This is a genomic window from Roseateles sp. P5_E8, assembly GCF_054177665.1.
This window is the reverse complement of sequence record NZ_JBGCUM010000041.1, coordinates 1-51,976: the sequence shown is the minus strand read 5'-3', so window position 1 is coordinate 51,976 and position 51,976 is coordinate 1. Positions and strand designations below refer to the sequence as shown.

Sequence of the window (51,976 nt, the reverse complement as noted above, 5' to 3'; positions counted from 1 at the left end):
GGTCAGTGCGGCCCAGCCGAAGGCGGCGGCGATGAGACCGGCCAAGGCGCAGGCGACGAGCAGGCGCGGGGAGTCGAGCGACGCGCCTACGCCGGCCGAACTCGCGGTCAGCACGAGCGCTGCGCCAACTGCGCGGGCGCGGTCAAAGGCCATGCTTGTCCAGCCGCCGGTACAGCGCCGCGCGGCTCAGGCCCAGCAGCTTGGCGGCCTGGCTGATGTTGCCGTCGGCCTGGGTCAGCGCGGCCTGCACGGCGTCGCGTTCGCGCTGGGCGAGGTCCAGGCCCTGTTCAACAGGCGCGGATGCGGCCACGTCGTGCAGGCCGAAGTCGGCAAACGTGAACACCGGCCCGCGCGCCAACAGCGTCGCGCGCTCGCAGGCCTGGCGCAGCTCGCGCACATTGCCGGGCCAGCGGTAGGCGCTGAGGCGGGCCAGCGCATCGGGTGTCAGTTCGACGGCACGCTTGGCGAACTGCGCTAGGTAGTGCTTCAGCAGCAGCGCGATGTCACCCGCGCCGCGCTCGCGCAGCGGCGGCACGCGCAGCACCACGGTGTTGAGGCGGTAGAGCAGGTCGGGCCGGAAGCGCCGCGCGTCGAACAGCTCGGCCTCGGCCACGTTGGTGGCGGCCAGCACGCGCACGTCGACAGCCACGGGCTTGTCGCTGCCCAGCGGCGTCACCTCGCGGCGCTCCAGCGCGGCCAGCAGCTTGGCTTGGCTGGCCAGCGGCAGGTTGCCGATCTCGTCGAGCAACAGCGTGCCACCCGCCGCCGCTACGAAGCGACCCGGGCGCGACTCGCGTGCATCGGTGAAGCTGCCGCGCCGGTGGCCGAACAGCTCGCTCTCCACCAGCGCCTCGGGCAGCGAGCCCATGTCAACGGCCAGCAGCGGCCCGGTCGCACGCGGCGAGGCCCGGTGCAGGGCGCGCGCCACCAGCTCTTTGCCGACGCCGTTCTCGCCCAGGATGAGCACGCTGGCCTCGCTGGCGCCCACCTGCGCGATCTGTGCGCGCAGCGATTGCATCGCGGCCGAGTCCCCCAGCAGCTCGCCCACCACGGGCGCGGGCGCGCGGCGGGCCAGCGCGGCCTGCACGCAGGCGACGAGCCGCTCATTGGCCCAGGGCTTGGTGATGAAGTCCACGGCGCCGGCCTTCAGCGCCTGCACGGCCAGCTCGACTTCGGCATAGGCCGTCATGACGACGACGGCCGGCGCGTCCCGACGAGAGACGACCTCGCGCAGCAGCGCCAGCCCCGCCGCGCCGTCGCTGGCACCAGGCGTGAAGTTCATGTCCAGCAGCAGCACGTCGGGGGCGATCTCGTCTAGCGCTGCGGCCAAGTCGAGCGGGTCGTTGCGCACGACCACCGAACCCAGCTTGCGCAGCGCCAGCCGCGCGGCCAGGGCCACGTCGGGGTCGTCGTCGAGGATGAGGATGCCGCTCATGAGAGGGCGCGACTCTAAGTGCGGCGAGGGGGCCGGGCAAGGCGGTGTCCGGAACCGGACAGTGCCGGTGTCCGCAAGTGGACGCTCAGGCGCCGAAAAGCCCGGTTTCCCGGGCAAAACGCGCTGGCCCGCCTCTTGCACAAAGGCAGGCCATGACCCTGCTCACCTCCTCCACCCTCTGGCGCGGCGCCTGGCGCCAGCTGCGCGGCGAACCCGGCCCGGCCGCCCTCGTCATCGCCGGCCTGGCGCTGGGCCTGGCGCTGACGCTGCTGACCGCCAGCTTCCTGCGCGACACGCTGTGGCCCGACGCCCACCTGCCCGAGGCTGAGCGCCTCGTCGCCTTCGAGTGGAAGGTGCGCCAGCCCGGCGGCAGCACGAGCGAGTGGTATGGCTATGTGCCCGCCACGCCGCTGAGCCGCGCGCTGCGCGACACCGGCGCGCCGGTGGCGGAGATGAGCCGAGTCATCCATTTCCCGCTGCTGATGAGCGCGGTCGACGCGCAGGGCGCCCAGCACCATGCCCGGCTGGCGTCCATCCTCGCCGACCCCGACATCGAGTCGCTGTTCGGCATCCGGCCCATCGCCGGCGACCTGCGCGCCGCGCTGACCTCGCCCGACGGCGTGGCGTTGACGGAGAAGGGGGCCAACCAGCTGTTCGGCGCGACCAACGTCGTCGGCCGGCCCATGACGGTCACCACCACGGTGGAAGGCGAACCCGGCAAGGCACGCACGCTGACGCTCACGCTGACCGTCATGGCCGTCATACCCTCGCCCAGCTTGAATTCCACGCTGATCTACGACGCCATCGCCGGCTTCAACGCGCCGGCCGCCAAGGCCTATGTCGACCGCTACGCGATGTGGAGCTGGGGCAACGGCGCGCTTTACGCGCGGCTGAAGCCCGGCGCCACGGCATCCCAGGTCGGTGATCTCGCCCAGCGGCTGTTCGAGAAGCAGCCGGTGCCGTCCGCCATGCCGGCCGACTTCCTGAAGGGCGGCGGCTGGTGGGCCTACTTGCGCGCGCTGCCGGTGCTGGACATCGGCCTGCACGGTGCCGGCAGCCCCGACCGCCGCCTGCGGCTGGGCAGCCTGGCCGCCGCGGCGGCCGGCGTGCTGGCGCTGGCCGTCATCAACTTCATCAACCTGTGGAGCGTGCGCACGCTCAAGCGCCAGCGCGAGATCGGCCTGCGCAAGTCGCTCGGCGCCAGCGCGCCGGCCCTGGGCGTGCAGTTCTTCGTCGAGGCGCTGGCCGTGGCGGGGCTGGCCGGTGTGCTGGGCATGCTGCTGGCCTGGTGGGCCACGCCGGCGGTGTCGGTGCTGATGCAGCACAGCTTCGACACGCCGGTGCTGTCGCCCGTCATGGTGACACTGGCGGTGGCGCTGTGCGTTGCCATCGCGGCCTTGAGCGCGCTGCCGCTGACCCGCATCGCACTGCGCGTGCGGCCCGCCGAATCGTTGGCCGGCCGCAGCCACAGCGAGGGTGCCGCCAGCCGCTGGCTGCGCCGCGTGATGACGACGGCGCAGTTCGGCGCCGCCGCGCTGTTCGCCGCGCTGGCCCTCACCGTGGCCTGGCAGACGCAGCACGTGGCCGACCTGCCGCGCGGCTTCGAGATCGCCGACCGCATCGCCGTGGACCTGCCGCCGGAGACGATGCCTGCGCAGGTGCAGTCGCTGCTGGCGCGCATCCAAGGCTGGCCCGAGGTCATCGTCGCGGCGGCGTCGTCCGACGTGCCGGGCCGCGACGAAAGCAAGTGGTTCTCGCAGTTCCACGGCCCCAACGGCCGATCCGCGGACCTGCGCACTGGCGTCGAGTTCACGCCCGGCTGGCTGAAGCTGTACGGCGTGCGCCTGCTGGCCGGCCAGCTGTCGGCGGACCACCGCGTCGAGGTGGCGCAGAACGCTGCGGTGCTGGACCGCAGCGCGGCGGCGGCGCTGGGCTTTGCCAGCCCCGAGGCCGCCATTGGCCAGACGGTGGGCGTGATCAAGGAATTCCGCAGCGGCCTGCCGGTGACCATCGTCGCCGTCGTCGACGACATGCGCTTCGACCGCCCGCGCCTGCCGCGCTCGCCGCTCATCCTGATCCCCGTCGTCGAGCACGGCACCGGCGTCATCAGCGTGCACAGCCGCGACCCCGCCGAGACGCGCCGCAAGTTGGCCGCCCTCGTCAACGACATGCTGCCGGCCGCGCAGGCGCAGGTGCTGTCGGTGCGCGAGCACCAGGCGCGCACGATGGCGGAGGACATGCGCATCGGCAAGCTGATCGGCGTCACCGGCGCGCTGGCCCTGCTGCTGGCGGCCGTGGGCATCTACGCGCTGGCCGCCTACACGCTGCGCCGCCGCGAGCGCGAGATCGTGCTGCGCAAGCTGCACGGCGCGGGCGCGGGAGCGGTGACGCGGCTGCTGGCGATGGAGTTCGCCGGCGTGCTGGTGGCGGCCTGCGTCGTCGCGCTGCCCGTGGCGGCGTGGCTCACGCAGTTCTACCTGAGCGGCTTTGTCGAGCGCGCGCCGGTGGGGCCCGGGTCGCTGTGGGTGTTGCTGGCGTCGGTCGCGCTGCTGACGGTGGTCACTGCGCTGGCCGTGGCGCGGCACCTGCGCGCGGCGCTGGCGCTGCGGCCGCTTCAGGCGTTGCGCGGCTGATGAGCGCTGTGCTGTCCTCCGGCGCCGCGATGGACCGCCGCGTGGTGCTGCCGCGCCGCTATGGCCTGATTGCGTTGGCCGTCGTCGCCGCGCTGGCCATGGCCTTGCTGCTGGTGCGCTACTGGCCGCGCGGTGTGCCGGTGGCGCGGGCCGATGTGGAGATCGCCGCCGCCAAGACCGGCGCCTTCCGCGACGTCGTCGTCGGCCGCGCCATGGCGCAGCCGCTGCAGTCCGTGCTGCTGGACGCCACCGAGGACGGCCGCGTCGAGCAGGTGTTGGTGAAGGACGGCGCCCGTGTCGAGGCGGGCCAGCTGCTCGTCGTGCTGAACAGCACCCAGCGCGCCCAGGAGCTGATGGCACGCTCAAGCGAGGCCGCGCAGCAGCTCGCCAACTTCTCGACGCTGCGCGCCGCGTGGATGCAGGCCCAGGCCCTGCAGCGCCGCACGCTGACGGAGAGCCAGTTCGAGCTGGAGCGCGTGCGCCGCCTGCACCAGCGCAACCGCGAGCTGGCCGGCACGGGCTTTCTGTCGCCGTCGGCGCTGGAGGACTCGGCCGACAAGCTGTCCATGGCCGAGCGCCTGTTCGCCCAGCAGCAGGCCGACGGCCGCGAGGAGTTGGCGGTGCGCGAGCAGTCCGTGCAGGCCATGCAGCGCGCCGTGGCCGACCTCAACAAGCGGCTGGACGCGATGCGCACCGCCAGCGAAGGCCTGGCCGTGCGCGCGCCGGTGGCGGGCCGCGTGACCGGCCTGACGCTGCAGGTCGGCGAGAGCGTGCGCAGCGGCACGCGCATCGCGAGGCTGGACAGCCTGGGCCGCTTCAAGCTGGACCTGCGCCTGGACGAATTCCACCTCGGCCGCGTGCGCGAAGGCCTGGCCGCGCTGCTCACGCACGAGGGGCGCGACCACGCACTGCATGTCGCGCGCATCGATCCGCAGGTCAAGGACGGCCGCTTCAGCGTCGAGCTGAGCTTCGACGCCGACCCGCCCGCGCTGCAGGTCGGCCAGGGCCTGGACGTGCGCCTCACGCTGGGCCAGAGCAGCCAGGCGCTGCTGCTGCCCGATGGCGGTTTCTACGCCGACACCGGCGGCGCCTGGGCCTTTGTGCTCGACGCCAGCGGCAGCCATGCCGAGCGGCGTGCCCTTCAACTCGGCCGCCGCGCCGATGGCGTCATCGAAGTGCTGGGCGGCCTGCGGCCCGGCGAGCAGGTTGTCGTCTCCCCTTATCGCGCCCTCACCGGCGCCTCTGCCCTCGACATTCACTGAGCCCCATATGTTCAAACTCCGTCATCTCACCAAGACCTTCCACACCGGCGACATCGAGACCACGGCGCTGGACCGCATCGACCTCGACATCGAGGCCGGCGAATACCTTGCCATCACCGGCCCATCGGGCTGCGGCAAGTCCACGCTGCTGGGCATCCTGGGCCTGCTGGACGCTCCGAGCGGTGGCGAGTACTGGTTCGACGGGCACAACGTGGCGGGCTGGAACGAGAAGCAGCTCAACACGCTGCGCCGCGGCCGCATCGGCTTCGTCTTCCAGAGCTTCAACCTCATAGACGACCTGAGCGTGGCCGAGAACATCGCGCTGGCGCTGGAGTACGGTGAGCTGCCGGCACGCGAGCGCCGTGCGCGGGTGGTGGAGGTGATGGAGCGGCTGGGCTTGACCCACCGCGCCGGGCATCGCCCGAGCCAGTTGAGCGGCGGTCAGCAACAGCGGGTCGCCATCGCGCGGGCGATTGCGGCGCGGCCGGCGCTGCTGCTCGCCGACGAACCGACCGGCAACCTGGACAGTGCGCACGGGGCCGAGGTCATGCGCATCCTGCGAGAGCTGAACCAGGACGGCACGACGCTGGTGATGGTGACCCACTCGCTGGAGCACGCGGCGCAGGCGTCGCGGACGCTGCGGCTGCTGGATGGGCGGGTGGTGGTGGATGCGGTGGCGGCGGTGGCGTGAGGGGGTTGCCCATGCGACGCACGTCCTTGCTCTGGCTGCTGGCAGCAGCGCCTCCCGCACTGGCCCAGTCCCAGCCGCTCAACCTGGCCAACGAGCTCGCCCACGGCGGCACCGGCATCTGGGTGATAGCGGCACTGTCGGTGCTGGCCGTGGCGGTGACGCTGGAGCGGCTGACGCGCTTGCGTGCCAGCCGCCTGGCGCCGTCGGGGCTGGTGGATGCTGTGCTGCCGCTGTGGAAGGCCGGCGACATGGCCGGCGTGCAGGCGCAGCTGAGTCAGCGGCCCAGCGCCCTCGCGCGCGTGCTGGCCTACTTGGTGCAGCATCGCCGGGCAGATACGGCGGCGCTCTCGACCCGCGCGGGCGACATCGCCTCGCTCGCGCTGCGCGAGCAGCAGCAGCGCGCCTACCCGCTGGCCGTGGTGGCCACCATCGCGCCCATCGTCGGCCTGCTGGGCACCGTGGTCGGGATGATCGAGGCCTTCCACGCCATCGCCTTTGCGGGCGGCCTGGGAGACCCGGCCGTGCTGGCCAGCGGCATCTMCAAGGCGCTGGTCAACACGGCGGCGGGCCTGTCGGTGGCGCTACCTGCGCTGGGCATGCACCACTTCTTCAAGCATCGGCTGACGCTGATCGGCCTGGCGCTGGAGCGCGAGGTCAACCGCGTGTTTGACGAGGTGCTGATCCAGCCCGAGGCCGCCCGCGATGCGCATTGACCTGGGTCACGACGAAGAGCCCGAGATCGGCCTGATCGCGCTGATCGACTGCATCTTCTTTCTGCTGATGTTCTTCATGGTGGCCACGTCCTTCAAGCAGCAGGACGACAAGAAGAAGGAGAAGGACATCCCCATCCTTCTGCCGGCCTCGCAGGCCAGCCTCGTCAGAGCCGAGGCCGCGCCTACCGAGCCGTTGGTGCTGACCATCGACGCCCAGGGCGCCGTCTACATCGACAAGCACAAGCTGTCACTGCAGGCCCTGCACGACCGGCTGCGCGACGAGGCGACGAAAAACCCCGCGCGGCCCATCCGCCTGGACGGCGACCGCCGCACCCCCTACCAGCACATCGTCCACGTGTTGGACCTGTGCCAGTTCGAGGGGCTGACCCAGGTGTCGCTGCACACCCGGCCATGAAGCGGGGCGGTGTGGCTGGCTTCGACCCGCTGGACTGGGCGGTCCGGCATCGTTTCTTTGTCGGCTCGGTGGCATTGCACGTGTTCCTGGCCAGCGGGCTCTGGCTGCTGGGCCCGCAAGTCGCCGTGCAGGCGCAGCGTGCGCAGGAGGCGGCCCGCTCCGAGGCGACGCTGAGGAAAGCGCAGCGCGAGCAAATCCAGCGACACCTGAAACGGCTGGAGCAGCTGGGCAAGCAGGCCGGTGCCGAGCTGCCCGACAGCGCCGCCAGCAGTCCGCTGGAGCGCGCCGAGGCACTGACGAATCGCCTGGAGGAGACCGAGCGCAAGGCTCGCATCAAGGAGCTGGCGCGGCTGTTGAAGATCAGCCTCGAAGAGGCCGCGGCCCAAGTGCGGCTGGAAGACTGGAAGCGGGCGAAGCCCGCGCCGCGCGACGCCGCCCAGGCCCTGGCGCAGCTGGAGGGCCGGGCGCGCGACGCAATCCAGCGCCGGCATGCGCGGGAGCAGCGCGAACGAGAGGGCGTGCGCGTGGCCGGTCCGGCGGGAGCCGGGGGTGCGGCGGGCGGTGGGAACAGCGGCAGGGGCGTCGGCGGCGAAGGCCCCCCGGGGTGGCAACGTGGTGGCACGAACTACAGGCGCGATTACGACGCCGCCGCAGAGACAGCGCAGATCGACCCCGCCAAGGTGCGTTTCGCCGCGGGGCGCCGCTTCGGCCCGGGTGGCCCTTACGCCAACCGCATCTACCTGGACCGCTGGAACGTCATCGGCCCTTTCCCGGCCCCGAACAGGCGGGACCTCATGGACATCGTTCAGCCGCCCGAGATCGCCGTCGACCTGGATGCCGTCTATGCCGGCAAGCATGGCCTCGTCGGCTGGCGGCCGCAGCAGAGCCCAACCTACCCCTTTGTGCCAGACCCGTGGGAGGAATACGCCATTTACTACGCCGCCACCGAGGTCCGCGTTGACCGCGACATGGACGTCTGGCTGGACATCGGCGCCGACGACGACACCAAGCTGTGGCTCAACGATGAGTTGGTGTGGGTCGGCGGCAATGGCATCAAGCCCTGGTACCAGCAGCACTACTCTGGCCTTCCCGGCATGGCGACCGCCGCTCTCGTCGAAGGCCGTGTGCGGGTGCACCTGCAAGCGGGGCGCAACACGCTGCTCCTCAAGCTCTACAACGCGCCGATGGAGACTTTCTTCTCCATCATCATTGCATCTTGAGGCGCCGGTCCGCGGTTCAGCGGCGCTGAGATCGCGCTCATCCTGCTCAAGCTCCACAACGCAAATTCGGCCACCTTTTTTGCGGTGGTGTTGGCGCCGTGGCAAAAGGGGTGCGAAATTAGAGCTTGAAGCTTGCTTCGCTCGCGCCCCTGGTTTCAGCGCTTCTCGGCGGTATAGAAGGCGAGGCCCCCAAACAGCCAACAACCAAATCCAGCAGCCGACCGATGGAGGTATTCCTCTTGCCTCCTTTAGCAGCGCAGGGAACCCGAAGCGAAGCGAAGGGCGGGGCGGTCGGGGGGAGCTCTTTGCCTACTTTCTGGCGGCCTAGAAAACCGAAGGTTTCGGCGAAGCCAAAGTGACTCGCCCGCCGGGGCGAAAACCGCTGGTTTCGCCGAAGGCAAATCCCGGCATGGGCAGGCCGAAGACGCCACTCCTGCAACCTCGCACCACTTCGGCATACTTTGCCGATGGACGACAGCACCATCACCCTCTACCGGCCGACCGGCCCATTTGAGCTGGCCCTCGTGGAGCAATCCGGCTCCAAGGCTTGGCCGCCTCGGCTGCCTGATCAGCCGATCTTCTACCCGGTCACCAACGAAGCCTATGCCGCCCAGATTGCGCGTGATTGGAACGTGCCCGCCAGCGGCTATGGCTGCGTCACACGTTTTCAGGTTCGGTCAGCGTTCATGGCGCAATTCGAGGTTCAGCAGGTGGGTGGAGGACTTCACACGGAGTGGTGGGTGCCGGCCGGGCGGCTGGATGAACTCAACGCCAACATCGTCGGCCTCATTGAGGTGATTCGCGAGTTTGGTAGCCGGTAGCAGCGAGCTGAGCGCCTGACATGCTCACCACCCAATTCATCCTCCACCTCACCCTCCAACGCGACAAGATCGCGTCCTTCGACCGCTACCCCTTCAACCTGCCCGCGGTGCGCACGCTGGACAAGCTGGAGATGCACCCCAAGGTCACCTTCCTCGTCGGCGAGAACGGCTCCGGCAAGTCGACGCTGCTGGAGGCGCTGGCGGTGTCCATGGGCTTCAACGCGGAGGGCGGCAGCAAGAACTTCAACTTCGGCACGCGGCTGTCGCATTCCGAGCTGCATGAATACCTGCGCGTGGCCAAGGGCTACAAGCAGCCGCGTGACGGCTTCTTCCTGCGCGCGGAGAGCTTCTTCAATGTGGCCACCGAGATCGAAAACCTGGACGCCGCGCCGGGCGGTCCGCCCATCATCAACGGCTATGGCGGCAAGTCGCTGCACGAGCAGTCGCACGGCGAATCCTTCCTCGCGCTGCTCAACCAGCGCTTCGGCGCCCGCGGCCTCTACCTGCTGGACGAACCCGAGGCCGCGCTGTCCCCGCAACGCCAGCTCGCCGCGCTGGCCCGCCTGCATGAGCTGACCAAAGCCGGCTCGCAGTTCGTCATCGCCACGCACTCGCCGCTGCTGATGGCCTACCCCGACGCCTGGATCTACCAGTGCACCGCCGACGGCGTGCGCCGCGTGGCCTATGAAGAGACCGAGCATTTCCGCGTCACGCGTGAGTTCATGGCGGATCCGCAGCGCATGCTGGGTGCGCTGTTGGGCGGCTGACGCAGCGCGCCGTCGCGTCCGCCCCTTAGGATGCGCGCCCATGTCCCCCCTAGTTCGTGGCTTCCTTGGCACCTTCAGCCTGCTCGCCGCCTTGGCCCTGGGCGCCGCCCACGCCGACACCCCCGGTGCCGGCCCGCTGGAGGTGCAGTTCCGCAGCGTCAGCGTGCCGCAGAACTCCGTGCCCGCCATCGCCCAGGACCGCGCCGGCCTGCTGTGGGTCGCCACCAGCAAGGGCCTGACGCGCTATGACGGCTACCGGCTGCGGCCCATCGAGCTGGCCGGCGAGGCGGGCACCCGGCCCAGCCTGGGCTGGGTGCGGGCGCTGGCGCCGGCGGCCGACGGGCGCATGTGGATAGGCACCGAGTTCCTGGGCCTGGTGGCCTACGACCCCGCGCAGGACCGCGTCGAGCGCCATGCCGAGAGCGCCCCGCTGGCGCCCATCCGCGCGGTGGCTGCCGCGCGCGACGGCGCCGTCTGGGTGGGCACCATCGGCCGCGGCCTGTACCGCTACGACCCGGGCACGAAGAAGGTCGAGCCGCAGACGCTGACCTGGCAGGGCGAGGCCGAGACGCGCGTGCTGGCCTTGCGCGCGGGCAGCGACGGCACGGTCTGGGCCGGCCACTGGCGTGGCCTGGCGCGGCGCGTGAATGGCGCCTGGCAAGACCTCCCGCTGCCCGACCTGCCGAACGGCGTGCCCGTGCTCACCCTGGCCGAGGACCGCGCCGGCCGCCTGTGGCTGGGCACGCAGGACGGCCACCTCGGCGTCGTCGAGCAGGGCCAGGTGCGCTGGGTGCTGGCGCTGGGCATGCCCGTGCAGGCGCTGGCGGAGGACGCCGCCGGCCGGCTCTGGGTGGGCAGCAAGAACGGCATTTACTGGGTGGATGCAGCCAGCGGCGTCGTCGAAGCGCGCCTGCGCCACGACCCGCGTCACGCGCTGGGCCTGGCCGGCAACGACATCAGCGGCCTGCTGCGCGACCGCAGCGGCGCCATGTGGGTCAGCGGCTACGGCCTGGGCCTGCAGCGCCACCTCAGCCACCCGGCGCTGGCCGTGCGTGGCCCTGATGCCAATTCGGCCGACCCGGCCGCCCCGCTGGCCGAGGCCGACGTGCGCGCCGTGCTGGCGCTGAAGAACGGCGAGGTGCTCAGCGCCACGCAGACCGGCCAGCTCATGCGCCTGGACGGCCGCCCCGGCCGCGACCTGGCCACGCTGGGCACCTGGCCGCGCGAACGGCGCAGCGTCGTCGAGAACCTGGCCGAGGCTGTAGACGGCAGCCTGTGGATGGCCGCCGCCGGCCGCCTGGAGCACCGCGCGGCCAACGGCCGTCTGCTGCACGACTGGCCGCTGGACGGCGGCCGCGCCCAGCAACTGCTGCTGCGCGTGGACGGCAGCGTCTGGCTGGGTATGCAGGAGGGGCTGTACCGCCTGGCCGGCGTCGACGCGCCGGCGCTTGAGCGCGTGCATCCGCGAGGTGGGGCCAAGCTGCATGGCGGCATCTATGTGCTGCGCCAGGCGCCGGACGGACGGCTGTGGGTGGGCGGCCAGCAAGGCCTGCTGCGCGAGCGTGAACCTGGCGGCAGCCTGGAGCCTGTGCCCCAGGCCGCCAATGAGGCGCTGGGCAGCCCGGCCGTCATGGCCTTGCTGTGGGCGCGCGACGGCCAGCTCTGGGTGGACGCGCCCGCCAGCGGCCTGCACCGCCTCAAGGGCTGGGACGGCGAAGGCCGCGCGCGCTTCGAACGCATCAGCGAGCGCCACGGCGTGGAGGGCATCTTCGGCGGCCATCTGCATGAAGACGCGCAGGGCCGCATCTGGAGCCAGCTCTACGTCTACGACCCCAAGGCCGACCGGCTCGACAGCTTCGGCGCCGCCGAGGGCGCCAACTTCGGCAGCTTCTGGTTCTTTGCCAGCACCGAGCTGCCCGGCGGCGGCCTGCTGTTCGGCGGCAGCCGCGGCCTGCTGCGCGTGCAGCCCGACGCCTGGCAGGCCGAGCGCGGCAGCCCGCCGCTGGTCATCAGCGGCCTGCGCGTGAACGGCCAGCCCTGGGCGCAGCCGCGCACGCCGGGCGAGGCACTGACGCTGCCGCCGGGCAAGCGCACGCTGTCCGTCGAGTTCGCGGCGCTGGACTATGCCGACCCCACCCGCCTGCGCTACGAGTACCGGCTGCAAGGCCTGGAAGACGGCTGGACGCGCGTGGACGCCACCGGCCGCAATCCCAGCTTCGGCCCGCTCAAGCCCGGCCACTACACGCTGCAGGTGCGCGCCACCGCCCACCATGCGCTGTGGGGTGGCGACGTGCTGGCCCTGCCCATAGAACTGCAGCCCGCCTGGTGGGAGACCGACCTGGCGCGTGCCGGCGGCCTGATCGCGGTGCTGGCCGGCATCTGGGCCTGGACGGGCTGGCGCACCCGCCAGCTGCGCCGCCGCGAGGTGGAACTGCGCACCCTGGTGGACGAGCGCACCGCCGAGCTGCGCGAGCTCAGCCTGACCGACGCGTTGACCGGCCTGCGCAACCGCCGCTACCTGGAGCTGCGCCTGGAAGACGACCTGGCGCTGTGCCTGCGCCGCTTCGAGACGCCCGACTCCAATGCGCCCGGGCCTGCCATCGGAACCAAGGCCGACCTGCTGGTGCTGCTGCTCGACCTGGACCTCTTCAAGCGCATCAACGACCTGCACGGCCACGCCGCCGGCGACGCGGTGCTGGTGCAGCTGGCCGAGCGGCTGCGCTGCGTCTTCCGCGAGACCGACTCGTTGGTGCGTTGGGGCGGCGAGGAGGTGCTGGTGCTGGCCCGCGAGACCGAGCGGCGCGACGCCGCCGAGCTGGCCGCACGCGTCTGCGCTGCGGTGCGCGACCGGCCCTTTGACATCGGCCCCGGCGAGACCGTGCAGGTCACCGTGTCCATCGGCTTCTGCGCCTTCCCGCTGGACCCGCGCCACCCGCGCCTGTGGGACTGGCGCGCCTGCCTGGGCCTGGCCGACTCGGCGCTGTACGCCGCCAAGGCCCAGGGCCGCGACGGCTATGTGGGCGCCATCCGCGCCAGCGGGCTGTCGCCGCGCGAGGCGCCCGAGGGGCTGGACGGCTGGCGCGCCGAGACGCGCCTGGTCGTCGCCCGCAGCGACGCCGACGACGTGCTCAGTCCAGTCTGAACAGGAAGCGCAAAGCCGCCGGCAGCGCCGCCCGCCAGGCGGCCTCGTTGTGCTCGGCGTCGGCGGCGATGTGCAGGTTCAGTTGCTCCCGCCGCAACTGCCGCGCGAACTGCCGGTGCATGTGGCGCGTCTGCCCGGCCATGCTGCCGCCTTCGCGGTTGCCGCAGTAGAGCTGCACCCGCGTGCCGGCCGGCAGCGCTGCTCTGGCCGTGGCCTCGAAGAGCTGCGGCGCCGCCCAGTAGGACGGGCTGAACAGGCCATAACGGCTGAACACCTCGCCATGCCACAGGAGGGCCACATGGCTGATGAGGCCACCCAGCGAGCTGCCGATGAGCGCCGTGTGCTCGCGCTCGGGGCGCGTGCGCCAGCCGGCGTCGATGAAGGGCTTGACCGTCTTGACGATGAAGTCGAGATAGGCCGCGCCTTCGGACTTGCCCAGCTCCTTGTGGTCGAACGGCGCCATCTCGGTGTTGCGCTTGTCGCCGCCGTTGTCGATGCCCACGACGAGGGCCTCGAAGCCGGTCTCGCTGGTGAGTTGGGCCATCGTCTCGTCCACGCCCCATTCGCCCGCAAACCCCGTGGCCGCGTCGAACAGGTTCTGGCCGTCGTGCATGTAGATGACCGGGTAGCGCTTGCCCGGCTCGCCCGCGTAGCTGGGCGGGAGGCACAGGCGCAGCGTGCGGCTGCGGTTGAGGCCCGGCATGGCCAGCGGCGGCTCCAGCACCTGCACGCTGGACAGCGCCGTGGAGGGCGCGGTGGATGACGCGGCCCGGGCGGGCAGCGTGGCGACGAGCGGCAGGGTGAGGATTAGGCGGCGTTGCATGCGCTCAGGCTATCGCGAAGGATTCGCGGCCCGAATCGGGTTTGATCCCCTGACCACCACCGCGCTGCGGTGACACACTCGCCGCCCATCACAAGGGATGGGAGACAGGCGTGCCGCAAACCCCGAACGGGCTATTCCAGCTGACGCGGCGCCGCGTCATTGGCAGCGGCGCGGCGGCCGTGACGCTGCTGGTGCATGAGCTGGCACTGGCCTTCAAGCCGCCCACGCCGCGCCTGCCCGGCGCCCGCCCGCAGCCCGAGGGCACGCCCGTGCAGCCGCACTCGCCACCCGGTGCGCCCGACTGGTCCGGCGGCCCGGGCAAGGCGAGGTTCCGCATCGACGGCCTGGCCAAGGTGACGGGCCAGAAGATCTACGCCCGCGACTTCCGCGCCAACGACATGCCGGGCTGGCCGGCCACCGAGCGCATCGCCATGATCCTGCGCGCCACGCAGCCCGGCCTGATCTTCACGGGGTTGGACCTCGGCGCCCTGGCCGGTGTGGACGCGGTGCCGCTGCTGACCATCACGCAGACCGCCCTCACCGGCTTCACCTGGCCGCAGCGCGACCTGGCCTCGCTGAACCTGAGCTTGCCCTTCTCCAGCGCGGGCGCCGACGGCGTCTACCAGCTGCTGGTGCCGGTGGGCACGGCGCCGCAGTTCTACGGCCAGCCGGTGGCCATCCTGATCTTTGCCGACAGCAACGCCTACCGCCGCGCCAAGCGCGCGCTGCAGTTCCAGCCCGGCGTCGTGCAGGCCGCCGGACTGCCGCCGCCGCCCAAGCAGCCCTGGGTGATGGCCTACAGCCCGGTCAACTACTTGACGCGTTATGACGCGCCGGGGGTGGCGCCGCGTGTCCCGCCGTTTTCGCAGGTGCAGGCGGGCTATGCGTCCGACCCCTACCAGCCCGACTCCACCAGCCAGCCCGTCAACAGCACCGCCCGTGCGCTGCGCCAGCGCATCAACACCACGCTGGAGGCGCCCAGCCCGGCCGTGCTGCAGCTGGGCGGCAGCTACAGCACGCAGGTGCTGGACCCGATGTTCATGGAGCCCGAATCTGGCCTGGCCTGGCTGGATCGCGCCGGCACCGGCACGCTCAACCTCGTGCTCGGCACGCAGGCCACCAATGGCGACGCGAGCGACAGCTGGACGATGTTCAGCAAGGACTGCCCGATCAAGGTCAGCACCGTGGTGCTGAACTCCTGCTACCCGGGCGGCGGCTTTGGCGGGCGGGATGTGTCCACCTTCCCGCCGCTGCTGGCCGTCACGGCCGCGCTGGCCGACGGCCCGGTGCGCATCGCGCAGGACCGCTACGAGCAGTTCCAGGGCGGGCTCAAGCAGCTGGCCAGCAACATCACACAGCGCATCGCGGTGGACGCCAAGACCGGCAAGTTCCTCGCCTTCGGCAGCCAGCAGGTGCTGCCCTCGGGCGGGCAGAACAACTACAGCCAGTTCGTCGCCATGCTGGCCGCCTACTGCGGCCTGAGCGGCTACGACATCAAGCAGGCGTACGTCGACGCCATCGCCCAGCCCAGCACCGGCGTCGTGGCCGGCTCCATGCGCGGCTTCGGCGGGCCGCAGGCGAGCTTTGCGGTCGAGACGCTGGTGGACGAGGTGGCGGTGGCGTTGAAGCGTGACCCGATTGAGTTGCGCGAGATCAATGCGCTGCGCGAGGGCGACCGAACGATCACCGGCGCGCCGCTGACGCAGCAGATGCGGCTGCACGAGATCTGCCGCCGTGCGCGCGAGCATTCGCTGTGGCGTGAGCGTGAGGCGGTGAAGCTTCGCAAGGCACGTGAGGGCATCCGCTACGGCGTTGGTTTCGCTCTCGCCAACCAGGCCTATGGCACCGGCAAGGACGGCGTCATGGCCGAGGTGGCTCTTGCACCCGACGGGCGACTCACCGTGCGCAGCAATTGCGTCGACATGGGCAATGGCTCGGCGACGACGCTGGCCATCAGCACCGCCGGCTGGCTGGGCCACAACGCGCACGACGTCGTCATGGGCGATGTCGGGTCATTCAACGCGCTGGACCTGCACAGCGACTCCAAGGGCAGTTGGGCCGACCCGCGCTGGACGGCCAGCTTCGCCATGTCCAGCAGCGCGTGCCTGACGGCCTTCCACCAGGTCCACGTGACCGAACAGGCCAGCCGCGTGCTGTTCGAGGCCGGGCTGCTGCCGGCGGCGGCGGCGGTGTGGGGTGTGCCGCTGGCGCAGGTGCAGGGGCGCACGAAGTGGGAGGCCGGCCGTTTGGTGGCGCCGGGTCTTGCGGCCTTGCCATTGGCGGTGCTGGCGGGCAAGGTGCATCAGGGCGGGCTGACGGCGGCGGCGATGGTGCATGGGCTGTACGAAGCGGCCTGGGTGTCGGCGACCTACGCCGTGCCGGCGGGGCCGGCGCTACAGCTGCCCATCGACGGGCTGTCGCTGCGGGCTGGCGGTCAGTCGACGTGGACGGCGGTGCTGCGGCAGGACGTGGTGCCGCCTAAGCCGGAGGCCGGTTTGTATGGCCGCAGCTTGTACGCGCCGTCTGGCGTGCTGGTGGCGGTAGAGATCGCGCCTCGGAGTTTTGAACCGCGTGTCATCGCTGTCGAGTTGATGGTGGATGCGGGCAAGGTGTTGCAGCGGGATTTGCTGCTGGGGCAGGCGCAGGGTGGGGTGGCGATGGGGATTGGGTATGCGCTGCTGGAGAACCTGCCATTGGAGGCCGGGGGCGCTGGGGATGGGCGGTGGAACCTGGATCGGTATCAGGTGGCGCTGTCGTCGGATGTGCCGTTAGGGCGGCTGAACGTCACGACGTTGCCTTCTGATGAGAGCACTGCAAAGGGGATTGCGGAGGCGGTGCTGTGCCCGATTGCGCCGGCGATTGGGAATGCGATTGCGCATGCGACGGGGAAGCGGTTTAGGTCGTTGCCGATCACTGCTGCGGATATTGGGAGGGCTTTGGGATGAATGGCTTTGTGGCCAGGCCCAGCGGGGATTTCGCCCCCGCGGGCGACCTACTTTTTGCGCCGCCAAAAAGTAGGCAAAAAGCTCTCCCCTGCGACACCGCCCCTGCGGGGTGCCCTGCGTGCCATGCCGCTTGCATGCGGCATGGCGTTCGTCAGGCGTCGCACAGCACGCAGGTGCTGTGCTCGGTCCTGCCTCACTGCATCGAAGCCCAGGGCCGCGCCGAACTCGCGTCGCTACGCTCTGCTCAAACAGGCGGCGCGAAGTCAGTCCTTGAAGCGTGCTTCGCACGCGCCCTGGGCTTCTGCGCTTCTCGGCGGTTTAGAAGGGGAGGCCCCAAAACAGCCCAACAGCCAAGCCCGAAGTCCGGGCGGTGGATGTATTTCTGCATGCCCTCTTTTAGCCCCGCCGAGCAGCGGAAGGCCTTGAAGCCGCGCGCGAAGCGCGCCTCAAGAACTGACTCCGCGCGGTTGTCTGACCGGAGCGTAGCGAAGGGAGTTCTGCGCGGGGCTTCAAGGACTGAGCAGCGCAGGGGACCCCGAAGGGGCGGGGCGGTCAGGGGGGAGCTTTTTGCTTACTTTTTGGCGGCCCAAAAAGTGAGTCGGCCGCCGGGACGAAATCCCGGCATGGGCCTCACCACAAACCAACCCCAACGAGAGGCCCACTGATGACCGATCTCGTCCGCGTCCAATTCCACGTCAACGGCACCGCCGTCGACAAACGCGTCCCGACCGACCTGCCTCTGGTCGACTTCCTGCAAGAAGAACTCGGCCTCTCCGGCACCCGCCTCTGCTGCGGCATCGGCGTCTGCAAGGCCTGCACCGTCGCCGCCCGCCGGCAACCCACAAGCCAGGCGCAACCCATGCTCGCCTGCTCCACGCCGGTCGCCCTGCTGCAGGGCCAGTCCATCACCACCATCGAAGGCACCGGCAGCATGGAAAAACCCAGCGCCACCCAGCAGGCTTTCCTCGACCACTTCGCCTTCCAGTGCGGCTACTGCACCCCCGGCTTTGTCATGGCCACCGAGATGCTGCTCGGCCGCCTGCGCGCACAGCCCGTCAAACGCGACCAACTCGACGCGACGATTGAAGACGCCGTTGGCCAGCACATCTGCCGCTGCACCGGCTACGCCCGCTACCACCAGGCCATCCGCGGAGTCGTGCTGGCGGAGAAGGGCCTGGTGACGGCATGAAGTCCAAAGCCTTGCTACTCCTGCTGCTCGCCGCCGGCAGCGCCCACGCCGAGACGCTCTTCGAGTACGGCCGCCAATGCGCCGCGCAGATCAGCGAGATCCCCGCCTTCAGCTGCATGGCGGGCCAGGAGATCCCCATCACCGTCGACGGCAAGCCCGTGCCGCCCCAGCCCGCGCCCGCGCGCTGCGACAAGCCCTCGCTGCTGCACCAGCCCGACGCTCAAAGCCAGTGCGTGCCCGGCAGCCGCGCCCTCGTGCTGCGCGACGACACCACCGCGCAGATCAGCGCCATCTGCCGCAAGCAGGTCGCGCGGCCGGCGGGCAGTGCGCTGTTCGACGAGATCAACGTCATCTCCCACAGCCTGAAGGACGGCAAGACCTGCTGGTTCACCGCCAAGGCCAAGGCGCCGCTGACGGAAGCCGCCGGCATCGATGGCCGCTGGGTGCCCTCGCCCAGCACGCTCACGCGCAAACCGCAGCCGGCCAGCCCTGCCGGCGTGCAGGCCCTGCCGGCCGACAAGGTCTGGCAGACGCCGCGCCAGGTCGCCTGGAGCCAGCCCGCCTGCATCAACTGCCACGACAGCGGGCCCTTCATGTACAGCCCCTACATCGCGCAGACGACGCAGCTGCCCGGCGACCCGTTCGGCTACTACCAGCCCAAGGCCATCGGCGAAGACTTCAAGCGCGCCTGGGCCCGGCTGCACGCCTTCGGCATCACGACGCGCGGCAACACCTGCACGGCCTGCCACCGCATGGGCAACATGAACTCGTGCAACGTGGCCATGCAGCAGTCCACCGGCAATGCGCCGCAGGAGGGCGGCAACGAGTGGTCCAAGAAGTTCCCGCAGTCGCACTGGATGAGCCCGGGCAACCTGCACAGCAAGGCGCAGTGGGACGAGCAGTTCAGCGACAGCCTGAAGAAGCTGGCGGCGTGTTGTGAGGACCCGAAGGGGGCGGGGTGCAGGGTGGTGGAATATGGGCCTAATTCCCAGAAGCGATGAATCAACAGGAAGGCGTAGCAATGGACTGGCTTACCTTTACAGCCAAGATCGTTGAAGCGCTGGCGTGGCCAGCGACACTGATCGGGCTGCTTTGGATTGTTCGCAAAGAGCTGCCTCAGATTGCCAGCTCTCTGCGAAAGCTGAAATACAAGGATGTCGAACTTGAGTTCGGAGAAGCTGCGAAGCAGTTGGCCGCCGAAGTCAAAGAGGTTGTCCCTCAGGATGAGCCGAAGCTAGATCTGAAGATCGGTCTAGCTACCCGGTCAGATGCGCAAGAGAGATTGACGACGCTGGCCGTTCTTGCGCCTCGAGCCGCAATTCTTGAAGCTTGGTTGTTGGTGGAGTCCGCGGCGGCGGATGCCATTCAAAGGACCGGTTTAGGCACTGCCCCGTCGATGTCTGGGCCACAGCACCTGATGCAAAGATTGCAGAAAGGTGGCCTGTTGCGGCCGCGGCAGCTCGGAATCTTCGAAAAGCTTCGTCGGCTGAGAAATGAAGCTGTGCATTCAGCAGATGCAAACTTCGCCCAAGAGGCGGTGCTGAGCTACATCGAATCGGCTGTGGCGATGGCCGCGTATTTGGAAGAGCTGGGCGATTGAGACGTCAACTCAAGCGCCCCGCACGAACCTCATCAACCGCCCGCGATAGTCCGGCCTCCCCACCTCCGCACTCAGCAGCGTCTCGCTGAACTCAAACCCCAGCCCCGCCATCCGCTTGCCAAACGCCGCGCGATTGCCGCGATTGGGGTCGACGATGAGCAGCTCGCAGCGCGGCAGCGCATGCTTCTCGATGAAGGCCGCCAGCGCGCCGCCATCGTCGCGTTCGTAGAGCACGTCGCTGCCGATGATGAGGTCAAAGCGGCCGCGCACTTGGGGCGCGCCACCTTCCGAATCGACCGCGTCCTCGCTCCAGTCGCCATGGCAGTAACGCATGGGCGCCAGGTCGTTCAGGCGCAGGTTCTCCAGCAGGAAGGCGCCGGCCAGCGGATGGATGTCGCTGGCCGTCACCTCGGCGCCGCGGCGGTGGCACACCAGGCTGGCCAGGGCCAGGCCGCAGCCGATCTCCAGGATGCGCTCGCCGTCGGGCAGCGGGTGGATGGCCATGGCGGCGGCCAGGTGCAGGCCCGAGGGCCAGACCAGGCCGAACAGCGGCCATTGCGCGGACGAGATGCCCAACGCCTCGGCGGCGCCCGCCGGGTCGGCGAACTGCTGGCGGTCGAGCAGGGAGCGAACTTGCAGGTTGGCCGCGCCGCCGATGGCGTGGCTTTCAACCTTGATGTCGTAGCCGGGCACGAGCGCCCTCCAGGGTGATCGCAATGCGACACGGGGAGGTCAGCGCCGCTGGTGCACAGCGGCCAGGCGACAGGCCGGCGGGGCAAGACGGGAACGGGGGCTGCGGAGCGCAGCCGTGAGCCAGAGTATGTGCCCCGGGGCTGAGCCCATCAGCTCAACAGGTCGTAAGGCCCGCCGCGCTCCAATGCCTTCTTGTACGCCGGCCGCGCATGGATGCGGGCCAGGAAGTCCTTGAGCTTGGGGTACTGGTCCATGGCCCCGCCCCGCGCGGCGGCCGCTTCCACCGGGAAGCTCATCTGCACGTCCGCCGCCGAGAACTCCGAGCCGGCAAACCAGGGCCGCGCCGCCAGTTCGCCCTCCAGGAACTTCAGCTGCGCGTCGATGTTGGGCTGCACGAAGCTGCCCAGCACCTTGTCGGCAATGCCCTTGGCGATGGGCTTGACGAAGAAGGGCATGGGCGCGCGCTTGATCTTGTTGAAGACCAGCTTCATCACCAGCGGCGGCATGGCCGAGCCTTCGGCGAAGTGCATGAAGTAGCGGTAGTTCAGCAGCTCCTGCTCGCCCGTGGGCTTGAGCCGCCCCTGGCCGTGGCGCTCCACCAGGTACTCCAGGATGGCGCCGCTCTCGGCCACCGTCAGCCCGCCCTCGGTGATGACCGGGCTCTTGCCCAGCGGGTGCACCTGGCGCAGCTCCGGCGGCGCCAGCGAGGTCTTGGCGTCGCGCTGGTAATGCTTGATCTCGTAGGGCAGGCCCAGCTCTTCGAGCAGCCAGAGCACGCGCTGCGAGCGGGAGTTGTTCAGGTGGTGGACGGTGATCATGCGGCCAAGTATCGGCGCCGGCGCTTGTGCAGCCAAGGCAGCACGGCCAGGCCTGACAGCATCAGCGCGGCACTGGCGGACTCGGGCACCGGCGACACCCCCGCCGTCATGAACTTGCCGGAGGCCGAGGTCACGGTGATGCCCTCGGGCACCGTCCAGCCGAAGCGGGCAGTGTGCGAATAGTCGGCCTCGGCGCCACCCTCCGCGTAGACCGACAGGCCGCCGTACAGATAGAGCGTCATGCTGCTGCCGTCCGCGGGCACCTCCCAGCTGCCGCTGAGGTGGCTTTCGCTGCGGCGGATGTCCTGCATGGTGGCGGTCTTCCAGCCGTTGGGGTCGCCGCCCACGTACATCCATGTGTAGGCGCGCGCGGCGCTCCACCACCGGCCGCTGCTGGTGAAACCGCCAACGTCCCAGCTCCACGTCACAACCTCGCCGGGCTTGTGCTTGGGGCCGGCCTTGATCGTCACCGTTTCCCACATCGAGGCATCGGCGCCGATGCCCCAGTTGCAGGACAGCATGTCCGGCCGGCAGCCCTTGGGCAGGGTCGGGTTGTTGCTGGACCAGGCGTATGCGTGCAGCGTGCCGTCCACCAGCGAGGCGTTGGCGATGCCGCTCACGTTGACGTTGGAAAAGCGGGCTTCCGACTCCACCAGGCTCATGCCCCCGCCCTTGAGGCTGCCGGCATTGGTGCTGGTGCCGGACCGGCCTTCCGGGTTCTGGCCGGGCAGGGCGAACGCCGTGGCGGTGCACAGCAGCAGCGCGCTGGCGAGGAGTGAGGGGCGGTGGAGCGTCATGGTCGTGCGGGGCTGGGGTTGCGAAGGCCCGCAGTGTGTTTTCTGCACCCGCTGTCACACATCGCCCGCGAGGAGCCATAGCGAGAGCCATGGCCGCGGCCCAACGACGATGACGCCCTCCCAGCGCCAGCTCCGTTGGAGCGCTCAGCCCGCGTGGTCTGGCGCCGTCGGCGCCAGCAGCCTGCCGAACACCAGCTTCACCGCCAGCAGCCCCACGCCCGCCGCCGCCACCAGCACGGCATGCAGCGCCCAGAACTGCGAGCCCGGCATCGTCTCCAGCAGCCCGGCCAGCCAGCCGACGAAGCTGTTGCCGAGGAACAGGTGCAGGTAGTAGATGCCGATCATGACGCCCTGCAGCCCGCGTGGCGCGGCGCGCGAGTACAGCGCCAGCCCCACCGGCATGATGTTGGCGAAGCCGATGTTGTTGACCAGCGCATAGGCGAACGACCACAAGATGCTGATGCGTGCGCCGTCGCCCTCGATGGCCAGCGCGGGGATCATCAGCAGCGCCGGGGCGCCCGCCGCGATGAAGCAGGCCAGCGCCATCTTGGTGATCTCGTCCGGTTCGCGCCGGCGCGTGGCCCACCAGCGCCAGAACGCCAGCGAGGCCAGCATGGCGCCGGTGCTCGTCAGCGCGTCCACGGCCTGCAGCCAGGTCACCGGCACCGTGAAGCCGGCCACCACCATGTCCATGTGCTGCTGCGACCACAGCGGGAAGCCGTTGTTGTATTGCTGGTTGCCGACGATGGACAGCATCAGCAGCGGCAGGATGGCCACGAGCAACACCACCTGAAGCACCGCGCGCCGGCCCAGCGGTTGGCGCACCTCGGCGGCCTTGGCGGCACCCCGCAGCGGCTCCGGCGGCAGCCAGCGCCGCCCGGCCAGGTAGACGAACAGGCCGATCAGCATGCCCACGCCGGCCGAGCCGAAGCCCCAGTGCCAGCCCACCTTCTCGCCCAGCGTGCCGCAGACGATGGGGGCGGCGATGACGGCCACCTGCACCGCCAGCATGAAGATCTGGAAGGCGCTGGCGCGGCGCTTGTCGCCGGGCGCGTAGAGGTCGCCCACCTGCGCGGCGATATTGCCCTTGAAGCAGCCCACGCCCAGCAGCAGGCAGCCCAGGGCCGGCAGCAGCGCGGCCTCGACCGCCATCAGGAAATGCCCCGTGGCCATCAGCAGCGCGCCGATGACGACGGTGCGCGTGCGGCCCAGCCAGCGGTCCGCAATCAGCCCGCCAAAGATGGGCAGCAGATAGACCAGGCCCACGTAGAGGCCGAACACGGCCGACGCCAGCTGTTGCGGCGAGCGCGGGCCGGTGACGTTCTCGATCGCGTGGCGCAGCGCGTCCATGCCCGCCACCTGTCCGATGTTCTGCGGCATGAACAGGTAGTTGCTGAGGTACAGCACCAGCAGCGCCTGCATGCCGTAGTAGCTGAAGCGCTCCCACAGTTCGCAGAAGGACAGCCAGCCGAGGCCGACGGGGTGGCCCAGGAAGGCTCGGTCATGGCGTGCGCGTGCGTCGCTTGTGGCGTCGGGGCTCGCGGTGAAGGTTGCGGCGGTCAAGGGGTGTCCCGGAATCTTGCAAAGGACGCGACTGTCCGCCCCGGATGGCCGTCTGGCAATGGGAGTGGCCCGGGCATGACGGGCGTCACGGGCGGTGGGGTGGGTGGCGTGCCACTCTTCTTGCTTACGATGCCGCGCATTCATCAGGGGAGAGGCGTGGGATGGAAAGCTTTGTCACCGAAGAGCGCTTCGATCGCAGCTTGGCCCGGGCCGCATGGAAGACACCCAGGCAACTTGCATCGCTGCGGTCCTGGCGGGTTCAGCCGACCGATGAGAAGCCGCTGAAGTTCTTCTTCCACACCAATGCGCAGGCCAAGGCCGATTCGCTGGCGGCGGTGCTGAAGGCGTGCGGCTATGAACCACAGGTGCGCAAGACGGGCGCTTTCGTGGACTGGACCGCCGCCTGGCTGGACATGGCATCGTGGGTGGTCACCGGCCACACCCCGCCGCTGCTGATGACCGAAGACGCTGTTCTCGCCTGGACGAACGAGATGTGCCAACTCGGTCCGAAGCATGATTGCGAGTTCGAGGGCTGGTTCGGCGAGACCCCGGACTTTCTCGAAATGAACGACGACTACTGCTTGCAAGGGTCTGCCGATGGGACCCAGCAACTCACCCTCTATCGCTGGAATGCTTCATCAGAGGCTGCGCTGGCAGAGAACGACATCTACTGGGTCAGCCCCGGCGTTGACGTCGGCCGGCTGGGTGTGCTGGAAGGCTACGCCGACAAGATCCGCGGCCTCAGGAGCCCGTCGGAAGAGCTGAGTCTGGAGGACATCGACCAGTTGCCGGGCCTGGAGCAGATCTATCTGTTCAAGGCGCCACCAGCCCACGGCGACTACCGCAAGCTTCCTCGGTTGCGTGGCTTTCGCTGCCTGGATGGCGAGAAGCTCAACCCCCAATGCCTGAACAACCCCAGCCTGCGCCGTGTGGAGCTGAGGCGCCCACGCAAGCTCAAGACCTTGAACATGCTCGACGCCTGGCAGGGTCTGGATTCGCTCATCCTTTCCGGTGCGCCCTTGACCTCGCTGGAAGGCCTGACGAATTTTCTGGCGCTGCGCGAACTGCGCCTGGCGCACTGCCTCAGCCTCACGGACATCGGCGCACTGGGCCAGACCCCGGGCGTCGAAATGCTGGAGATTTACAAGACGCCCAAGGTGCAGAGCTTTGAGCCCATCGCGGCGCTGAACCGGCTGCGCTGGATCTTCATCTACAGCCGGGGGGGCGCGCTGGCCAGTTACGACACTCTGAAGGGCTGGCCCGAAGTTCAGAGCGCCAGCGTGCTGCTGCCCATGGGCCGTGTCGACTTCGAACCGCTCGCGCAGCACACCTCCGTGGCGGAGTTGCTGCTGTACACCCAGCCAGGATTCCAGCTGCCCAGCGAGGATGAGCTACGCCGCGCGCTGCAGATGCATGGCAGGCAGGTACGCAGCCTGTTCCCGCGGCCGAAGGACGAGTGCCCTTCCATCCAAGTTACCTTCGATTCGCCCTACTGGCGCTCGCCCGCGGCGCACGAAGGGCATGCGCGCATGTTCGTGCAGTGACGCGCATGGCCACCTCGCGCATCCTCGTCACCGGCGGCAGCGGCTACATCGCCGGCGTGCTGATCCGCCAGCTGCTGGCAGCCGGCTGGCAGGTCAACACCACCGTGCGCGACCTGGCGCGCGAGCCGGCATTGCGCCGGTTGCTCGGTGCGGACGCAGGCGCGGCGCGCGATCAATTGCGGTTCCTCGCCGCCGACCTGATGCACGACGCCGGCTGGGCTGAGGCGGCTACCGGTTGCAGCCATGTGGCCCACCTCGCGTCACCGCTGCCGGCCGGCGTGCCGCGCGATGCCAACGAGCTGATCGTGCCGGCCCGCGACGGTGCATTGCGAGCGCTGAAGGCCGCGCGGGATGCGGGTGCGCAGCGGGTGGTCATGACCTCCTCCGTCGCGGCCATCGCCTACGGCCACGGCCCCGGCGAGCACCGCTTCACCGAGCGCGACTGGACGCGGCTGGAGGTGCCCGGCATCCCGGCCTATGTTCAGTCCAAGACCGTGGCCGAACGCGCCGCGCGCGACTGGGTGGCGCGTGAGGGCGGCGGGCTGGAGTTCTGCACGGTCAACCCCTCCGTGGTGTTAGGCCCCGTGGCCAGCGCCGACTACTCGGCCAGCGTGGTCCTTGTGCGCAGCCTGCTGGAGGGACGCATCCCCGCCCTGCCCCGCATCGGCTTCGGCATCGTCGACGTGCGTGACGTGGCCGAGCTGCACTGGCGCGCGCTGAGCACGCCGGAGAACATGGCCGGTGAACGCTTCATCGCTTGCGGCGGCTTCCACTGGCTGCACGAGGTGGCGGCCGTGCTGCGCGCCGAGCTGGGCGAACAGGCGCGGCGCGTACCGACCCGGCAGATGGCCGACTGGGCCGTGCGGCTGCTGGCCAAGGTCAGCCCGACGCTGCGCGCGGTGGCGAGTGAGCTGGGCACGGTGCGGCACCAGGATTCAAGCCATGCGCGGGAGCGGCTGGGCTGGGTGCCGAGGCCGCCGCAGGAGGCCATCGTGGCGACGGCGCGGGATTTATTCAGGCTGAATGTGGTTTGAATCAAGTAGCGGCTGTTAGCTATTCAACCCGTAACGCAATTTCAAGGTCGCCAAATCTCCATAACGATCTCGGCTAACGGCCCAGTCGCGCACTTCCTCCAGGACGCTGAGAGTGACTATTTCAAAGGCCTCGACTAGCTCGAGCTTCTGAGCGCGAGGAACGTGGTCATCGTCATCCCCGATCGAAAAGTGCCGGCTGCCCGACTCAACCTTTGGCGAGCGGGCAACGAAATGCGACACATGCGTATCCGAAAGATGCACATATGCCGAAGCAACGTCATAGACCCGCTGCGCCCACGCTCTCTTTACGGAGTAAAGCGCGGTCAGGCGTTTGTCGTTCATCGGCTGCCCGGACGAATCTTTGAGTTTCCTTAGCGGCGTGCCATTAACGATTTGGCAAGCTGTGTCGTGAGGATCTGCGGTGCTAGCAACACCATGCAGACGAAGCGCGTTATCTAGTTGCATGCGCAGCAACGCCACCGCAGCGGTGTAGCAACCGTTTCGCGCGAGCAGCTGGAATCCCTTGATAAGTCCTAGGGATCGTTCCAGAACAGCGAGCGCAAGCGCGTCACAAGGAAACACGGATGTGCCACAGGCGTTGAAGACAGCCTTTCCGGCTTGGAAGTGAAGCTCCGGCAATCCAAGCATTCTGTCGAGCACGGCTTCCATCAACAGCCCTCAGTAATCTCAGCGCCCCCGCCTCTGCCACAACGGCTTCTTCCCCTTCAGATGCCGTTCAATCCCGTCGTTCAAGCGACCGCGCAGGTCGACAACCGCCTCGACATGCCCGAACACCTCGGGGAAGCGCAGATCCAGCCATAGCCACAGCGTGCATTGGCGCAGCGCCTGCTCCATGCGGTCCAGGCGGCTGTGTTCGTCGACGTCGTCCAGGAACCAGGGCGTGCCGGCCTTGCCGGTGCGCGCGTGGCTGGCGGCCCAGGCCTGGAATTGCTCCACCACCTGCGGCAGCCGGTCGTCCACCGGCGCCTGCGCGTAGCGGAAGCGCTCCTGCAACGGCAGTGAGCCGGCCTGCCGATCCAGCATCTCGGCCAAGCCCAGCATCTGCTCCAGCTCGGCCACTTCAAAGTGGGCGTCGTCCAGGCGCAGCTGCTGCATGAAGACGGTCAGCACCTGGTGCAGGCTGCTCACGCCCAGGCGGGCCGAGATGGTCTGCACATGGCGCCAGTTGGGCGCCACCGGGCACTTGAAGTCGCGCGGCGCGCGCGGCTCCTTGGGCAGCAGGTCGCGCAGCGTCTTCATCGCGTCGGCCTCGGCCTCCTTGAGCACGCTGACGAAGCCTTCGTCATGCATGCCGTAACGGCCCGCGCGGCCGGCGATCTGGTGCACCTCGCTGACGGTCAGCTCGCGGTCGCCGACGCCGTCGAACTTGGTCAACGTCGAGAACAGCACGCGGCGGATGGGCAGGTTCAGGCCCATGCCGATGGCGTCCGTCGCCACCAGCACCTGGCTGGCGCCCACCGCAAAGCGCTCGGCCTCGCGGCGGCGCACCTCGGGTGGCAGCGCGCCGTAGATGACGCTCACGGCATGCCCACTCTGGGCAATCTGGTCGCGCAGCATCAGCACGTCGCGGCGGCTGAAGGCCACCACGGCGTCGCCCGACTTCAGCTGCGTCATCGGCACCGGTGCGGGCATCAGCTGCACCTGCTGCTTGCGCTCGAAGACGCGGCGCTCGGGCTTCTCGCCGCACAGCAGCAGCAGCCGCTCGATGGCCGGCGCGGCGTAGGCCGACGCGATGATGATGAGCTCGCGCGCCGGCACGCCGACGATGGCCTGCGTCCAGGCCCAGCCGCGCGAGTCGTCGAAGATCATCTGCGCTTCGTCGATGACGGCCACGTCGATGGTGTCGCGCGTGTTGACCATCTCGATGGTGCTGCTCACCACGCGCGAGTTGTTGGCCGGCACGTTCTCTTCGCCGGTCAGCAGCGAGCAGGGCACGCCACGGCCCACGAGCCGGTCGCGGCCCTCCAGCGCCAGCAGGCGCAGCGGCGCGAGGTAGGCGCCGTCCAGCGCCTGCGCCAGCCGCTCGAATGCCGAATATGTCTTGCCGCTGTTGGGCGGGCCCAGGTAGAGCGTGACCTTGCGGCCCAGCTTGCGCGCCGCGTCGAAGCTGTCCGGATAGCCCTGGAAGGCCAGCTCGCGGCCCAGGCTGGCGAGCGTGTCCTGCTCCTCGACGTTCTGCTCCCAGCGGTCCTGGGCGCGGGTCAGCGCGGCCTTCAGGTCGGCAAACGGCATGGGTGCGCCGCATTCGGCCTGCAGGCGTGGCAGCAGCGACGCCAGCTGGCTGGCGTGGCCCATGGCCTCGCTGCGGTCGATGAGGTGGTTCAGGTGCAGGGCCAGCTCGGCCGTGTATGAGTACTCCGGCGCCTGGCCGAGGTTCTGGCGCAACGCGGCTGCATCGCCATCGCGGAAGAAGGCCCACACCGGGCCTTCCGGCACCGGCACGCGGTGCGACAGGTCGATGCGCCAGCCCTCGTGGGCCAGCGTGATCGGGTGCACGCACAGCCGCGTGAACACGACGCCTTCGCGGCGCAGGCCCTGGCTTTCGAGCTGCTGCATGCGCTGCTGCAACTGCGGGCGCAGCGTGTTGGTCTGGGGTGTGGCTTCCAGCTGCGCGAGCGCGACGGGGATGTGCGCCGGCAGGATCCAGCGCGCCGGCCGGCCGCCGCCGGCGGCGCGGGAGATCTGGATGCACCCCATGCGGTCCAGCGCATCCTCGCCGCCGTCGTCGTCCAGGTCGTCTGGCGTCAGCACCTGGGGCAGCGCGTGCGCCGCCTGGCGGATGCGCGCCCAGTCTTCAGGCGCCAGGCCCGCAGGGAAGCGGGCGGCGTGGCTGGGTTGCGGGAGGGGGAAGGCCGGAGCGGGCGGCTTTGCCGGCTTGATGGCCGGAGATGAGGGGACTTCTGGATTCACGGCGGAAGTGGAACACAGCTCCCCGGCCTGCCTACACTCGCGGCATGCACCTCAGCATCGCCCAGGCCCGCGACGCCCTTGCCGCCCTGTGCCGCCGCCATCACATCGCGCGGCTGGAGGTTTTCGGCTCGGCGGCGCGAGGCGACGATTTCAAGCCGCAGAGCGACGCCGACCTGCTGGTCGCCTTCGAGCCCGGGTTCCGAGTGGGCCTGGATGAGTGGGATGCAGTGAGACGCGACTTCGAGTCTCTGCTCGGCCGTCACGTCGACCTCGTGGAAGCGGGTGCGGTGCGCAACCCCTTTGTGCTGCGTCAGATCGACCAGGAGCGCGAGCTGCTGTATGCGGCGTGATCCGCGCGCCTTCCTGTGGGATGCCTTGAGCGCGGCCGAGGCGATCCAGTCGTTCGTCCACGGCCACGATGCCCAGCACTACGCGAGTAATGCGCTGCTGCACTCCGCAGTCGAACGCAAGTTCGAGATCATCGGCGAGGCCCTGGGCCAGTTGGCCAAGGTGGACGAGGGGCTGGCCGCGCAGGTTCCGCGGCTGGCGCAGATCGTCGCCTTCCGCAACGTGCTGATCCACGGCTATGCGGTCGTGAACCATGAGACCGTCTGGAACGTGGTGCAGGACGCCCTGCCTGAACTGATCGCCGCGCTGCAACGATTGCTCGCGGATTCGGGCAGCGCCTGAGGCTTCGTTTGCCGCATGCCGTTGGGCATGAGATTTGCCGAGATCGGCATTCATCTCTTCGGAGGCAGCCATGCCACGCGAAATCAAGGTCGTCAGCGAAACCGTCGCCGCATCGGCGAACGAGGTCTACGAATTCGCCCGCCAGCGCGAGAACCTGCACCGCTGGGCTTCGGGCCTGGCATCGGCCGACATCGCGGAGGAGGGCGACCACTGGGTGGTGGCCGATTCACCGATGGGCCGCATCCAGATCAGGATGGCGCCGAAGAACGAGTTCGGCGTGCTGGACCATGAGGTGACGACGCCGGACGGCATGACGACGCACAACGCGTTTCGGGTCACGCCAGTGGATGAGGGCTGCGCGCTGACGTTCGTGGTGCTGCGGGCGGCCGGCGCGAGCGATGAGGCCTTCGAGCAGGATGCAGCGCATGTGCTCAAGGATTTGCGGGCGTTGAAGGTGCTAGTGGAGGGAGGCTCGGACGAGCCGTTGCCATTTGGGCCCGGTTAGAGGCCGAGTCCCGCCCAGACGGCCAGAGACGCCGCGGCGTAGAGCGCCCCGAAGACTCCTCCAGCCAACGCCTCCGAGCGTGTGAGTTTGAAGGTTTCCATCGCACGACCCCGCTTCGCCTGCACAGCGACATAGAGCATCCATGCCGCGAGTTGCGCCACGAAGATCCCGGCCAGCCATGCTGGAAAGCTGTCGGACCCGTTGACGAGCAGGTAGACACACAGTCCTCCCCAAGCCCATTCGATGACGGAGAACGCGGTGGCTGTCGTGCCTTGTCCCCTGGCCGACCGCAGCAGAAAGCCATCCACCACTTGCGCCGCACCTATCGCGACGGCGCAAAGCATCAAAGACGAATCAAGCTCCATGATCACATCGCCTTCGGCCGCGTCCCCTCCGACGGATTCGCAATCCACCCCTGAACTTCCGCCGCCCTCGCATGCTTGGGCGCCAGCTCCAGGAAGGTTTTATATGCCGCCGCCGCCTTGCCCTCGTCGCCGGCCTGCAGGCGCGCGTCGCCGAGATTGAGCCAGGCCAGCGCGCGGCTGCCGTCCATGTCGACGGCCTTTTCGAACCACACGGCCGCATCCGCCGCCTTGCCGCGCCGGTACAGCACGAAGCCGAGGTTATTGGCGGCCAGCGCGAACTTGGGTTGCAGCTGCAGCGCCTCCTTGAACGCTGCCTCGGCGTCGTCATAGCGGCGCTCGCGGTAGAGCTGCAGGCCGCGGTCGTTGGCGCGTTGGGCGGCTACGCGGGCACCAGGGTCGGCGCGAGCCGTGGTTGCGGCCAGGGCTTGGTCCTTGCCGTCCAGGCCCTTGATCGTCACCTGCACGGCGCTGGCCGCGCCGCTCGTGGCGGCGGCGACCTGGCGGCCGGCGGTGCTGGCCTCGTCGAGCTTGGCGGCGAACTGGCTGGCCTTGTCGTCCAGCTGCGCCACGGCGCCACTCAGGCCCGGCTCCTGCGCGGTCGGTAGTTCGAAGATGAACTCGCCGCCCTCGCTGCCCGGCAGGCTGCCGAAGGCGGGCGTCTGGTGGGCGATGGCCGACACGGCGGGTGCCACATAGGCGGCCAGTTCGGTGGCGGTGATGAGGCCGTCGCCGTTCAGGTCGGCCTTGCCATTCAGCGCCTGCAGCAGCGTCCAGGTGAACACCGAGTGGCCGCCTGGGCCGTCGTCGGCCACCTGCTGGTCGGCACCGCCGGCGGTCATCATCTGGCGGCCGATGCGGCGTGCGTTGGTGCGGGCGAAGTTGCTGTCCGCCGCCGCCGAGCCGCCGCGGGTCAGGCCCAGGCCCGAATAGCAGGCGTCGATGACGAACAGCGCGTGCTTGGCGGTGATGGCCTCGGCCACTTCCTGCAGCTGCGGCATGGCGATGGCGTCGGCCTGCAGATCGTTCAGGCCGGCGTCCACCGGCACGATGTAGCCGACCTCGCGGCCGCTTGGCAGCTTGCGCGTGCTGCCGTGGCCGGCGAAGAAGACGAAGACGCGGTCGTCGCGCTTCACGCGTTTGGCGTCGCCGAAGCGCTCGTTCAGTGCCTTCAGGATGTTGGCGCGCGTGGCGGCCGCGTCGGTCAGCAGCGTGACGTTGTCGGCCTTGAAACCGAAGCGCGTGACGAGGGACTCGCGCACGGCCTGCGCGTCGCGCACCGCATGCGAGAGCTTGGGCCAGGCGGCGTATTGGTTGATGCCGATCACCAGCGCATGGCTGTCGCGGTACAGCTCGCCGGCCGCAGGCGGCGGCGGGGCGGCCCGCTCGGCGGTGATCACGAACTGCCCGTCCTTCCAGCTTGCAAAGCGCCAGCCCTCGGCGGCGAGCTGGTCCAGCACCAGGGGCAGCGCCTGCACGGTGCGGGCGTGGATGTCGTGGAAGAGCACGATGCCGCGCTGATGCTTGTCCAGCTCGGCCAGCACGCGCGCGGCGATGCTCTTGGGGATGGGGTCGCTCCAGTCCAGCGAGTCGACGTTCCACATCATCGAGCGCAGCTTCAGCGCTTCAATCGTGGTCAGCGCGCCGTCGTTGCGCGCGCCGTAGGGAAAGCGAAACAAGGCGTCGCCGCTGCGCCCCGCCTTGTCCAGCAGCGCTTCCGTGCGTGRCGCCTCCTCCTTCACCTTCACCAGTTCGAACTTGCTCATCAGCCCGTGCGTGAAGCTGTGGTTGGCCAGCTGGTGGCCGGCCGCCACCACGCGCTTCGCGACGTCGCTGCCCTTGCCCGGCTGCACCTGGCCGGCGGCGTCCACCTTGCCGAGGTTCTGGCCGAGCTGGAAGAACACGGCCGGCGCCTGGTAGCGCTTGAGGATCTCCAGGATCTCGTCGGTGTAGCGCCCATGCGGGCCGTCGTCGAAGGTCAGCAGCAGCGTCTTGGGCGGCAGCTTGTCGCCGAAGACCTCGCGGTCCTTGGCCGCTGCGCCGCGCAACGCGCCTGATGCGGCCGAGGCCGGCGGCTCCGGCGCCAGGTCTTGCGCGGCCGGCAGCTGCGCGCCGTACTGCTTCAGCAAGGCCTCGCGCGTATGCAGGGCGCGCAGCTTGGCGACGTAGTCCGCCCAGCGTTCGCGCTTGAGCTCGATGCCGCGCTTGGCAAAGCCGCCGAAGACTTCCTTCAGCTCCTGCTCGTAGGCCTTCTCCACCTCGGCCAGCGTGTCCAGGTCGTCCTGCGCGCGGCGCGCCAGCTTGATGCCGTCCAGCGTCTGCGCGTTCTTCAGGCCGGTGGCGAGCTGGCCCAGCACTTCCTTGAAGGCAAGCCGGTCGGCGTCGAACCAGCTCGGCTCGCTTTCGATGCGCGTCAGCAGCGCGGCCGTGGCCTCCAGCGCGTCGGGCTTGAGCGCCGCATCGGCCAGGCGCTGCTGGCGTTGCAGCAGCTCATGGAAGAGCTGCTGGCCCAGCGCCTGCACCTCGCGCCGCTGTGCGGGCGGCAGCGCGGCCTCGCCGTCCATCAGCACGACGATGTGGCGGTGCAGGGCCAGCAGGCCGTCGGCTTCCTGGCGCAGCTGCGTCGTCGCGCTCGCGTCCTGCACGGCCGAGGCGGCGGGCAGTGCGGCGGGCACGTCGGCGACGCGTTTGCAGCCCGGCAGGGTGAACGTGGCGGCCAGCAGCAGGGGCAGGGCAAGGGAACGCGGGGCGGTGGGCAGGCGCATCGGCTAGCGGTTCAAGTCAGCGGCGGCGCGATTGTGGGGCTGCTACAGCTGCTGACAGCAGGTGTCCGCAGCGGTCCGCAGAATCCGGATCCCCCGAGCCCTGTCCCGTTCACCATGCGCCTGCAAGCTCTGACCCTGGCCTTCGCCCTGGGCCTGTTCACCCCCGCCCACGCCGCCACGCCCGCCGAGCGCCTGACCGACCTGGCCACGCGCTACTACGACGCCCGCGCCCGCTTCGAGCCGCTGGTGGCCACCGAGAACGGCGACAACCGCTTCGACGACCAGCTGGGCATGGGCATCGCGCCGGCCGAGCGCGCGAAGCGTTTTGCGGCCTGGCGCGGCTTCCTGAAGGAACTGGCCTCCGTGCCCGCGCGCAGCCTGCCGCCGGCCGAGCGGCTCAACCGCGAGCTGCTGGAGCAGCAGCTGCGCGCCCGGCTCGCCTTCGAGCGCTTTCCTGACCATCTGCTGCCCCTGCACCAGATGGACGCCGTGCCGCTTCAGCTGGCCTTCTATTCCAGCGGCGAGGGCGGCCAGCCGCTGAAGACGGCGGCGCAGGTCGAGGCCTATCTGAAGCGCGTGGAGCAGCTGTCGGCCTGGTGCAACCAGGCCATCGCCAACATGCGCGAGGGCCTGAAGCGCGGCGTCGTGCAGTCGCGGCCCGTGGTCGAGGCCACGCTGCCGCTGCTCAGGAGCCTGGCCGAGGCCGACGCCGAGCACAGCGCCTTCACCGCGCCGGCACGCAAGCTGCCGGCCAGCGTCGCCACCGCGGACCGCGAGCGCCTGGCCGAGGCCTACCGCCGCGAATGGACGGAGCGCACCGCGCCGGCGCTGCGCCGCCTCGTCGCCTTCGTCGAGGCCGACTACCTGCCCGCCGCGCGCCGCGAGGCCATCGGCTGGACGGCCTTGCCCGAGGGCCGCGCCTGGTACCGCCAATGGGTGCGCGAGCAGACGACGACCGACATGACGCCCGAGCAGGTCCATGAACTCGGCCTGAAGGAAGTGGCGCGCATCCAGGGCGAGATCACGCGCCTGGCGCCCAAGCTCGGCTACACGGGCGACCCGCTGAAGAACGGCGGCCTGCTGGCCTGGGCGCGCGCTGATGCGCGCTTTCGGCCCTTCAAGACCGAGGCAGAGATCCTGGACCACTACCGCGCCCTGCATGCCCGCGTGACGCCGCAGCTGGGCAAGCTCTTCGGCCAGCAGCCACGCATGGCCATGGACATCCGCCCCGAGCCCGAGCTGACGCGCGAGACTGCGTCCGACCACTACAACGTCGGCCAGGCCGACGGCAGCGCGCCGGGCGTGTTCTGGGTCGTCATCACCGACCCGCAGGCCTATGCCGTGACGACGATGACGGCGCTCTACCTGCACGAGGCCCAGCCGGGCCACCACTTGCACCTGGGACGGCAGATGGAGATGCCGCTGCCCGACTTCCGCCGCCGCATCTGGATCAATGCCTACGGCGAGGGCTGGGCGCTGTATGCCGAGACGCTGGGCCATGAGCTGGGCCTGTACGCCGACCCGGTGGCCTATGCCGGCGAGCTGCGCCTGGAGATCGCCCGCGCGGCCCGCCTCGTCGTCGACACCGGCCTGCACGCCCAGGGCTGGAGCCGTGAGCGCGCGCTGAAGTACTGGATGGACGTGACCGGCGCCAACGAGCAGCAGGCCACGTCGCAGATCGACCGCTACCTCGCCTGGCCCGCCCAGGCTCTGGGCTACAAGATCGGCGCGCTGAAGATCCAGGAACTGCGCCGCCGCGCGGAGCAGAAGTTGGGCGCGAAGTTCAGCCTCGCGGCCTTCCACGACCAGGTGCTGGGCGAGGGCGCGCTGCCGCTGGCGGTGCTGGAGAAGCGCATCGACGCGTGGATTGCCGCGCAGGCGGGCTGAGCGTGCCTGCGCGGTGGAGAGAATGCCCGCCATGATTCCCACCCCCGTCCGCGAAGAGATCCTGCAACGCATCCGCCGCGCCGAGGCCGAGCACGACGTCAAGGTGCTGCTGGCCATCGAGTCCGGCAGCCGCGCCTGGGGCTTCGAGTCCGCTAACAGCGATTACGACGCACGCTTCATCTACATCCATCGCCGCGATTGGTATCTGTCGGTGGGCCTGGAAGAGAAGCGCGACGTCATCGAATACCCCATCGTTGATGACATCGACCTGAATGGCTGGGATCTGCGCAAGGCGCTGCGGCTGTTCTGGAAGTCCAACCCCGCCTTTGTCGAATGGATTCAATCGCCCATCCTCTATGCGGAGCTGGGCATCTTTGCGGCCAACGCCCGGGCGCTGATGCCGGACGTCTACTCCTGCGTCAGCGGCGTGCATCACTACCGCAGCATGGCCAAGACGAACTACCGAGGCTATCTGAAGGCCGAGCAGGTGCCGCTCAAGAAGTACTTCTACGTGCTGCGGCCGCTGCTGTCGGTGCGCTGGCTGGAGCGCTATGGCTCGGCGGCGCCCATCGAGTTCGGCAGGCTGCTGCATTTGATCGACGACCAGCCAGCCCTGCTGGCAGACATCCACGCGCTGCTGGAGCGCAAGCGCGCCGCGCAGGAGCTGGGGCTGGCGTCGCCCGTCAAGAGCATCGACGCCTTCATCGAAGCCGAGCTGGAGCGGCTGGAGGACTTCAGCCCCAGGTCAGCCGACCGTGTGGAGGTGCTGCCCAAGCTGGACGCCGTTTTTCACCGTTGCCTGGACGAAGCCTGGGCGTAGTCGGTACGCGATGGCGCCGTGTCGGCTGGCGGAGGCGCTGCCGCCGCTCACCAAGCCCGGCGGCAACGCGGTGTCGGACCACGACCGAGGCCCATCAGGCTCGCCAAACCCGCCAGCATCAGCGCCCACGCGCCCGGCTCCGGCACCGGGCTGCTGACGAGCACGGCGCCGCTGTCCATGTCGGCCAGCGACCAGCCGGCTGGCACGGCGTCTGTCCCCCAGCCCCCTGCTCAGGCGCCCTGCGGGAAGTCGGTCGACGCCGCCACGCCGCGCCAGGCCGCCGTCTCGCGCTCGACAAAGGCGTGCAGCGTGTTGCTGCCCAGTGGCAGGCGCAGCGGCGGGGTCGGGGCGTCGACCAGCTCGGCGTGCAGCGCCTCGGCCGGGCCCTTGACGGCGAACTTTGGAGCCGACCGGCCCCACGAGGCGCGGTCACAAATCGACGCCATTGGAGATGCGCGCCGTTACGCCTTGAGCCAAGACTTGTGATCTGTGCCCCGTCGCTTCTTCGGAGGTCGATCATGAGTCAGCGAATCCTGAACCTGCTCTTGCCCGCCGCGTTGCTGGCCGCCTGTGGCGGCGGTGGCGGCGATGCCGGCACCCCACCGATGCCCAGCACGCAGGGCAGCTTGAAGCTCAGCCTCACCGACGCGCCGGCCTGCGGCTTCGAGCATGTCTATGTGACGGTGCAGAAGGTGCGCGTGCACACCAGCGCCAGCGCCGCCGACACCGACGCCGGCTGGACCGACATCACCGTCGGCCCGACGCAGCGCTTCGACCTGCTGACGCTGCAGAACGGCCTGCTGACCACGCTGGGCCAGACGCCACTGGAGGCCGGGCGCTACACGCAGATGCGCCTGGTGCTGGCCGAGAACGGCGGCAGCACGCCGCTGGCCAACAGCGTCGTGCCCACCGGCGGTGCCGAGGCCGCGCTGAAGACGCCCAGCGGCCAGCAAAGCGGTCTCAAGCTCAACACCAGCATCGACATCGCAGCCAACCAGATGGCCGACTTCGTGCTCGATTTCGACGCCTGCAAATCGGTCGTCACGGCCGGTGCGTCGGGGCAATACCTGCTCAAGCCGGTCGTCAGCGTCGTGCCCAACCTGCTGTCCGGCGTCAGTGGCTATGTGGACGCCAGCGTCGCCAACGGCAGCACGGTCGTCAGCCTGCAGCAGGGCGGCGTGGTGATGAAGGCGACCGCGCCGGACAGCGCCGGCAAGTTCGTGCTGACGCCCGTGGTGCCCGGCACCTACGACTTCGTCATCAAGGCCACGGCGCGGGCTGCGATGGTCATCACCGGCGTGCCCGTCACGGCCAGCACGGTCACGGTGCTGAGCACCAGCGCCGCGCCGCTGGCGCCTGCGGCCGCGCTGAGCGGGCAGTTCAGCGGCAGCGTCATGGCCGGCGGCGCCGCCAGCACGGCCTTCATCGCGGCCACGCAGAAGCTCGCCGGCGGCGCCACTATCAGCATCGCCGAGACCAATGCCGACTCGACGACGGGCCTGTATGCGCTCACGCTGCCGGCGGCGGCGCCCTCGGTCGCGCCCTATGTGGCGCCACCGGCCAGCTTCGTGTTCGCGGCGGACACCAGCGCGGGCCTGCTCTACACGCTCAACGCCAGCCTGAACGGCGTCACCAAGACCGCCGGACCGCTGGCGGTGACAGCCGGCGGTACGGTGACGACGAACTTCGGCTTCTGAGCCGGCGGGCCTGGTTCAGACGACGCCGCCATTCACGCGGATCGTCTGGCCATTCACCCAGGCGCCCTGCGGCCCGGCCAGCACGCTGACCATGGCGGCAATGTCCTCGGGCTCGCCCAGGCGCTCCAGCGGCGCCATCCTGGCGAGTTGCTCGACTCGCTCGGGCGTCTTGCCGGCCATGAACAGCGCCGTCGCCGTCGGGCCCGGCGCCACCGCGTTGACGGTGATGTTGCGGCCGCGCAGCTCCTTGGCCAGGATGTTGGTCATCGTCTCGACGGCGCTCTTGGTGGCCGCGTAGACGGCGTAGCCCGGCAGGCCCAGGCCGATGGCGCTGGTCGAAAAATTGATGATGTGGCCGCCCGCGCGCAGCCGCTTGGCGGCCTCGCGCATCGTCAAAAAACTGCCCTTCACATTGATGTTGAACAGGCGGTCGAAGGCGGCGTCGCTGGTGTCGGCCAGGTGCGGATAGTCGCTGGCCATCACGCCGGCGTTGTTGACGAGCACGTCCACGCCGCCGAAGGCTTCGGTGGCCGCGTCGAACAGCAGCCGGGCGGCGTCCGCGTGGGCCACGTCGGCCTGCACGGCAATGGCGCGGCCGCCGCGCTCGGTGATGGCGGCGACCACCTTCTCGGCCTCGGCCTGATTGCCGGCGTAGTTGACGACGACGGCATGGCCGTCCGCCGCCAGGCGCTGCGCGATGGCCGCGCCGATGCCGCGCGAGGCGCCAGTGACGATGGCGACGGGGGAGGAAGACGTGTGGGCTTGGCTCATGGTGGGGCTCCGGTTGGGTGGGATGAAGCCACTGTATTGATCGGCCCCAATCGGATAAAGATGCGGAACAAGACATCACAATCCATCTCGTCTAAACAATGGGGCGCCCAATGGACCGACTCGACGCCATGCACCTCTTCGTGCGCATCGTCGACCTGGCCAGCTTCACCAAGGCTGCCGACGAGCTGAAGTTGCCGCGCGCCTCGGTCAGCCTGGCCTTGCAGCAGCTGGAGGCGCGCCTGGGCGTGCGGCTGCTGAACCGCACGACGCGGCATGTCAGCCCGACGCTGGACGGCCAGGCCTACTACGCTCGCTGCCAGCAGATCCTGCAGGACGTGGGCGAGGCCGAGGAGCTGTTCCGCGCCAGCCAGCTCAAGCCGCGCGGCAAGCTGCGTGTTGACCTGCAAGGCACGCAGGCGCTGCGCTTCGTGCTGCCCTACCTCGGCGACTTCCACGCCCGCTACCCCGACATCGAGCTGGAGATCGGCCTGGGTGACCGACTGGTGGACCTGGTGCGTGAGGGCATCGACTGCGTGCTGCGCTCGGGCGAACCCAAGGACTCGTCCATGGTGGGTCGGCGCGTCGCGCTGCTGACGCAGGTCACCTGTGCCAGCAGCAGCTACCTGGCGCGTCGAGGTGTGCCGACAACGCTGGAGGAGTTCGCCACGCATGACGCAGTCAACTACGCCGGCAGTGGTGGTCGCATCCTGCCGTTCGACTTCACCGTCGATGGCGAAACCCGCAGCCTGACGCTGCGCGGCCCGGTCAGCGTCAACAGCGCCGCCGGCTATTCGGTCTGCTGCCTGGCCGGCCTGGGCTTCGTGCAGATGCCGCGTTATGCCATCGAAGCCGAGCTGGCCAGCGGCGAGCTGGTGGAGGTCTTCCCTGAGTGGCGGCCGGCGCCGCTGCCGGTGTCGGTGATGTACCCGCACGCACGACAGCTGTCGTCGCGGGTGCGGGTGTTTGTGGATTGGGTGGCGGAGCGGATGGCGGTGGCGGGCTGAGGGCGGCGTCGGCTACGCTTGCCGCTGGTCCAACTTGTGGTTCAGCGCTATGCCGAGTCGGCACCTTCAAAGGCCAATGCTTCGCCTGCTGGCGGCGCTGGTGGTTGCTGCCAGCAGCTTCAGCGCGCAGGCCAAGGTCTCGGTGAACACCTGGTTGTGCTTTGCACAGAAGCAGCGGGTGCTGGACGATGCCGCACAGGCCTCCTTGAAGACTTTGGCCGCTCGCGCGCAGGTCGTCGCGCGGCAACACGGCCGCGCGGAAGTGGCCGTCGTTGCCACCTACCTCCCAAAGGCGGCGGCCGAGCTGCCGAACGAGTCCGAGGCGCGCTCTCTGGTGGTGATCAAACACCTGCAAGATGCCGGGCTGTCGTACAAGGAGCAAGGCCTGTGGCTCACCCCTGACGTGACGCCTCAGGATCTGGGCTGCCTGGCGAACCAGGTGGCCGTTGAAGTGGAAATCCTGTTCGCCCACCTCTGACGCGTCGCTCGCAATGCTTGTCATCCACGAAGACGACACCCGCGTCACCGAGCCGACGCCCCACGGCGCCATCGGCATGTCCACGGCCTACCGCATCAGCGATGCCGCGCCGCAGCCGCGAACCATGGAGTTCCGCAAGCGCGTGCTGCACCCGGGCGCGGCCATCGGCCTGCATGCGCTGACGCATGACGAGGTTTACTACGTGCTGTCCGGCGAGGGCGAGGTCAGGTCGGACGGCGAGAGGCGGCGCATGACGGCGGGCATGGCGGCCTACCTGTACGAGGGCGCCGTCGTCGGCATCTGGCAAGTCGGCGAGGCGCCGCTGGAACTCATCGTCAGCTATCCGAACCCACCGCCGGTTTGAGCCGGACTCAGTCCAGCGGCCAAGGCATCGCCTTGGGCATCTTGCTGGGGTCCTCAGTCTCGACCGGCTTCGCTCGCTTGCCCGAGGGCACGTCCGCCGCTCGCCACCACGGCGTCACAGCCTCGCCATGCCCCGGCTCCACCGCCTCACCCAGCCGTGGCATCAGCAACTGCGCGCCCTGCTTGGGGCCCAGTTCCAGCAGCGTCTCCGCCGGCTGATCCCAGTCGTGCAGGGCCAGCGAGAAGGTGCCCCAATGCACCGGCAGGAAGGCGCCCCCGCCCAGGTACTGCAAGGCCTTTAGCGCGTTCTCCGGCCCGAGGTGGATGTCGCCCCAGGATGGGTGGAAGGCGCCCACTTCCAGCATGACCAGGTCGAAGGGCCCGAAGCGCTCGCGGATGGCGGTGTACTCGCTCGTCAGGCCCGTGTCGCCACTGAAGAAGACGCGGTGCTTGGGTGTCTCGATGACGATGGACGACCACAGCGTGGCGTTGCGGTCGGTCAGCGAGCGGCCCGAGAAGTGCTGCGACGGCGCGGCATGGATGCGCAGCTCGGCGCCCGGCGCCTGCCAGTGTTCCCACCAGTCCAGCTCGACGATGCGCTCCGGCGGCACGCCCCAGGCCTGCAGGTGGGCACCCACGCCCAGCGAGGTGATGAAGGGCACGCCTTGCAGCTTCACCAGCTCCTTGATCGTGCCGATGTCGAGGTGGTCGTAGTGGTCGTGCGAGATGACGACGGCGTCGAGCTTGGGCAGCGCCTTCAACGCCAGCGGCACGGGCTGGAAGCGCTTAGGGCCGGCCAGCTGCGACGGCGACGCACGCTTGCCCCAGACGGGGTCGGTCAGCACGCGCAGGCCGTCGATCTCGATGAGCACGGTGGAATGGCCCAGCCAAGTGGCGCGCAGGCCCGTGTCGGTGGGCTTGAGCCAGGCGTCCAGCGGGTTGACCGAGGGCAGCTCATTGGCCGGTGCGCGGCGGCCCTCGGAGCACAGAAAGTCGCCAATCGACGGCCGCTCGGTGCTGTCGCGCAGGCCGGGCTGGATGGGGTGCAGGTTGCGGAATCCCTCGCCGCTGTCGGTGACCCGGTACAGCGGCGACGCCCGCATGCGTTCGAGGCGGAGGCCGGTGGCGCGTTTGCCGAGTGATTTCATCGAACAGGCGAGGCCGGCGTCGGCCTCGGGAAGCGTGCAGCGCCTGGACGTGGAGGTGAGGCGGGCAGTTTCAAGGCGCACCCAGTTCTTGCTGCGCGTCGACTACAGCGTTTTCGACGAAGGCGCGCGGCGCATCGAGCGCAGCAGGGCGAGCGCCTGGGCCGTGGGTTCGGTCGCGTCGCCGTTGACGAGGATGGTGAAGGTCACGCGCAACTCGCCCATGCCTGCAGCACCTTGTGTGAGGAACTTGAAGCCGCCCGGCTCCGGCGCGCGGTCGGTGGCGGAGAAGTAGTAGCCGACCTTGCCCGTCGCGCCCAGATCGTTCAGCTTGAGGTCGGTCTCGACGGCACTGGGTTGGATGTTGTCCGCCGCACTCTTCACCATGGCCCGGATCTCGTTCGCCGTCGGTGCCTTGGCATCCCCCATGGGCCAGATGGGCGTGACCAGGATCTGCAGCGTCGTGGCGTTCGGCCCTGAAATCGCAACGGTGGGCGGCAAGTCAGCGCGGGGCCGCCGGATCTGCCCGCGCCAGCCGTCGGGCAGGTCCAGGATCAGATCGTCACGTTCGGGCAGCGGCACCCGCAACTCGGCGGCAACTGCCGGCAGGGCGAAGGTCAGCGCGAGCAGCGCAGTGGCGGCAGTCTTGAGCATGGGCAGGTCGTCTTTCAACAGGTATGCGGGAGGCAGCGCATGTGCGCAAGGGGCGGGCAGCCGCGCGGGAATCGCGTCTCAGGCTTCGGCAATCGCCGCGATCGACACCTTCAGCCCCGGGACGCGCACCGGCAGCTTGGCGCCCTGTCGGGCCGGCGGGTCGGCCGGGAACCAAAGCATCCACTCCTCGTTCATGCCGGCGAAATCGTCTTCGTCGGCCAGCACGACGGTCACGCTGACGAGCTTGTCCATGGAGCTACCTGCCGCCTCCAGGATGGCGGCGATGTTGGTCAGGCATTGGCGCGTCTGCTCCTGCACGGTGCTGCCGATGAACTGCCCGGTCAGCGGGTCCGCCGGCGCAGTGCCCGACACGAACACCAGGCCTGCCGCCTTGACGGCCTGGCTGTACGTCGGCGGCGGCTTGGCGGCCTTGGGCGTGTAGACGATGTCGCGGGGCATGGCGCTCCTTCTAGGCTGTCGCGCCGGCCATTGTGCGGGCGGCCCGCCTTGAAATCCCGGACAACACAGCCATCTGGGTCTCAGCAAGTGCTTTCACCGGGTCACGCCATGCCGTCTACCGTCCAGCTCACCGTCCCCATTGAACTGCTGCCCCTCGTTCGCCTGGCGCAGCTGCTGCAAGGCCTGGAAGGCCAGGGCCGCGCGGCGGACCCGCACCAGTACCAGCTGTTGGTGCGAAGGCTAACGGCTGAGCTGAGCGAACACCAGGGGCATGAGGCCTTGCCGGCGCTGTTGGACCACCTGCCCGCTGCCGCCGAGGTCTACGAGAACCTGCAATACGGCCAAGCAGGGCTGTGCCGGATGCCGCTGGAGATGTCGCTGACGTCGGAGCTGGCGGTGCGCAGCTTGCTGGAGCGGGTGCGGCGCGGTTGAGCTACCGCTGCGTTGGCGCCGCGAGCAGCTGGCGCAAGCTGGGCTGCCCGATGCCGTAGTCGATGTCGGCAATGCGCCAGCTGCCGCGCTCGCGAGTGAGCGAGTAGGCCAGTACGCGCGTCGGCCCACCCACCCGGCCCAGCGTGGCCGCCACGCGCTTGAGGCCGTCGTCCCAGTGAAGCGTCACCGTGGTACCTACCGCGTCCTGGCTGGCCCAGATCGGTTGGAAGTCGATGCGGCAGAATTCGCGCGTGCGCCGCACGCAGTCCCGGTCCCGCAACCACAGCCGCGACAGCGCCTCGGTGAAGTGCTGGCGCAGCACGGCCGGCGGCGCGTCAGCCAGCCCCCGCGTCCTGGTGTCGTCGATGACGGCCTCGGCCGCGAAGCGCGCATAGAGGGCGCGGACGGCGGCGACCTCGGCGTCATGGGGCGCTGCGAGCGCAAGGCCCGGCAGCAACGTCAGCAGTAGCGATGCGATCTTCATTGCCGCCTCAACCCGATCTCGAACACCACGCCCTCCACCACATTGCGCGCAGCAATGCTGCCGCCCATCTTGGCCAGATACGTCTTCGCCACAAACAGCCCCTGCCCGCGCCGCACGCCGTCCTCGGGTTCGGCATCGCTGACGCCGTAATCAAAGATGCTCGCGAGCAGGCCGTCGGCGATCTGCGGCCCCTGGTTGTGGATGTCGACCGTCACCAGCTCGCCGGCCACCCGCAGCGCCAGCGTGATGGGCGTGCCGGGCACGCGGTAGCGGTCGGCGTTGGTCAGCACATGGGTGATGGCGTCTTCCAGCGGGTAGTCGTCGGCCTGCACCCAGACGGGCTCGGTGGCCGGCGCGTAGCTCACGTCCGCTATGCCCGCATAGGCCGCGTTCCCGGCCACCTGGCGCAGGAAGGCGTCCAGGTCCAGCCGGCCCACCGCCAGCGTCGCGGCGGCCAGCGCCTCGCTGGGTGAGGCTTGGCCGTAGAGCACCTTCACGGCCTGCTGCATGCGCTGCACATAGCGCCGGCTCGGGTCGGCGTCGGCCGCGTGCAGCAGCATCAGCGATTGCAGCGGCGACATGATCTCGTGGCCCACGGCATGCCACTGGTCGTGCTCGCGCTCGGCGCGCAGCTGCTCGCGGCGCAGGCTGTCGCGGGCGTGCTGCAGCAGGTCGGCCAGACTGCCGGCCAGGATGCCCAGTTCGTCGCGGCCGCGCAGGTCGGCCACATCCAGCGTGCCCAGCTCGAAGCGTTCGGGCTGCTGCAGCTGGTGCGACAGCGCGGCGGCGCGTTTCGTCAGCTTGGCGACGCGGCGGATCAGGCCCATCTCGATGATGAGCCAGGCCAGCCCGAGCGCCGCCAGCATCGCGCCCACCGGCCAAGCCAGGCGGGCGGCGCTGGCGCTCAATGTGCGGTCCAGCCCCTGCAGGTCGCCCGTCAACGTCACCTCGAAGCGGCCGGCCGGCGTCGTCACCCAGTCCTGCGCCTGCAGGCGGCGCGGCGTGGCCGGCGCGGGCAGGCGCTGGATCAGCGCGGTCAGCCAGGGCGAGGGCGGCGCACCCGCTTCGTCGGCGCCTTGCAGCAGCGCAACGACCGTGCTGCCGCGCGTGATCGTCAGCGTCTCGCCGGGCGACAGCGTGCCGGACAGGCGCGCCAACGTCAGCGGCGGCTGGGCGCCGGGCGTGGCGCTGTCGAACAGGGTGGCGCCGCCCGGCCCCAGCAGCGCCAGGCGCAGGCCCGTGCGCGCCAGGTCGGCCGGCGGCCACTGCGGCCCGCCGGGGCGGAACAGCGCCTCGCGGAAGGCTTCGACGGGCAGGCGAATGGAGACCGTCGTGCGGCGCGGGCAAGCCTCGCCGGTCTCACCTAGGCAAGGGCCTTCACGCCAGACCCAGCCGCGAAAGTCGCGCTGCGGACGGGCCTTGCGCGGCAGCGTGGTGGCGTTGCCGGCCGCCTCCACCGTGAAGCCGGGCAGTTGGCCACGCTGCGCGTCCAGCATCTCGACGGGCGCCAACCAATGCTGCTCGGCGCCGTCGCGCGTCAGGCTGATGCGCACGCGGTGCACGTCGGCGATGTCCAGCGCGCCACGCTCGCGCGACACCAGCGGCGGCGCGTCCACGCCGGCTACCAGGTAGACGAAGCCGCCCGCGTAGGCATTGCTGCCCACGGCCACGCACAGGCCGGCGCCGCCGGGGTATTGCAGCGAACAGCCGGCCATCTCGATGGCGTGCTGCGCCTTGGTCGCGTCGTCGAAGTCGATGGCGCCGAAGGGCAGCACCAGCGGCGCCACCCAGCCGGCGCCGACCTGCGGCGGCTCGGGGTTCAGCAGCGCCAGCTGGCCGGACGGGTGTCGCAGCTGGGCCACCACCTCGGCCAGCGACTTGGCAAAGGTCTGCTCGTAACGCTGTGCATTGCGTTGCCGCTCCTCGTTCAGCAGCGCCACGGCCAGCGCCAGCGTGGCCAGCGCCAGCGCGATGAAGACGAGGTGGAAGACGATGCGATTGCGAAACGCCGCGAGGCCTAAGCGCGGCATGTCGGGGATGGAAAGATCGACGCGACCGAGCTTCATCCGTAGAGCTATCAGGCCCCAGTCCAGCGGAACCCACGCATCGGGATGTTCTCGATGCCATCAAACGCCGGGTCCACGTCGCGGAAGGCGTCGCGGATGGTGGCCACATGCTTGCGCACGTTGTCGCGGTTGCGGCCGCTCTTGACGACGTCGAACAGCTCCTCATAACTGACCACCTCGCCGGTGCGCGCGTGCAGCGTCGCCAGGATGCGTTGGGCGGTGAGTGGAAGGTTGATGCGCTGGCCACGCCACATCGGCGTGCGCTGCTTCAGCGGGTCGAGCAGCAGGCTGTCGTCAGCGGGCTTGGCACTTGGCTTGGCAGCGGGTTCACGCAGGCGCGCAGTGCGCAGGATGTCCAGGAAGGTCTCGACGAACTCGGCTTCGTCGAAGGTCGTCTTCTGCAGGTAGTCCCAGGCGTCGAGCGCCTTCATGATGCTGCGATAGATTGCTGCCGGCATGGCCGACACCACCAGCACCGGCGTGCCCAGGCCCTGCTTGTTGATCTCGTTGATCAGCGCCACGCCGGCGTTGCGCTCGCGGCCCAGCTCGATGTCCAGCACGACGAGGTCGTAGCGCTCGCGCAGCAGCGCGGCCTCAGCGGCGTCGCGGTCAAACCATTGGTCGACGGTCAGCTCGGGGCGGGCGGCGCGAATCCAGCCGGCCAGCTGCTCGCTGGTGGTGGGGTCGTCTTCGATGACGGCGATGCGGGGCATGGCGGGATTATCTGGAGCCGCGCGGGTTCGGCCGTGGAAGGAATCTTCCGCGGCGCGCCCGCGCCGAGTTGGCGTCGTGGTGCAACCTAAGATGCCGCCGCCGTCGAACAGCAGCAGAGAGGGTTTTCATGCGCGTTTCCAAAGTCCTCGTGCTCGTCGCCTCCGCGCTCATGGCGTCTTGCGCGACCCTTCCCGGCCAGCAACAGCGCGAGCTGCTGGTCGGTCATTGGCAGCACAAGGTTGCTGTCTTCGGTGAAAAGAGAACCAGCGCCTGGGCCTTCTCGGCCGACGGCAGCTTCCTGCTGACCGGGTACTCGGAAACGCGGGACCTGCGGGCCAGCCATGTGCCCGAGAGCGGTGCGTGGACCTTGAACGGCAGCACGCTGGAATTGCGCTATCTGCCTGCGGCCCAGGCCGACGGGACGACGCCGCAGGGCAAGACCGAGATCCGCCACATCGTCAAGCTGACCGCCGAGGAGTTCGTGTCGACCGACGACAAATTCGGCATCGAGCTGGCCTACAGCCGCGCGAACCCGCAGTAGCTGGCAACGCCCGTTCGGCGCCTGGGTCGGTCACACGTAGCGCATCCACTGCCGCAGCAGCGTTTGCAGCGCCGGCAGCTTGGCCGTGAAGTCGGCGGCGGAACTGAACTCGACCTGGGCGCGGTCCTTGCCCAGCCACTTCAGCAAGCCGGCCGGGTCGCTGATGGCCAGCCCGCCATCCGGCAGCGCGCGGGCCTTGGCGCCCAGGTGCAGGATCAGCGCGAGCCCGGTCTTGCTGCGCAGATGCGTCGTGGCGAAGTACTCGGTCGTGCGCCAGCTCGGCGCATTCCACTTGATGCCCTCGGCGACGGCGGGGTCGACAGCCCGCATCGCCTGGCGCAGCGTCTCGAGCTCGGTCTTGAAGGGGTGCTCCAGCGCCGCCATGAACTGGTCCACGGCGGCGGTCGTGTCGGCGGCGGTCAGCTTGGCCATGGGCGAGAAGGCGGCCTGGTTCAAGGACACCCAGGGCAACTACCTCTGCATCCACGAAGACCTGTCCTAGCCGCCAATCACCCCGCAGCCGACCCGCGCCCCGCCGCCGCCCAGGGGCATCGGGTGGTCCGAATGGTTGTCGCCGCCGGCGTGAACCATCAGCGAGCGGTTCTTCACGTCGGCCAGCTTGAGGCGGGGCCCCAGCACGGGCGAGGTGGCGTTGCCGTCGGCGCCCACGTAAAGCGGCGGCAGGTCGCCCAGGTGGCCGTCGCCCCAGGGCTCACCGTGCTTCTTGCTGCCGGCCGGGTCGAGGTGAGGTCCGGCGGCGCCGGCGGGCACGGTGGCGCCATTGGCCTCGGCAGGCGCGCAGGATGGCTTCTCGTGGATGTGGAAGCCGTGCAGGCCGGGCGGCAGGCCCTTCAGGTCAGGATAGAAGGCGAGGCCGTAGGGCGTTTCGACGATGCGGACGGTGCCCAGCGCCTGGCCGGCGTCCTGCTTATCGGCGGTACTGACGGACACGGTGATCTCGGCGGCGAGCGCCATTGAACCGGCGGTCAGGCAGAGCGCCGCAATGAGCGTGGTTTTCATCGGTTTTCTCCCCGTGGTGTGACGCGGTTGAGGATAGCGATCAGGGAGATTTTTTGCGGATGGTGCGTACCGGCTTGGCGGGACAAGGCGTTGGGTTTCATCCTCTCTTTGGTGGGGTTTTTGTCGTGGCGGTGCGATGGCGCGTGAGTGCGGTGCCGGGATTTCGCCCCGGCGGGCGAGTCACTTTCTGGTCCGCCAGAAAGTAACCAAAGAGCTCCCCCCGACCGCCCCGCCCTCGCGTTGCTCGGGTTCCCTGCGGTACTCAGACCCGAAGCCCCGCGCCGAACTCGCGTCGCTACGCTCTGCTCAAACAAGCGTCGCGAGTCAGTTCTTGAGGCGTGCTGCGCACGCGGGCTTCGGGTCTTCCGTTCCTCGGCGGGGCTAAAGGGGGTAAGAGGAATACATCCACCGGCCGGACTTCGGGTTTGGCTGTTGGCTGTTGGGCTGTGCGGGGCCTCCCCTTCTAAACCGCCGAGAAGCGCAGAAGCCCGGGGCGCGAGCGCAGCGAGCTTCAAGCTCTGACTTCGCACCCCTTTGTTTGAACGCAGCGTAGCGAAGTGAGTTGGGTGCGGCCCCGGGTTTCGAGCATCGCAGGGGACCCGGCTATGCCGGGCGGTTTCGCAGGGGAGAGCTTTTTGCCTACTTTTTGGCGGCGCAAAAAGTAGGTCGGCCGCCGGGACGAACCCCCGGCTGGGCCTTGCCAAAAAACCACTGCAGCGAGCCCCGCGGAAGAATCCTTCCGCCAATACGGAAGACACCCACCCCATCCCCCTCTCGTCCCTTCCCGCAGCAATCGCAACCATGGCCGCCATGCATCAAGCCGATGCAAGACCGCTCCAAGGAGCCCACCATGCTGCAACGCCTCAAGACCCTCGCCGCTTCCATCCGCACCGCCTTCCGCCGCGCCGCCGACGACGTTGACGTCAACGCCGCGCGCTCGCTGCGCCGCGCCCTGCCCCCGCTGCTGATGCTGACGGCCGTCACCGCCGCCGGCTATGTCCTCGTCACCCACCCGCCGCTGCAAGCCGTCCCCCACGGCCAGGCCGCGCTGCGAACCAACCAGTTCAGCGGCGGCAGCAGCGAGTTCCGCGACGGCAGCTTCCTGACCCTCCCGGGCCTGCACGAGGTGCGCTTCTTCCCGCTGCGCGACCAGAGCTATCGCCCCGCCGCGATCGCCAAGGCCACCGGCCCGGCGCCGCTGCAGTCGGTCGAGGGCTTGTCGCTGGGCCTGGACATGACCGTGCGCTGGACGGTGGACACCACCCGCCTGGCCGAGCTGTCACGCAAGCTGCCGGACGACATCGAGGCCGATGTCATCGCGCCGGCCGTGCAGGCTGTCGTCTACAAGCAGATCGCCCGCCACACCGTGCGCGAGATCTTCTCCAGCCAGCGCGCCGAGATCGCGACCGCGCTTGAAGCCGAGTTGCGCGCCAAGCTGGCCAGCGACGGCATCCTGCTCAAGGGCGTGCAGATCGGCTCGGTGGACCTGCCGCCCGACTACCGCCAGGGCATGGACCGCATGCTGGCCGACAGCCTGGCCAGCGAGCGCATGCGCTACACGCTGGAGATCGCCGACAAAAAGGTCAAGCAGACCGAGTTCGAGGCCGCCGCCGACAAGGTGCGCCGCGAGACGGCCGCCGAGGCCGCTGGTCGCGAGCAGATCATCGCCGCCAAGGCGCAGGAGGAGGCCATGAAGCATGTGCTGCCCTTCAAGCAAAAGCAGATCGAGCAGCGCGCGCTGGAAGCGCAGGCCGACAGCGCCGCGCGCGTGCAGCAGGCCGAAGGTGCAGCCAAGGCGCGCCGCATCGAGATAGCCGCTGAATCCGAAGCACGCCAGAAGCTGGCCGACGCCGAGGCCTACCGCATCACGCAGACGGGCAAGGCCAATGCCGGCCAGATGGCCACCGAGGGCGAGCTGCTGACGCGCCACCCGCTGCTGGTGCAGAAGGCCATGGCCGACAAGCTCTCGGACAAGGTGCAGGTCATCATCGCCCCGCCCGGCTCGGGCGGCTTCATCGGCAGCGCGCTGCTGGCCGGCGTGCCTGCGCCCAAGGCCGCGCCTTCCGCCGCCAACCCGGAGCAGGAGTAAGCCGCCATGCGTCGTTTTGCCCTGATCGTTGTTGCTGCCGCAGTGGCTGCCGTGGTCATCACCAAGGCCGAGGCTGCGCCGGCCGACTTCCCTCGTGCCGGCCTTGTCTCGCAGGACTCGCCGCTGCGCGGTGCGCCGCGCGACAGTGCCTCGCTTCAGGCCCAGATGGGCCGTGGCGAGGCGCTGGAGATCCGCGCCGAGCGCGGCGACCACTGGCAGGTGTGGGACTACCGCCGCGAGCGCGGCGGCTGGCTGCGCAAGAGCCAGGTCCTGCTGATGCCGCGTGGTGACGGTGCCAGCGCTGAGCTGCTGGCCCAGCTCCGGTTGACTCGCCAGCAGTTCGGCACTGAGGGCCTCGGCCTCGGTCTGGCCGCCGCCTATGTGCAGGCCGCCACGCCTGCGGAGATGGCCGGCCCCGGTGGCGCCGAGGCGCTGGACGCGATGGCCACATTTGCCGAACGCATCGCCGACCGCGCCTCGCTGCGCGATGCCAAGCTCGGCGAAGGCCAGCTCGCGGCGCAGATGGATGTGGCCGCGCGCTACGGCCTGAAGTTTGAGCAGCTGGATGCCGTGGGCGCCGAAGACGGCCGCGTGCAGATCTGCTACGACGGCGAGGCCTTCCGCCGACTGCTGGCCACGGCCGCCACGCCTGAGCAGCGCGTGCGCGCCGCGCTGGCGCTGACGCGCGCGGACTGCCTGAACCCGCGTGCCACCGTGCGTGAGCAGGACGCGCGCGACCAATGGCGCCAGCAGGTGCTGGCCCAGGTGGACGCGGCCACGTTGGCGCCGCACTGGAAAAACCGCCTGTTGATGCGCCGTGCGGCCGTTGCCGCCAGCCTGGCCTTTGCCCAGGCACGCCGTGGCGACGCGGTGCAGCCGCAGGCGCTGGCCGAGTTCGCCGGCCTCGCCCCGACCGAGCTGACCGAGGACGACCAGGTCGCCTACAGCGACGCCGCCATGCGCGTGAACGCCGCGCGCTGGCTGGGCAGCAGCGCGGCGGCGCGCGACTTCGGCGCCGTGCAGCTGGCGTTGCAAGCCGGTGCCGAGGGCGAGCGCTGCGTGGAACTGAAGGTGGCCAACAAGCTGGCCGCACGCCGCTGCAGCTACGGCCAGGTGGCGCTGGCCTCGGCCTCGCTGAACCGCGAGGGCCGTGCGCTGGCCGTGGCCGTGCAGCCGCTGGATGGCTGGCGCGAGCTGTGGCTGTTCATCAAGGACAGGGACGGCTGGCGCATCGAGGTCATGCCCCCGGCGCCGGCCCAGCCCGGCCTGGGCGTGGCCGAGTTCGCCGGCTGGGTGCCGGGCGGCACGCAGATGCTGGTGGCGCGCGAGTTCCGCGCCGAGGGCAAGTACCGCCGCAGCTTCGAGGTCGTCACGCTGGCTGGCCTGGCCGTGGAGCGGCAGTCGGCCGAGCCGGCGCTGCTGGGCGCCTTCCAGCGCTGGTCGGACCCGGCCTGGCGCGGCGGCTCGCCAATCCGGCGCTAGATGGAGCCCCTCGTCCAAGGAGTACCTTGGCCGGGACCGCGCCGCGGCCAGTGGCCGCAGCGCTTCGGCAGGCACGGCGAGTCCACTGGACTCGCCGTGTCCGGCCTCAGCCCCCGAGCAACTGTGTCTGGCGTCAAGCCCCAGAAGGGGTTTGAAGATGCTTGACAGCGTCCCAAGTGGCTTGATCGCGCAACATGGCATTGATCACGGTGAGCARCTTGCGCATGCAGGCCACAAGSGCCACCTTCYTGGCCTTGCCGGCYGCGACCAGGCGTGCGTAGAAGACCTTGATCGCAGGGTTGTGAACGATCGCCGAGACCGTGGCCATGTACAGCACCGCGCGGACATCGGCACGCCCACCCCAGGTGCGCCGCTTACCCTGGCGCGTGCCGGAATCGTTGGCCAGCGGTGCCACGCCGACCAGTTTGGCGATCTGGCGCCGTTGCAGCCGACCCAGTTCCGGCAGCGCCGCGGTCAGCGTCATGATCGTCACCGGCCCTACGCCCTTGACG

Annotated in this window: 49 protein-coding genes and 1 pseudogene; 28 read left to right on the top strand and 22 right to left on the bottom strand. The window is 69.6% G+C overall.

Going from position 1 to position 51,976, the window contains the following annotated elements; translation table 11 throughout:
* Positions 1-142: 142 nt before the first annotated feature.
* On the bottom strand, positions 143-1,435 hold the full coding sequence (locus ACXRVZ_RS20355; protein WP_457417642.1) for a sigma-54-dependent transcriptional regulator: 1,293 nt from the start codon (positions 1,433-1,435) through the stop codon (positions 143-145).
* A 152-nt stretch (positions 1,436-1,587) separates the two neighbouring features.
* Between ACXRVZ_RS20355 and ACXRVZ_RS20350 the strand changes: the two genes are divergently transcribed.
* From ACXRVZ_RS20350 to ACXRVZ_RS20310, 9 genes are all read left to right on the top strand, one after another.
* Positions 1,588-4,068: an FtsX-like permease family protein gene (locus tag ACXRVZ_RS20350; RefSeq protein ID WP_457417640.1), complete on the top strand. Its 2,481-nt coding sequence runs from the start codon at positions 1,588-1,590 to the stop codon at positions 4,066-4,068.
* Positions 4,068-5,330: an efflux RND transporter periplasmic adaptor subunit gene (locus ACXRVZ_RS20345; RefSeq protein WP_457417638.1), complete on the top strand. Its 1,263-nt coding sequence runs from the start codon at positions 4,068-4,070 to the stop codon at positions 5,328-5,330. Before ACXRVZ_RS20350 ends, ACXRVZ_RS20345 begins: the two co-directional genes overlap by 1 nt.
* Before the next feature lie 7 nt (positions 5,331-5,337).
* On the top strand, positions 5,338-6,021 hold the full coding sequence (locus ACXRVZ_RS20340; protein ID WP_457417636.1) for an ABC transporter ATP-binding protein: 684 nt from the start codon (positions 5,338-5,340) through the stop codon (positions 6,019-6,021).
* 11 nt (positions 6,022-6,032) lie between these two features.
* Positions 6,033-6,734, top strand: coding sequence for a MotA/TolQ/ExbB proton channel family protein (locus ACXRVZ_RS20335; protein ID WP_458232760.1), 702 nt, complete (start codon positions 6,033-6,035; stop codon positions 6,732-6,734).
* Positions 6,724-7,149: an ExbD/TolR family protein gene (locus tag ACXRVZ_RS20330; protein ID WP_457417632.1), complete on the top strand. Its 426-nt coding sequence runs from the start codon at positions 6,724-6,726 to the stop codon at positions 7,147-7,149. The genes ACXRVZ_RS20335 and ACXRVZ_RS20330 overlap by 11 nt, the downstream gene beginning before the upstream one ends.
* Positions 7,146-8,369: a hypothetical protein gene (locus ACXRVZ_RS20325; RefSeq protein ID WP_457417630.1), complete on the top strand. Its 1,224-nt coding sequence runs from the start codon at positions 7,146-7,148 to the stop codon at positions 8,367-8,369. Before ACXRVZ_RS20330 ends, ACXRVZ_RS20325 begins: the two co-directional genes overlap by 4 nt.
* A 467-nt stretch (positions 8,370-8,836) precedes the next feature.
* Entirely contained in the window at positions 8,837-9,190 is a 354-nt protein-coding gene (locus tag ACXRVZ_RS20320; protein ID WP_457417628.1) for a hypothetical protein, read from the top strand.
* Positions 9,191-9,210: 20 nt separating this feature from the next.
* Positions 9,211-9,957 carry an AAA family ATPase gene (locus ACXRVZ_RS20315; protein WP_457417626.1) on the top strand — a complete coding sequence of 249 codons (747 nt, stop codon included), beginning with the start codon at positions 9,211-9,213 and terminating at the stop codon, positions 9,955-9,957.
* Positions 9,958-9,997: 40 nt separating this feature from the next.
* Complete coding sequence (locus ACXRVZ_RS20310; protein WP_457417624.1) at positions 9,998-13,099, top strand: ligand-binding sensor domain-containing diguanylate cyclase; 3,102 nt, start codon at positions 9,998-10,000, stop codon at positions 13,097-13,099.
* Here ACXRVZ_RS20310 and ACXRVZ_RS20305 read toward each other — a convergent pair.
* Positions 13,086-13,922 carry an alpha/beta hydrolase gene (locus ACXRVZ_RS20305; RefSeq protein ID WP_457417622.1) on the bottom strand — a complete coding sequence of 279 codons (837 nt, stop codon included), beginning with the start codon at positions 13,920-13,922 and terminating at the stop codon, positions 13,086-13,088. The genes ACXRVZ_RS20310 and ACXRVZ_RS20305 overlap by 14 nt on opposite strands.
* A 110-nt stretch (positions 13,923-14,032) precedes the next feature.
* On the opposite strand from ACXRVZ_RS20305, the gene ACXRVZ_RS20300 reads away from it, so the two are divergent.
* The 4 genes from ACXRVZ_RS20300 to ACXRVZ_RS20285 all read left to right on the top strand — a co-directional run bounded on the left by ACXRVZ_RS20300 (position 14,033) and on the right by ACXRVZ_RS20285 (position 19,656).
* Positions 14,033-16,867, top strand: coding sequence for a xanthine dehydrogenase family protein molybdopterin-binding subunit (locus ACXRVZ_RS20300; protein WP_457417620.1), 2,835 nt, complete (start codon positions 14,033-14,035; stop codon positions 16,865-16,867).
* Between the two features lie 664 nt (positions 16,868-17,531).
* Positions 17,532-18,056 carry a (2Fe-2S)-binding protein gene (locus tag ACXRVZ_RS20295; protein ID WP_457417618.1) on the top strand — a complete coding sequence of 175 codons (525 nt, stop codon included), beginning with the start codon at positions 17,532-17,534 and terminating at the stop codon, positions 18,054-18,056.
* Positions 18,053-19,057: a hypothetical protein gene (locus tag ACXRVZ_RS20290; protein WP_457417616.1), complete on the top strand. Its 1,005-nt coding sequence runs from the start codon at positions 18,053-18,055 to the stop codon at positions 19,055-19,057. The genes ACXRVZ_RS20295 and ACXRVZ_RS20290 overlap by 4 nt, the downstream gene beginning before the upstream one ends.
* Positions 19,054-19,656, top strand: a complete 603-nt coding sequence (locus ACXRVZ_RS20285) for a hypothetical protein (RefSeq protein WP_457417614.1) — start codon at positions 19,054-19,056, stop codon at positions 19,654-19,656. Before ACXRVZ_RS20290 ends, ACXRVZ_RS20285 begins: the two co-directional genes overlap by 4 nt.
* Positions 19,657-19,665: 9 nt before the next feature.
* Here ACXRVZ_RS20285 and ACXRVZ_RS20280 read toward each other — a convergent pair whose 3' ends face one another.
* The 4 genes from ACXRVZ_RS20280 to ACXRVZ_RS20265 all read right to left on the bottom strand — a co-directional run bounded on the left by ACXRVZ_RS20280 (position 19,666) and on the right by ACXRVZ_RS20265 (position 23,527).
* Positions 19,666-20,349 carry a class I SAM-dependent methyltransferase gene (locus ACXRVZ_RS20280; protein ID WP_457417612.1) on the bottom strand — a complete coding sequence of 228 codons (684 nt, stop codon included), beginning with the start codon at positions 20,347-20,349 and terminating at the stop codon, positions 19,666-19,668.
* A gap of 149 nt (positions 20,350-20,498) precedes the next feature.
* Positions 20,499-21,167: a glutathione S-transferase family protein gene (locus tag ACXRVZ_RS20275; protein WP_457417610.1), complete on the bottom strand. Its 669-nt coding sequence runs from the start codon at positions 21,165-21,167 to the stop codon at positions 20,499-20,501.
* Complete coding sequence (locus ACXRVZ_RS20270; protein WP_457417609.1) at positions 21,164-21,964, bottom strand: hypothetical protein; 801 nt, start codon at positions 21,962-21,964, stop codon at positions 21,164-21,166. Before ACXRVZ_RS20270 ends, ACXRVZ_RS20275 begins: the two co-directional genes overlap by 4 nt.
* Positions 21,965-22,108: 144 nt before the next feature.
* Complete coding sequence (locus ACXRVZ_RS20265; RefSeq protein ID WP_457417607.1) at positions 22,109-23,527, bottom strand: peptide MFS transporter; 1,419 nt, start codon at positions 23,525-23,527, stop codon at positions 22,109-22,111.
* Positions 23,528-23,571: 44 nt separating this feature from the next.
* On the opposite strand from ACXRVZ_RS20265, the gene ACXRVZ_RS20260 reads away from it, so the two are divergent.
* Both ACXRVZ_RS20260 and ACXRVZ_RS20255 read left to right on the top strand, forming a co-directional pair.
* Positions 23,572-25,071 (top strand): ribonuclease E inhibitor RraB, encoded by a 1,500-nt coding sequence (locus tag ACXRVZ_RS20260; RefSeq protein WP_457417605.1) that lies wholly within the window; start codon positions 23,572-23,574, stop codon positions 25,069-25,071.
* A 5-nt stretch (positions 25,072-25,076) separates the two neighbouring features.
* Positions 25,077-26,105: an NAD-dependent epimerase/dehydratase family protein gene (locus ACXRVZ_RS20255; RefSeq protein WP_457417603.1), complete on the top strand. Its 1,029-nt coding sequence runs from the start codon at positions 25,077-25,079 to the stop codon at positions 26,103-26,105.
* A 15-nt stretch (positions 26,106-26,120) separates the two neighbouring features.
* Here ACXRVZ_RS20255 and ACXRVZ_RS20250 read toward each other — a convergent pair whose 3' ends face one another.
* Complete coding sequence (locus ACXRVZ_RS20250) at positions 26,121-26,774, bottom strand: hypothetical protein (RefSeq protein WP_457417601.1); 654 nt, start codon at positions 26,772-26,774, stop codon at positions 26,121-26,123.
* Positions 26,775-26,792: 18 nt separating this feature from the next.
* On the bottom strand, positions 26,793-29,036 hold the full coding sequence (locus ACXRVZ_RS20245; protein ID WP_457417599.1) for a helicase-related protein: 2,244 nt from the start codon (positions 29,034-29,036) through the stop codon (positions 26,793-26,795).
* A 44-nt stretch (positions 29,037-29,080) separates the two neighbouring features.
* Between ACXRVZ_RS20245 and ACXRVZ_RS20240 the strand changes: the two genes are divergently transcribed.
* The 3 genes from ACXRVZ_RS20240 (at position 29,081) to ACXRVZ_RS20230 (ending at position 30,231) form a co-directional block, all read left to right on the top strand.
* Positions 29,081-29,386, top strand: a complete 306-nt coding sequence (locus ACXRVZ_RS20240; RefSeq protein WP_457417597.1) for a nucleotidyltransferase family protein — start codon at positions 29,081-29,083, stop codon at positions 29,384-29,386.
* Positions 29,376-29,726, top strand: a complete 351-nt coding sequence (locus ACXRVZ_RS20235) for a HepT-like ribonuclease domain-containing protein (protein WP_457417595.1) — start codon at positions 29,376-29,378, stop codon at positions 29,724-29,726. The genes ACXRVZ_RS20240 and ACXRVZ_RS20235 overlap by 11 nt, the downstream gene beginning before the upstream one ends.
* Before the next feature lie 70 nt (positions 29,727-29,796).
* Complete coding sequence (locus ACXRVZ_RS20230; RefSeq protein ID WP_457417593.1) at positions 29,797-30,231, top strand: SRPBCC family protein; 435 nt, start codon at positions 29,797-29,799, stop codon at positions 30,229-30,231.
* Here the strand turns inward: ACXRVZ_RS20230 and ACXRVZ_RS20225 are convergent.
* Together ACXRVZ_RS20225 and ACXRVZ_RS20220 are read right to left on the bottom strand one after the other, a co-directional pair.
* Positions 30,228-30,596, bottom strand: coding sequence for a hypothetical protein (locus ACXRVZ_RS20225; protein WP_457417591.1), 369 nt, complete (start codon positions 30,594-30,596; stop codon positions 30,228-30,230). The two genes, ACXRVZ_RS20230 and ACXRVZ_RS20225, sit on opposite strands and share 4 nt — an antisense overlap.
* A 2-nt stretch (positions 30,597-30,598) precedes the next feature.
* Positions 30,599-33,358, bottom strand: a complete 2,760-nt coding sequence (locus ACXRVZ_RS20220; RefSeq protein ID WP_458232759.1) for a polysaccharide deacetylase family protein — start codon at positions 33,356-33,358, stop codon at positions 30,599-30,601.
* A gap of 114 nt (positions 33,359-33,472) precedes the next feature.
* On the opposite strand from ACXRVZ_RS20220, the gene ACXRVZ_RS20215 reads away from it, so the two are divergent.
* Together ACXRVZ_RS20215 and ACXRVZ_RS20210 are read left to right on the top strand one after the other, a co-directional pair.
* Entirely contained in the window at positions 33,473-35,245 is a 1,773-nt protein-coding gene (locus tag ACXRVZ_RS20215; RefSeq protein WP_457417587.1) for a DUF885 domain-containing protein, read from the top strand.
* Positions 35,246-35,276: 31 nt separating this feature from the next.
* Positions 35,277-36,065, top strand: a complete 789-nt coding sequence (locus ACXRVZ_RS20210) for a nucleotidyltransferase domain-containing protein (protein WP_457417585.1) — start codon at positions 35,277-35,279, stop codon at positions 36,063-36,065.
* 47 nt (positions 36,066-36,112) lie between these two features.
* Here the strand turns inward: ACXRVZ_RS20210 and ACXRVZ_RS20205 are convergent, their stop codons facing one another.
* Both ACXRVZ_RS20205 and ACXRVZ_RS20200 read right to left on the bottom strand, forming a co-directional pair.
* The gene (locus ACXRVZ_RS20205; RefSeq protein ID WP_457418397.1) at positions 36,113-36,244 is read right to left on the bottom strand and encodes a PEP-CTERM sorting domain-containing protein; all 132 of its coding nucleotides are present in this window, start codon (positions 36,242-36,244) and stop codon (positions 36,113-36,115) included.
* A gap of 51 nt (positions 36,245-36,295) precedes the next feature.
* Positions 36,296-36,424: pseudogene (locus tag ACXRVZ_RS20200) on the bottom strand (short-chain dehydrogenase/reductase); the annotation flags it as partial.
* A gap of 159 nt (positions 36,425-36,583) precedes the next feature.
* Between ACXRVZ_RS20200 and ACXRVZ_RS20195 the strand changes: the two are divergent.
* Complete coding sequence (locus ACXRVZ_RS20195) at positions 36,584-37,762, top strand: DUF4382 domain-containing protein (protein ID WP_457417583.1); 1,179 nt, start codon at positions 36,584-36,586, stop codon at positions 37,760-37,762.
* A 15-nt stretch (positions 37,763-37,777) separates the two neighbouring features.
* Here the strand turns inward: ACXRVZ_RS20195 and ACXRVZ_RS20190 are convergent, their stop codons facing one another.
* A complete protein-coding gene (locus ACXRVZ_RS20190; protein WP_457417581.1) occupies positions 37,778-38,533 on the bottom strand; it encodes an SDR family oxidoreductase in 756 nt (251 codons plus the stop codon).
* 110 nt (positions 38,534-38,643) lie between these two features.
* On the opposite strand from ACXRVZ_RS20190, the gene ACXRVZ_RS20185 reads away from it, so the two are divergent.
* From ACXRVZ_RS20185 to ACXRVZ_RS20175, 3 genes are all read left to right on the top strand, one after another.
* Entirely contained in the window at positions 38,644-39,537 is an 894-nt protein-coding gene (locus ACXRVZ_RS20185; protein ID WP_457417579.1) for a LysR family transcriptional regulator, read from the top strand.
* A 76-nt stretch (positions 39,538-39,613) separates the two neighbouring features.
* On the top strand, positions 39,614-40,015 hold the full coding sequence (locus ACXRVZ_RS20180; protein WP_457417577.1) for a hypothetical protein: 402 nt from the start codon (positions 39,614-39,616) through the stop codon (positions 40,013-40,015).
* A gap of 13 nt (positions 40,016-40,028) precedes the next feature.
* Positions 40,029-40,379: a cupin domain-containing protein gene (locus ACXRVZ_RS20175; RefSeq protein ID WP_457417575.1), complete on the top strand. Its 351-nt coding sequence runs from the start codon at positions 40,029-40,031 to the stop codon at positions 40,377-40,379.
* A gap of 7 nt (positions 40,380-40,386) precedes the next feature.
* On the opposite strand, the gene ACXRVZ_RS20170 is transcribed toward ACXRVZ_RS20175, so the two are convergent.
* The 3 genes from ACXRVZ_RS20170 to ACXRVZ_RS20160 all read right to left on the bottom strand — a co-directional run bounded on the left by ACXRVZ_RS20170 (position 40,387) and on the right by ACXRVZ_RS20160 (position 42,636).
* Complete coding sequence (locus ACXRVZ_RS20170; protein ID WP_457417573.1) at positions 40,387-41,526, bottom strand: MBL fold metallo-hydrolase; 1,140 nt, start codon at positions 41,524-41,526, stop codon at positions 40,387-40,389.
* A 102-nt stretch (positions 41,527-41,628) separates the two neighbouring features.
* Complete coding sequence (locus ACXRVZ_RS20165) at positions 41,629-42,177, bottom strand: hypothetical protein (RefSeq protein ID WP_457417571.1); 549 nt, start codon at positions 42,175-42,177, stop codon at positions 41,629-41,631.
* A gap of 78 nt (positions 42,178-42,255) precedes the next feature.
* A complete protein-coding gene (locus ACXRVZ_RS20160; protein ID WP_457417569.1) occupies positions 42,256-42,636 on the bottom strand; it encodes a RidA family protein in 381 nt (126 codons plus the stop codon).
* Positions 42,637-42,744: 108 nt separating this feature from the next.
* Between ACXRVZ_RS20160 and ACXRVZ_RS20155 the strand changes: the two genes are divergently transcribed.
* Positions 42,745-43,068 (top strand): hypothetical protein, encoded by a 324-nt coding sequence (locus tag ACXRVZ_RS20155; protein WP_457417567.1) that lies wholly within the window; start codon positions 42,745-42,747, stop codon positions 43,066-43,068.
* A 1-nt stretch (position 43,069) separates the two neighbouring features.
* Here the strand turns inward: ACXRVZ_RS20155 and ACXRVZ_RS20150 are convergent, their stop codons facing one another.
* From ACXRVZ_RS20150 to ACXRVZ_RS20140, 3 genes are read right to left on the bottom strand one after another with little or no spacing between them, the layout of a single operon-like run.
* Entirely contained in the window at positions 43,070-43,552 is a 483-nt protein-coding gene (locus ACXRVZ_RS20150) for a hypothetical protein (protein WP_457417565.1), read from the bottom strand.
* Positions 43,549-45,618, bottom strand: a complete 2,070-nt coding sequence (locus ACXRVZ_RS20145; protein ID WP_457417563.1) for a sensor histidine kinase — start codon at positions 45,616-45,618, stop codon at positions 43,549-43,551. The genes ACXRVZ_RS20150 and ACXRVZ_RS20145 overlap by 4 nt, the downstream gene beginning before the upstream one ends.
* Positions 45,619-45,629: 11 nt before the next feature.
* Positions 45,630-46,331, bottom strand: coding sequence for a response regulator transcription factor (locus ACXRVZ_RS20140; RefSeq protein WP_457417561.1), 702 nt, complete (start codon positions 46,329-46,331; stop codon positions 45,630-45,632).
* A gap of 128 nt (positions 46,332-46,459) precedes the next feature.
* Between ACXRVZ_RS20140 and ACXRVZ_RS20135 the strand changes: the two genes are divergently transcribed.
* Positions 46,460-46,873 carry a lipocalin family protein gene (locus ACXRVZ_RS20135; RefSeq protein WP_457417559.1) on the top strand — a complete coding sequence of 138 codons (414 nt, stop codon included), beginning with the start codon at positions 46,460-46,462 and terminating at the stop codon, positions 46,871-46,873.
* Between the two features lie 30 nt (positions 46,874-46,903).
* Here the strand turns inward: ACXRVZ_RS20135 and ACXRVZ_RS20130 are convergent, their stop codons facing one another.
* Complete coding sequence (locus tag ACXRVZ_RS20130) at positions 46,904-47,335, bottom strand: DUF1801 domain-containing protein (RefSeq protein ID WP_457418395.1); 432 nt, start codon at positions 47,333-47,335, stop codon at positions 46,904-46,906.
* Positions 47,336-47,371: 36 nt separating this feature from the next.
* Positions 47,372-47,893 carry a superoxide dismutase [Cu-Zn] SodC gene (gene sodC / locus ACXRVZ_RS20125; protein ID WP_457417557.1) on the bottom strand — a complete coding sequence of 174 codons (522 nt, stop codon included), beginning with the start codon at positions 47,891-47,893 and terminating at the stop codon, positions 47,372-47,374.
* An 850-nt stretch (positions 47,894-48,743) separates the two neighbouring features.
* On the opposite strand from sodC, the gene ACXRVZ_RS20120 reads away from it, so the two are divergent.
* Together ACXRVZ_RS20120 and ACXRVZ_RS20115 are read left to right on the top strand one after the other, a co-directional pair.
* Positions 48,744-49,982, top strand: coding sequence for an SPFH domain-containing protein (locus tag ACXRVZ_RS20120; RefSeq protein ID WP_457417555.1), 1,239 nt, complete (start codon positions 48,744-48,746; stop codon positions 49,980-49,982).
* Positions 49,983-49,988: 6 nt separating this feature from the next.
* Positions 49,989-51,464 carry a hypothetical protein gene (locus ACXRVZ_RS20115; protein ID WP_457417553.1) on the top strand — a complete coding sequence of 492 codons (1,476 nt, stop codon included), beginning with the start codon at positions 49,989-49,991 and terminating at the stop codon, positions 51,462-51,464.
* A gap of 133 nt (positions 51,465-51,597) precedes the next feature.
* Here ACXRVZ_RS20115 and ACXRVZ_RS20110 read toward each other — a convergent pair.
* The coding region (locus ACXRVZ_RS20110) for a transposase (RefSeq protein WP_458232758.1) at positions 51,598-51,976 on the bottom strand (379 nt) is incomplete at its 5' end.

Bases quoted from the DNA above. Each gene is read 5' to 3' on its own strand.
- sodC (WP_457417557.1), bottom strand. From the start codon at position 47,893: ATGAAAACCACGCTCATTGCGGCGCTCTGCCTGACCGCCGGTTCAATG.
- ACXRVZ_RS20345 (WP_457417638.1), top strand. From the start codon at position 4,068: ATGAGCGCTGTGCTGTCCTCCGGCGCCGCGATGGACCGCCGCGTGGTG.
- ACXRVZ_RS20305 (WP_457417622.1), bottom strand. From the start codon at position 13,922: ATGCAACGCCGCCTAATCCTCACCCTGCCGCTCGTCGCCACGCTGCCC.
- ACXRVZ_RS20250 (WP_457417601.1), bottom strand. From the start codon at position 26,774: ATGGAAGCCGTGCTCGACAGAATGCTTGGATTGCCGGAGCTTCACTTC.
- ACXRVZ_RS20290 (WP_457417616.1), top strand. From the start codon at position 18,053: ATGAAGTCCAAAGCCTTGCTACTCCTGCTGCTCGCCGCCGGCAGCGCC.
- ACXRVZ_RS20235 (WP_457417595.1), top strand. From the start codon at position 29,376: ATGCGGCGTGATCCGCGCGCCTTCCTGTGGGATGCCTTGAGCGCGGCC.
- ACXRVZ_RS20140 (WP_457417561.1), bottom strand. From the start codon at position 46,331: ATGCCCCGCATCGCCGTCATCGAAGACGACCCCACCACCAGCGAGCAG.
- ACXRVZ_RS20350 (WP_457417640.1), top strand. From the start codon at position 1,588: ATGACCCTGCTCACCTCCTCCACCCTCTGGCGCGGCGCCTGGCGCCAG.
- ACXRVZ_RS20310 (WP_457417624.1), top strand. From the start codon at position 9,998: ATGTCCCCCCTAGTTCGTGGCTTCCTTGGCACCTTCAGCCTGCTCGCC.
- ACXRVZ_RS20330 (WP_457417632.1), top strand. From the start codon at position 6,724: ATGCGCATTGACCTGGGTCACGACGAAGAGCCCGAGATCGGCCTGATC.
- ACXRVZ_RS20175 (WP_457417575.1), top strand. From the start codon at position 40,029: ATGCTTGTCATCCACGAAGACGACACCCGCGTCACCGAGCCGACGCCC.
- ACXRVZ_RS20215 (WP_457417587.1), top strand. From the start codon at position 33,473: ATGCGCCTGCAAGCTCTGACCCTGGCCTTCGCCCTGGGCCTGTTCACC.
- ACXRVZ_RS20115 (WP_457417553.1), top strand. From the start codon at position 49,989: ATGCGTCGTTTTGCCCTGATCGTTGTTGCTGCCGCAGTGGCTGCCGTG.
- ACXRVZ_RS20195 (WP_457417583.1), top strand. From the start codon at position 36,584: ATGAGTCAGCGAATCCTGAACCTGCTCTTGCCCGCCGCGTTGCTGGCC.
- ACXRVZ_RS20205 (WP_457418397.1), bottom strand. From the start codon at position 36,244: ATGGACAGCGGCGCCGTGCTCGTCAGCAGCCCGGTGCCGGAGCCGGGC.
- ACXRVZ_RS20145 (WP_457417563.1), bottom strand. From the start codon at position 45,618: ATGAAGCTCGGTCGCGTCGATCTTTCCATCCCCGACATGCCGCGCTTA.
- ACXRVZ_RS20295 (WP_457417618.1), top strand. From the start codon at position 17,532: ATGACCGATCTCGTCCGCGTCCAATTCCACGTCAACGGCACCGCCGTC.
- ACXRVZ_RS20135 (WP_457417559.1), top strand. From the start codon at position 46,460: ATGCGCGTTTCCAAAGTCCTCGTGCTCGTCGCCTCCGCGCTCATGGCG.
- ACXRVZ_RS20325 (WP_457417630.1), top strand. From the start codon at position 7,146: ATGAAGCGGGGCGGTGTGGCTGGCTTCGACCCGCTGGACTGGGCGGTC.
- ACXRVZ_RS20270 (WP_457417609.1), bottom strand. From the start codon at position 21,964: ATGACGCTCCACCGCCCCTCACTCCTCGCCAGCGCGCTGCTGCTGTGC.
- ACXRVZ_RS20150 (WP_457417565.1), bottom strand. From the start codon at position 43,552: ATGAAGATCGCATCGCTACTGCTGACGTTGCTGCCGGGCCTTGCGCTC.
- ACXRVZ_RS20210 (WP_457417585.1), top strand. From the start codon at position 35,277: ATGATTCCCACCCCCGTCCGCGAAGAGATCCTGCAACGCATCCGCCGC.
- ACXRVZ_RS20255 (WP_457417603.1), top strand. From the start codon at position 25,077: ATGGCCACCTCGCGCATCCTCGTCACCGGCGGCAGCGGCTACATCGCC.
- ACXRVZ_RS20185 (WP_457417579.1), top strand. From the start codon at position 38,644: ATGGACCGACTCGACGCCATGCACCTCTTCGTGCGCATCGTCGACCTG.
- ACXRVZ_RS20165 (WP_457417571.1), bottom strand. From the start codon at position 42,177: ATGCTCAAGACTGCCGCCACTGCGCTGCTCGCGCTGACCTTCGCCCTG.
- ACXRVZ_RS20155 (WP_457417567.1), top strand. From the start codon at position 42,745: ATGCCGTCTACCGTCCAGCTCACCGTCCCCATTGAACTGCTGCCCCTC.
- ACXRVZ_RS20285 (WP_457417614.1), top strand. From the start codon at position 19,054: ATGAATCAACAGGAAGGCGTAGCAATGGACTGGCTTACCTTTACAGCC.
- ACXRVZ_RS20120 (WP_457417555.1), top strand. From the start codon at position 48,744: ATGCTGCAACGCCTCAAGACCCTCGCCGCTTCCATCCGCACCGCCTTC.
- ACXRVZ_RS20240 (WP_457417597.1), top strand. From the start codon at position 29,081: ATGCACCTCAGCATCGCCCAGGCCCGCGACGCCCTTGCCGCCCTGTGC.
- ACXRVZ_RS20260 (WP_457417605.1), top strand. From the start codon at position 23,572: ATGGCCGTCTGGCAATGGGAGTGGCCCGGGCATGACGGGCGTCACGGG.
- ACXRVZ_RS20170 (WP_457417573.1), bottom strand. From the start codon at position 41,526: ATGAAATCACTCGGCAAACGCGCCACCGGCCTCCGCCTCGAACGCATG.
- ACXRVZ_RS20225 (WP_457417591.1), bottom strand. From the start codon at position 30,596: ATGGAGCTTGATTCGTCTTTGATGCTTTGCGCCGTCGCGATAGGTGCG.
- ACXRVZ_RS20160 (WP_457417569.1), bottom strand. From the start codon at position 42,636: ATGCCCCGCGACATCGTCTACACGCCCAAGGCCGCCAAGCCGCCGCCG.
- ACXRVZ_RS20180 (WP_457417577.1), top strand. From the start codon at position 39,614: ATGCTTCGCCTGCTGGCGGCGCTGGTGGTTGCTGCCAGCAGCTTCAGC.
- ACXRVZ_RS20315 (WP_457417626.1), top strand. From the start codon at position 9,211: ATGCTCACCACCCAATTCATCCTCCACCTCACCCTCCAACGCGACAAG.
- ACXRVZ_RS20340 (WP_457417636.1), top strand. From the start codon at position 5,338: ATGTTCAAACTCCGTCATCTCACCAAGACCTTCCACACCGGCGACATC.
- ACXRVZ_RS20275 (WP_457417610.1), bottom strand. From the start codon at position 21,167: ATGATCACCGTCCACCACCTGAACAACTCCCGCTCGCAGCGCGTGCTC.
- ACXRVZ_RS20230 (WP_457417593.1), top strand. From the start codon at position 29,797: ATGCCACGCGAAATCAAGGTCGTCAGCGAAACCGTCGCCGCATCGGCG.
- ACXRVZ_RS20190 (WP_457417581.1), bottom strand. From the start codon at position 38,533: ATGAGCCAAGCCCACACGTCTTCCTCCCCCGTCGCCATCGTCACTGGC.
- ACXRVZ_RS20320 (WP_457417628.1), top strand. From the start codon at position 8,837: ATGGACGACAGCACCATCACCCTCTACCGGCCGACCGGCCCATTTGAG.
- ACXRVZ_RS20355 (WP_457417642.1), bottom strand. From the start codon at position 1,435: ATGAGCGGCATCCTCATCCTCGACGACGACCCCGACGTGGCCCTGGCC.